At 55.5% G+C, this 57,671-nt stretch carries 53 protein-coding genes (1 of these 53 running past the window's edge); 33 read left to right on the plus strand and 20 right to left on the minus strand.

The annotated features are described in order from the left end of the window. Positions 1-340 precede the first annotated feature (340 nt). Complete coding sequence (locus tag TH5_RS14880) at positions 341-856, minus strand: hypothetical protein (RefSeq protein ID WP_114122483.1); 516 nt, start codon at positions 854-856, stop codon at positions 341-343. Continuing rightward, complete coding sequence (locus tag TH5_RS14885; protein WP_114122484.1) at positions 844-1,284, minus strand: hypothetical protein; 441 nt, start codon at positions 1,282-1,284, stop codon at positions 844-846. Before TH5_RS14885 ends, TH5_RS14880 begins: the two co-directional genes overlap by 13 nt. Before the next feature lie 115 nt (positions 1,285-1,399). Between TH5_RS14885 and TH5_RS25325 the strand changes: the two genes are divergently transcribed. The 3 genes from TH5_RS25325 to TH5_RS14895 all read left to right on the plus strand — a co-directional run bounded on the left by TH5_RS25325 (position 1,400) and on the right by TH5_RS14895 (position 2,246). Further along, the gene (locus tag TH5_RS25325; protein WP_147250110.1) at positions 1,400-1,606 is read left to right on the plus strand and encodes a hypothetical protein; all 207 of its coding nucleotides are present in this window, start codon (positions 1,400-1,402) and stop codon (positions 1,604-1,606) included. Between the two features lie 28 nt (positions 1,607-1,634). Next, entirely contained in the window at positions 1,635-1,922 is a 288-nt protein-coding gene (locus TH5_RS14890; RefSeq protein WP_114122485.1) for a hypothetical protein, read from the plus strand. 129 nt (positions 1,923-2,051) lie between these two features. Beyond that, positions 2,052-2,246, plus strand: coding sequence for a YegP family protein (locus tag TH5_RS14895; protein WP_114122486.1), 195 nt, complete (start codon positions 2,052-2,054; stop codon positions 2,244-2,246). Between the two features lie 78 nt (positions 2,247-2,324). On the opposite strand, the gene TH5_RS14900 is transcribed toward TH5_RS14895, so the two are convergent. Further along, positions 2,325-3,359 carry a LacI family DNA-binding transcriptional regulator gene (locus TH5_RS14900; protein WP_244204930.1) on the minus strand — a complete coding sequence of 345 codons (1,035 nt, stop codon included), beginning with the start codon at positions 3,357-3,359 and terminating at the stop codon, positions 2,325-2,327. Between the two features lie 147 nt (positions 3,360-3,506). Between TH5_RS14900 and TH5_RS14905 the strand changes: the two genes are divergently transcribed. From TH5_RS14905 to TH5_RS14940, 8 genes are all read left to right on the plus strand, one after another. After that, entirely contained in the window at positions 3,507-4,517 is a 1,011-nt protein-coding gene (locus tag TH5_RS14905; RefSeq protein ID WP_114122488.1) for a TRAP transporter substrate-binding protein, read from the plus strand. Positions 4,518-4,610: 93 nt separating this feature from the next. Further along, on the plus strand, positions 4,611-5,207 hold the full coding sequence (locus TH5_RS14910; protein WP_114122489.1) for a TRAP transporter small permease: 597 nt from the start codon (positions 4,611-4,613) through the stop codon (positions 5,205-5,207). Beyond that, on the plus strand, positions 5,204-6,481 hold the full coding sequence (locus TH5_RS14915) for a TRAP transporter large permease (RefSeq protein ID WP_208638457.1): 1,278 nt from the start codon (positions 5,204-5,206) through the stop codon (positions 6,479-6,481). The genes TH5_RS14910 and TH5_RS14915 overlap by 4 nt, the downstream gene beginning before the upstream one ends. A 10-nt stretch (positions 6,482-6,491) precedes the next feature. Next, complete coding sequence (locus TH5_RS14920; RefSeq protein ID WP_114122491.1) at positions 6,492-7,031, plus strand: VOC family protein; 540 nt, start codon at positions 6,492-6,494, stop codon at positions 7,029-7,031. A 3-nt stretch (positions 7,032-7,034) separates the two neighbouring features. Next, positions 7,035-8,303 (plus strand): ribulose-bisphosphate carboxylase large subunit family protein, encoded by a 1,269-nt coding sequence (locus tag TH5_RS14925; RefSeq protein ID WP_114122492.1) that lies wholly within the window; start codon positions 7,035-7,037, stop codon positions 8,301-8,303. 5 nt (positions 8,304-8,308) lie between these two features. Then, positions 8,309-9,610, plus strand: coding sequence for a four-carbon acid sugar kinase family protein (locus TH5_RS14930; RefSeq protein ID WP_114122493.1), 1,302 nt, complete (start codon positions 8,309-8,311; stop codon positions 9,608-9,610). Positions 9,611-9,674: 64 nt separating this feature from the next. Then, a complete protein-coding gene (locus TH5_RS14935) occupies positions 9,675-10,295 on the plus strand; it encodes a LexA family transcriptional regulator (RefSeq protein ID WP_062952746.1) in 621 nt (206 codons plus the stop codon). 153 nt (positions 10,296-10,448) lie between these two features. Further along, positions 10,449-13,658, plus strand: a complete 3,210-nt coding sequence (locus tag TH5_RS14940; protein ID WP_244204931.1) for an ATP-binding protein — start codon at positions 10,449-10,451, stop codon at positions 13,656-13,658. A 47-nt stretch (positions 13,659-13,705) separates the two neighbouring features. Here the strand turns inward: TH5_RS14940 and TH5_RS14945 are convergent, their stop codons facing one another. The 5 genes from TH5_RS14945 to TH5_RS14965 all read right to left on the minus strand — a co-directional run bounded on the left by TH5_RS14945 (position 13,706) and on the right by TH5_RS14965 (position 20,418). Beyond that, positions 13,706-14,524: an inositol monophosphatase family protein gene (locus TH5_RS14945; RefSeq protein WP_114122494.1), complete on the minus strand. Its 819-nt coding sequence runs from the start codon at positions 14,522-14,524 to the stop codon at positions 13,706-13,708. Positions 14,525-14,560: 36 nt separating this feature from the next. After that, complete coding sequence (locus TH5_RS14950) at positions 14,561-15,661, minus strand: ABC transporter ATP-binding protein (RefSeq protein ID WP_114122495.1); 1,101 nt, start codon at positions 15,659-15,661, stop codon at positions 14,561-14,563. Next, the gene (locus TH5_RS14955; RefSeq protein ID WP_114122496.1) at positions 15,658-17,874 is read right to left on the minus strand and encodes an ABC transporter permease; all 2,217 of its coding nucleotides are present in this window, start codon (positions 17,872-17,874) and stop codon (positions 15,658-15,660) included. Before TH5_RS14955 ends, TH5_RS14950 begins: the two co-directional genes overlap by 4 nt. 99 nt (positions 17,875-17,973) lie before the next feature. Further along, the gene (locus tag TH5_RS14960; RefSeq protein ID WP_244204932.1) at positions 17,974-19,011 is read right to left on the minus strand and encodes an ABC transporter substrate-binding protein; all 1,038 of its coding nucleotides are present in this window, start codon (positions 19,009-19,011) and stop codon (positions 17,974-17,976) included. A 342-nt stretch (positions 19,012-19,353) separates the two neighbouring features. Further along, positions 19,354-20,418, minus strand: a complete 1,065-nt coding sequence (locus tag TH5_RS14965) for a LacI family DNA-binding transcriptional regulator (protein ID WP_167443565.1) — start codon at positions 20,416-20,418, stop codon at positions 19,354-19,356. Between the two features lie 295 nt (positions 20,419-20,713). Here TH5_RS14965 and TH5_RS14970 point away from each other — a divergent pair, with 295 nt between their 5' ends. After that, entirely contained in the window at positions 20,714-21,589 is an 876-nt protein-coding gene (locus tag TH5_RS14970) for a branched-chain amino acid aminotransferase (RefSeq protein ID WP_114122498.1), read from the plus strand. Between the two features lie 35 nt (positions 21,590-21,624). On the opposite strand, the gene TH5_RS14975 is transcribed toward TH5_RS14970, so the two are convergent. The 4 genes from TH5_RS14975 to TH5_RS14990 form a co-directional block, all read right to left on the minus strand. After that, the gene (locus TH5_RS14975) at positions 21,625-22,218 is read right to left on the minus strand and encodes a lipocalin-like domain-containing protein (RefSeq protein WP_244204933.1); all 594 of its coding nucleotides are present in this window, start codon (positions 22,216-22,218) and stop codon (positions 21,625-21,627) included. A 213-nt stretch (positions 22,219-22,431) separates the two neighbouring features. Further along, on the minus strand, positions 22,432-23,019 hold the full coding sequence (locus TH5_RS14980; protein ID WP_114122499.1) for a DUF4136 domain-containing protein: 588 nt from the start codon (positions 23,017-23,019) through the stop codon (positions 22,432-22,434). 142 nt (positions 23,020-23,161) lie between these two features. Beyond that, entirely contained in the window at positions 23,162-24,118 is a 957-nt protein-coding gene (locus TH5_RS14985) for a proline dehydrogenase family protein (RefSeq protein WP_114122550.1), read from the minus strand. A 150-nt stretch (positions 24,119-24,268) separates the two neighbouring features. Continuing rightward, positions 24,269-25,861: a lysine--tRNA ligase gene (locus TH5_RS14990; protein ID WP_114122500.1), complete on the minus strand. Its 1,593-nt coding sequence runs from the start codon at positions 25,859-25,861 to the stop codon at positions 24,269-24,271. A 446-nt stretch (positions 25,862-26,307) separates the two neighbouring features. Between TH5_RS14990 and TH5_RS14995 the strand changes: the two genes are divergently transcribed. The 3 genes from TH5_RS14995 (at position 26,308) to TH5_RS15005 (ending at position 32,104) form a co-directional block, all read left to right on the plus strand. Further along, entirely contained in the window at positions 26,308-27,399 is a 1,092-nt protein-coding gene (locus TH5_RS14995; protein WP_244204934.1) for a sensor histidine kinase, read from the plus strand. A gap of 8 nt (positions 27,400-27,407) precedes the next feature. Continuing rightward, a complete protein-coding gene (locus tag TH5_RS15000) occupies positions 27,408-29,855 on the plus strand; it encodes a two-component system response regulator (protein ID WP_114122501.1) in 2,448 nt (815 codons plus the stop codon). 173 nt (positions 29,856-30,028) lie between these two features. Continuing rightward, the gene (locus tag TH5_RS15005) at positions 30,029-32,104 is read left to right on the plus strand and encodes a methyl-accepting chemotaxis protein (protein ID WP_114122502.1); all 2,076 of its coding nucleotides are present in this window, start codon (positions 30,029-30,031) and stop codon (positions 32,102-32,104) included. 109 nt (positions 32,105-32,213) lie between these two features. Here the strand turns inward: TH5_RS15005 and TH5_RS25330 are convergent, their stop codons facing one another. Further along, on the minus strand, positions 32,214-32,489 hold the full coding sequence (locus TH5_RS25330) for a hypothetical protein (RefSeq protein ID WP_147250111.1): 276 nt from the start codon (positions 32,487-32,489) through the stop codon (positions 32,214-32,216). A 65-nt stretch (positions 32,490-32,554) separates the two neighbouring features. Between TH5_RS25330 and TH5_RS15010 the strand changes: the two genes are divergently transcribed. Further along, on the plus strand, positions 32,555-33,448 hold the full coding sequence (locus TH5_RS15010; RefSeq protein WP_114122503.1) for a LysR substrate-binding domain-containing protein: 894 nt from the start codon (positions 32,555-32,557) through the stop codon (positions 33,446-33,448). An 88-nt stretch (positions 33,449-33,536) separates the two neighbouring features. Here the strand turns inward: TH5_RS15010 and olsC are convergent, their stop codons facing one another. Then, positions 33,537-34,373 (minus strand): ornithine lipid ester-linked acyl 2-hydroxylase OlsC, encoded by an 837-nt coding sequence (gene olsC / locus TH5_RS15015; protein WP_114122504.1) that lies wholly within the window; start codon positions 34,371-34,373, stop codon positions 33,537-33,539. Between the two features lie 442 nt (positions 34,374-34,815). Between olsC and TH5_RS15020 the strand changes: the two genes are divergently transcribed. The 4 genes from TH5_RS15020 to TH5_RS15035 all read left to right on the plus strand — a co-directional run bounded on the left by TH5_RS15020 (position 34,816) and on the right by TH5_RS15035 (position 39,950). After that, a complete protein-coding gene (locus TH5_RS15020) occupies positions 34,816-36,627 on the plus strand; it encodes a methyl-accepting chemotaxis protein (protein WP_114122505.1) in 1,812 nt (603 codons plus the stop codon). A 130-nt stretch (positions 36,628-36,757) separates the two neighbouring features. Next, positions 36,758-37,141, plus strand: coding sequence for an MAPEG family protein (locus TH5_RS15025; RefSeq protein WP_062952762.1), 384 nt, complete (start codon positions 36,758-36,760; stop codon positions 37,139-37,141). Between the two features lie 182 nt (positions 37,142-37,323). Next, on the plus strand, positions 37,324-39,369 hold the full coding sequence (locus tag TH5_RS15030) for a methyl-accepting chemotaxis protein (RefSeq protein WP_167443566.1): 2,046 nt from the start codon (positions 37,324-37,326) through the stop codon (positions 39,367-39,369). Positions 39,370-39,494: 125 nt separating this feature from the next. Continuing rightward, positions 39,495-39,950, plus strand: a complete 456-nt coding sequence (locus TH5_RS15035) for a DUF1801 domain-containing protein (protein WP_114122507.1) — start codon at positions 39,495-39,497, stop codon at positions 39,948-39,950. Positions 39,951-39,980: 30 nt separating this feature from the next. Here the strand turns inward: TH5_RS15035 and TH5_RS15040 are convergent, their stop codons facing one another. After that, entirely contained in the window at positions 39,981-40,436 is a 456-nt protein-coding gene (locus TH5_RS15040; protein WP_114122508.1) for a MarR family winged helix-turn-helix transcriptional regulator, read from the minus strand. Positions 40,437-40,692: 256 nt separating this feature from the next. Between TH5_RS15040 and TH5_RS15045 the strand changes: the two genes are divergently transcribed. The 6 genes from TH5_RS15045 to TH5_RS15070 all read left to right on the plus strand — a co-directional run bounded on the left by TH5_RS15045 (position 40,693) and on the right by TH5_RS15070 (position 44,578). Then, entirely contained in the window at positions 40,693-41,724 is a 1,032-nt protein-coding gene (locus tag TH5_RS15045) for an alpha/beta hydrolase (RefSeq protein ID WP_114122509.1), read from the plus strand. A 150-nt stretch (positions 41,725-41,874) separates the two neighbouring features. After that, positions 41,875-42,300: an organic hydroperoxide resistance protein gene (locus tag TH5_RS15050; RefSeq protein ID WP_097050920.1), complete on the plus strand. Its 426-nt coding sequence runs from the start codon at positions 41,875-41,877 to the stop codon at positions 42,298-42,300. Between the two features lie 182 nt (positions 42,301-42,482). Further along, positions 42,483-42,779: a putative quinol monooxygenase gene (locus TH5_RS15055; protein ID WP_114122552.1), complete on the plus strand. Its 297-nt coding sequence runs from the start codon at positions 42,483-42,485 to the stop codon at positions 42,777-42,779. Positions 42,780-42,804: 25 nt separating this feature from the next. Beyond that, the gene (locus TH5_RS15060; RefSeq protein ID WP_114122510.1) at positions 42,805-43,254 is read left to right on the plus strand and encodes a YqaA family protein; all 450 of its coding nucleotides are present in this window, start codon (positions 42,805-42,807) and stop codon (positions 43,252-43,254) included. Between the two features lie 180 nt (positions 43,255-43,434). Further along, on the plus strand, positions 43,435-43,803 hold the full coding sequence (locus tag TH5_RS15065) for a hypothetical protein (protein ID WP_097050923.1): 369 nt from the start codon (positions 43,435-43,437) through the stop codon (positions 43,801-43,803). 172 nt (positions 43,804-43,975) lie between these two features. After that, positions 43,976-44,578, plus strand: a complete 603-nt coding sequence (locus tag TH5_RS15070) for a LysE family translocator (protein ID WP_114122511.1) — start codon at positions 43,976-43,978, stop codon at positions 44,576-44,578. Between the two features lie 5 nt (positions 44,579-44,583). Here the strand turns inward: TH5_RS15070 and TH5_RS15075 are convergent, their stop codons facing one another. Next, the gene (locus TH5_RS15075) at positions 44,584-45,429 is read right to left on the minus strand and encodes an AraC family transcriptional regulator (RefSeq protein ID WP_114122512.1); all 846 of its coding nucleotides are present in this window, start codon (positions 45,427-45,429) and stop codon (positions 44,584-44,586) included. A 101-nt stretch (positions 45,430-45,530) separates the two neighbouring features. Between TH5_RS15075 and TH5_RS15080 the strand changes: the two genes are divergently transcribed. Beyond that, positions 45,531-48,299 carry an ATP-dependent DNA helicase gene (locus TH5_RS15080; protein WP_114122513.1) on the plus strand — a complete coding sequence of 923 codons (2,769 nt, stop codon included), beginning with the start codon at positions 45,531-45,533 and terminating at the stop codon, positions 48,297-48,299. Here the strand turns inward: TH5_RS15080 and TH5_RS15085 are convergent. After that, positions 48,290-48,640 (minus strand): winged helix-turn-helix transcriptional regulator, encoded by a 351-nt coding sequence (locus tag TH5_RS15085; protein ID WP_114122514.1) that lies wholly within the window; start codon positions 48,638-48,640, stop codon positions 48,290-48,292. The genes TH5_RS15080 and TH5_RS15085 overlap by 10 nt on opposite strands. 101 nt (positions 48,641-48,741) lie before the next feature. Here TH5_RS15085 and TH5_RS15090 point away from each other — a divergent pair, with 101 nt between their 5' ends. The 3 genes from TH5_RS15090 (at position 48,742) to TH5_RS15095 (ending at position 51,082) form a co-directional block, all read left to right on the plus strand. After that, the gene (locus tag TH5_RS15090) at positions 48,742-49,659 is read left to right on the plus strand and encodes an SMP-30/gluconolactonase/LRE family protein (protein ID WP_114122515.1); all 918 of its coding nucleotides are present in this window, start codon (positions 48,742-48,744) and stop codon (positions 49,657-49,659) included. A gap of 87 nt (positions 49,660-49,746) precedes the next feature. Then, the gene (locus TH5_RS25335) at positions 49,747-49,968 is read left to right on the plus strand and encodes a hypothetical protein (RefSeq protein ID WP_062960946.1); all 222 of its coding nucleotides are present in this window, start codon (positions 49,747-49,749) and stop codon (positions 49,966-49,968) included. Between the two features lie 94 nt (positions 49,969-50,062). Beyond that, the gene (locus TH5_RS15095; protein ID WP_114122516.1) at positions 50,063-51,082 is read left to right on the plus strand and encodes a chymotrypsin family serine protease; all 1,020 of its coding nucleotides are present in this window, start codon (positions 50,063-50,065) and stop codon (positions 51,080-51,082) included. Positions 51,083-51,092: 10 nt separating this feature from the next. Here TH5_RS15095 and TH5_RS15100 read toward each other — a convergent pair whose 3' ends face one another. Beyond that, positions 51,093-51,662, minus strand: a complete 570-nt coding sequence (locus tag TH5_RS15100; RefSeq protein ID WP_114122517.1) for an HdeD family acid-resistance protein — start codon at positions 51,660-51,662, stop codon at positions 51,093-51,095. A 53-nt stretch (positions 51,663-51,715) separates the two neighbouring features. Further along, positions 51,716-53,632, minus strand: coding sequence for a heavy metal translocating P-type ATPase (locus TH5_RS15105; protein WP_114122518.1), 1,917 nt, complete (start codon positions 53,630-53,632; stop codon positions 51,716-51,718). Between the two features lie 328 nt (positions 53,633-53,960). Here TH5_RS15105 and TH5_RS15110 point away from each other — a divergent pair, with 328 nt between their 5' ends. The 3 genes from TH5_RS15110 to TH5_RS15120 all read left to right on the plus strand — a co-directional run bounded on the left by TH5_RS15110 (position 53,961) and on the right by TH5_RS15120 (position 56,698). Further along, on the plus strand, positions 53,961-54,407 hold the full coding sequence (locus TH5_RS15110) for a DUF2946 family protein (RefSeq protein ID WP_244204935.1): 447 nt from the start codon (positions 53,961-53,963) through the stop codon (positions 54,405-54,407). 153 nt (positions 54,408-54,560) lie between these two features. Further along, positions 54,561-55,946: a PepSY-associated TM helix domain-containing protein gene (locus TH5_RS15115; protein WP_114122520.1), complete on the plus strand. Its 1,386-nt coding sequence runs from the start codon at positions 54,561-54,563 to the stop codon at positions 55,944-55,946. 107 nt (positions 55,947-56,053) lie between these two features. Beyond that, entirely contained in the window at positions 56,054-56,698 is a 645-nt protein-coding gene (locus TH5_RS15120) for a Crp/Fnr family transcriptional regulator (RefSeq protein ID WP_114122521.1), read from the plus strand. Positions 56,699-56,745: 47 nt separating this feature from the next. Here the strand turns inward: TH5_RS15120 and TH5_RS15125 are convergent, their stop codons facing one another. Continuing rightward, positions 56,746-57,671: the final stretch of a sensor domain-containing protein gene (locus TH5_RS15125; protein ID WP_244204936.1), read on the minus strand. It continues 2,212 nt past the right edge of the window; 926 of the gene's 3,138 nt are visible here — the last part of the coding sequence; the start codon falls outside the window, past its right edge — the gene reads right to left on this strand; the stop codon is at positions 56,746-56,748.

Below are 57,671 nucleotides of genomic sequence, written 5' to 3' on the forward strand. Positions count from 1 at the left end.
CATAGCGTCGCCGCTCCAGTGCCTCGGACCGCGCCCGTCGTGCCGCTTCTGCCGCACTTTCCACGTCATCGACGGACGGCGGATTTGCGGACGGACTGGTGGCAATTGGCGGTGGCGCTGCTGGTTTTGGTGTCGAAAACAGACTGCCCATGATGCCCCTTTGCCTCCCTCTGCCTCATCCCATAGACGGGACCTGAAAAACCAAATGCCCCAAACCGGAGCCCTAAAACAAAAAAGCCCCAAGCCGGGGCTGAAAACAAAAACGCCCGCAACGCGGTGAAGCGATGCGGGCGCAATTGTGGTGTTGACTTCTCCCTTATGGCACAAGAAAAAGAACAAATCAAGAACATTTTTCAGAAAAAAACACTCTCCCACCATAAGCCTTTGTTTCCGCACGTTTTATCGCGCAAAAAAGTTGATGCGGCGTCACGATCCAGAACCCGGAAATGCCCAGCAACCGTTTGACGAACTCGACACAGGTAAACGCGCCCAATCGCACCCGCCTTGGCACTTCCGCCGGATAACTGACCCAGATGCAGTCAAATCCGCGCGCCCGGTAATGGGCTTCGGGGTCAAACAGAACCGAATACTGCCAGACATCGCATGCGATCCTGTGGCTTTGCGGATCGATGCAGATCCACTCCCCGGCACGTCCGCCCGACATCAACACGAAACAATGCCGGAAACCGGGTTTCAGCCACCGCAAAAGCCGCTTTTCGGGTGCATCGGCAAACACGACAAGCACATCGCGCATCACCGGTTCAGTTGGCGAATTTACCGGCTGTTTCGGCACAGAATCCGCCTGAGCACCCGCTTGAATATCGGGCCGGATCGCCTCTCGGGTCAAAGTCTGCATGGCGGCAATTCCCCCGTCATTTTGATCATTTTCTCGGGATGGTGAAAGGCATCCTCGGCCCCCGGCAGGACGATATCACGCGCAATCAATGCCTCCTGCAAGGCTGCCATCGCATCGCACCAAAGATCATATTTCGGCTTTTCACGCCCATCGCGCGGATCGGGTGTGCGTTCCACCAGCCCGTAATATTCGATCACCTGCAAATGCCGGTCATCCAGCACATTTTCACGCCGTAACCGCATGACCGCGTTATAGATATCATCCGGGTCGCACGGGCGCACAACGTCGCTGGCATCCGCCACCACACGCGCCCCTTCGATCCGTGACGCCTGGCACCGCACAAACCAGAACCACGCCTGCATGGCACTGGAAAACGGGGTCGTCACGCGGTCCGCTATCGGCTTGGGAAAAAGTCTCTGCTCACTCATTCTACCCTCCTGCTGAACTGCCTGTCTCGCATCAACACCCCCGAAAAACGCGTGCAAATCTCCCGTCTCGCGCCTCGAAGAAGCCCAAAGCCAATTGCCTGCCGGATATGTAAAGATGGCCAATTTGATACGTGCAAAACTCGGCTTACAAGCCGTTTTCCGCCATTCTGACTGCATCAAAGCTATTTCCGGATGCACTTCCGGTGTTGATGCACAAGCTATAATCTCTTTTTGTTCTCATTGTAAAGGATTAATTTCCTATTATTCAAACAGCCGCAAAAATCCTCGACTTGCGGGCCAGCGGATGAATAATGGCCTGTGAAATATCCACAACCAGACGAGAGACTCCCATGAGCTGGGCCAGCATCAAAATGACGCAACAGGAAGCAATGGGAACATCGACCGACTTTGTCGACGCGTTTGAAAAACTGTTCATTTCCGCCCGAAAACCGCGCGACGCTGCCCTTTTCTGTTCGCGCGAACTGGGGCCCGATGATGCGTTTTTCCTCTCCCCCGGCGCGCAAAAAATTGCGGCCTCCCTGCTCGCCCTTCGCCCGGCCACGAAATGCAAGGCCCCGTCGAAAAAGGATGTGATCCTGCTGGCAGGCCACGATGACGGGATTGCGCTTCTGCGCTAATCACCGCCCGGCCCCTTTCGTCACAAAACCCTTCCTGAACTGTCTTCATGGACGCCCCATCGGGCAATTTTCCATCACCGGTCGATGCAGTCCATTGCATGCCGATCCACTGACAGTCAGGAGTCTCCCATGGCAAATGCACCCGCCCCGCGTTACGAGCTTTACAAGGACAAAAAAGGCGAATGGCGCTGGACCTATATCGCGCGCAACGGCCTTAAAATCGCCATGAGCAGCGAGGGCTACAAAGCCAAATCCGACTGCCTTCACAGCATCGATCTGCTGAAATCATCCAAGGATGTTCCGGTGCACGAAGCCACGGCTTAAAACCCTCTGCGAAACACAAAACCCCGGCGCAATTCGGCCCGGGGTTTTGTGTTTCTTCCGCCGTCCCAAGCCGTAAATTTACGGCAGGTTTTCCTTGACCACGACCTGCATGATCAGGTCGGCCACCCCCTGCATCGGGACAGCACCATTGCGGATATTGTCAAATATTTTCAAGGTGTTCTGCACGATAATATCCGGGCTTTGGGTGATCACCACATCCATGATGTCCTCAAGCAGGAATTTGCGCGTATCGGGTGTTAATCCATGCCCGATAAAAACAATATCCCGCCCCCGATCACTTTCGCGAAGGGCCCGTGCAATCCCGTCCGATGACCCGCCAACATTGTAAATCCCGATCAGGTCGGGATATTCCGCCAGAAGCGATACGGTATGGTGATAATTTTCCGCACGATTGTCGTGGCCTTCGCGCGCCGCAATCACCGAAATCCCCGGAAAACTCTCGTCCATCAGGCCAAGGAACCCCATTTCGCGTTCCTCATGCGCCCGGTATGTGCGGCTGGCGGTAATCAGCGCCACCCGACCGCTTGATTGCCGGGTCAACCGACCCAAAAGATACCCCGCCGTCCGCCCGACCGCCCGGTTATCCAGCCCGACATAGGCCGAATGACGCACCCCGGCGATATCAGACACCAGTGTTACCACATGCTTGCCCTGGGCCTGCAAATCCGAAACCGTTTCACGCACCAGCGGATGGTCAATCGCCATAAATGCAATGCCATCGGCGGTTTTGCCATGCTGACGCATGGCATCCGACAGCAGTTTGGGATTGAAACTGTCGATGAAAAAGCACCGCGCGCGGATGTTATAGCCCGATGGCTGCTCGGCCGCGGCCTTGATGGTTTCACCCAGGAGACCAAGATACGGATTGGTCCCCGCCGGCAAAAGGAAAACAACCTTCATCGGGCGCGGCCGCAACGTTTCCTGCATATCGGATTCGGGCAGATAACCAAGCTCGGCCGCAGCGGACAAAACCCGTTTTGCCGTCATTTCGCGCACACCGGCACGTTTGTTCAAAACGCGGTCGACCGTTGCGGGCGAAACCCCTGAAAGGGCTGCAATATCCTTGATTACCGGGCCTGTCGTCTTCGGCATGCTTTCCTCAAAACCATCAAAAAACATCAATTAATGATGTTTGATGAGGGATAAACTTTCACCTACCATCATTTTATTCAAGGGAAAAACAACAATAGCCCTTCATATTCGGCCATAACGGCCTGCGGACCATCACGGGAGGAAACAATGGTCATTAACGGAAAATTCCGTCATTTCGTCGCATCTGTTGCGACGGTCGCCACCTGCAGCCTTTTTGCCTTTGGCGCACAGGCACAGGACTACACCCTTAATTACGGTCACATGAATTCCCCGACCAGCATCACCGGCCTTCAGGCCGACTGGCTGGCCGAAGAAATCGCCAAAAACACCAATGGCGCGGTCAAGATAGACGTTTATCCGTCGTCCCAGCTTGGCAAGATTCAGGAACTGGCCGAAGGCGTTTCGACCGGCGCGATTGCGCTGTCGCATAACACCGCTGGCGCATTAAGCTCGCTTTACGAAGATTTCGGCGTGCTTGATACGCCCTATCTTTACCGCGATTATGATCACCTGATGAAGGTCGTCGACATTCATTCCCCTGTGATGGAAGAACTGAATAACGGCCTGATCGAAAACACCAATATGCGCGTGCTTTACGCGTTTTATTTCGGCACCCGTCAGTTGACGGCTGATCGCCCGGTTAAAACCCCGGCCGATCTTTCCGGTGTCAAAATCCGTGCAATCCCGTCCCCGGTTTACCTGACCGCGGTCGAAGGCCTGGGTGCTGCACCGGTCCCGGTTGACTGGTCCGAAGTCCCGACCGCTCTTGCGACCGGCATCGTTCAGGGCCAGGAAAACCCGGTCAACGTGGTGCTGGATCACAAACTTTATGACGTGCAGTCGCACATGATGCTGACCGGTCATATCTCGGCTGCTGAAATCGTCGTGATCAATGAAGACACCTGGCAAAGCTTCCCCGATGACATCAAGGCAGGCATCGAAAAGGCCGCCGAAACCGTCCGCCAGAAAGCATCGAAAATGATCCTTGATCAGGAAAGCGAAGAGCTTCAGGCGCTCAAGGATGCCGGCATGACCGTGATCGGCCCGGATGACGGGCTTGACGTGGCCGCCTTCCGCAGTGGCGTTGAAAAACTCGTCCATGAACGCTTCGACGAGAAATACGGCGCCTATTACGAAAAGATTGCCGCTGTAAAGTAATCGCGCTTCGGGCGGTCCGGTCGCCACGATCAAAGCCGGACCGCCCCGAACTTCGCCTTTTTCTGTTTTTCCGCTTCTTGTCCGGGGTTTGTCATGCCGAACCGGAATTCTCCGATCTATCGGGGGCTCGACCATATCTGTCGGGTTCTGACACTGCTTGCCATGCTGATGCTGGCATTGATGACGGTGCTGGTGGTCGGTCAGGTGATCCTGCGCAATTTATTCGATCTTGGCCTGCCATGGGCGGATGAACTGTCGCGCGTTTCCAATATCGCGCTGGTGTTTTTCGTCGTCCCGGCCCTGATGCTCCATAACCGCCATATCGCGATTGACCTGCTCTATAGCGCGCTTCGCCCGCGCGGAAAGGCAATCCTGCGGACCGCCAATTACATCCTGATCACCGCCTTTTCCGGCGTGTTCCTGTTTGCGCTTTACAAGTTTCTTCTGCGGGCTGGCAAGTTTTCAACACCCTCGATGGGGTTGTCCAACCTTGTCGTCTATGCCCCGGCGGTGATTGCCATTGTGCTGCTGGCCGCGGTTGCGATTTACCGCCTTGTCACCGGCACCGAACCCGCCGCCCATCACGAAGAAGCCGACGATAACAACGACGAAGACGACAGCGGCGATAATAACGACGCTATCGATACCGCCGCCACGATTGCCGTATCCCGCGAGGAACCCCGCCCATGATGAGCGCGACCCTTCTTGTCCTGTTTCTGGTTCTGATGCTGATCCGGCTGCCGATTGCCGTGTGCCTTGGCCTGTCTTCGGCCGTTGTCATGATCCTGTTTAACCTGCCGATGACGGTATTGGCGCAACGCACGGTCAATGCGCTGGATTCAACGCCACTTCTGGCCGTGCCACTGTTCATTTTCGCCGCCAGCCTGCTCAGCACCTCGGGTGTCACCAACCATCTGTTTGAACTGGTGCGCATGATGGTCGGCTGGATCCGGGGCGGCACCGCACAGGTAAGCGTACTGGTCAGCCTGATCTTTTCCGGTGTGTCCGGTGCGGCCCTTGCCGATATCGGCGCACTCGGTTCGATCCAGATCAAGATGATGCGCAAACAGGGCTACAGTGCCGAATTTGCCTCGGGCATCACCATGGCGGCCGCCACCATCGGCCCGATTTTCCCGCCCAGCATCCCGATCATCATCTTTGCCTCGGTTGCCAATGTATCTGCCGTCAAACTGCTGATTGCCGGGATCGTGCCCGCGGTTCTGATCACGATTCTTCTGATGTTGCAGGTCGGCGTGATGGCCCGGATTTACAAACTGCCCCGTGACGAGGTCAAATTTGACTGGGCCGCGTTTGGCCGAAAATTCGTGGTGTCCCTGCCCGCCCTTGCCGCCCCGGTTCTTCTGATCGGCGGGTTGATTTCGGGCTATTTCGGGCCGACCGAAGTCGCCGGGGTAACGGTTGCCTATGCGCTGTTCATCGGCAAATTCATCTATCGCGAACTTGATGTCAAACGCATCATTGCCGCCGCCCGCGATACGGTCGATGCCACCGGCAGTGTGCTGTTTATCGTTGCCACCGCGGCCCTGTTTGCCTGGGTTCTGACCATGGATCGGCTACCCGCAACCGCCAGTGCGTTCCTCCTCGACCTGTCGGACAATCCATTGATCCTGCTTTTCATCGTCAATGTGTTGCTGCTTGTCGTCGGCATGTTCCTGGAATCAATTGCCGCCATCCTGATCATTGCACCGATCATCACCCCGGCCCTGACGGCTGCCGGTGTCGATCCGCTGCAACTTGGCATCGTCTTTGTCCTGAACCTGATGATCGGGCTTCTGACACCGCCGGTCGGGATGAGCCTCTATATGGTCAGCATCATCGCAAAGATGCCGCTCCATCGGGTCATACGCGGCGCGTTGCCCTTCCTGATCCCGCTGTTTTTATCGCTTCTGGCGGTGACCTGCATACCGGCAATCTCGACCTGGTTGCCAAACCTTCTTGGATAAGTGAGGAATTATGAGCAAGTTTTTGGGCGAAATCCGCCAGCTCGGCTATGTCGTGCCCGATATCGAGGCCGCAATGGACTATTGGGCAACCACCATGGGTGTCGGCCCCTGGTACTATAACCCCAAGGTCCCGATCGAAGATTACCGTTACGATGGCAAACCTTACGAGGTCCACAATTCCGTCGCCCTTGCCAATTCGGGCTTTGTGCAGGTCGAACTGATCCAGACCCGTAATGATGCACCGTCGATGTATCGCGATTTTCAGGAAGCAGGCCATACCGGCCTTCAGCATGTCGCCTACTGGACGCAGGATTTCGACAATGATCTGGCGCTTATGGAATCACAGGGCTTCAAGGTCAAAATGAGCGGCACGGTCGGCGAAAATGGCCGCTTTGTCTATTTCGACAAGGAAGACCATCCCGGCACCGTGATCGAACTTTCCGAAGTCGTCGGCCCCAAAGGCCGCCTGTTCAAAACCATTTACGAGGCATCCGTCGGCTGGAACGGCGATGATCCCGTGCGTCCCTTCCCGTCGCTTTCGGAAATCTGAGCCATGGACCTGATCGAAGCCCGTTACCTGATCGAAACCCCGATGGACCCGGCCAAAATCGCCGCCATCATCGCGGGCGAACAAAGCAGCGGCACGTTTGTGCGTGTTGCCGGGGAAACCGACGAACTGCGCGAACGCTGTGCGGCGCGTGTCCTGTCGGTGACCGAACTTGATGCCGCCACCGAACCCAGCCTGCAAAGTGCCTATTTACAGGCCAAGGGCATCGGGGGTCCCTATCGCCGGGCCGAAGTCCGGGTCGGTTTCCCGAGCAGCAATATCGGGCGGAACCTCGCGACACTGGCATCCACGGTTTCAGGCAATCTGTATGATCTGGGCGAAATCACCGGGTTAAAACTTTTGGATATCAAACTGCCTGCATCCTATCGCGATCTGTATGACCGCCCGGTTGCCGGAACCCGTGGTACACGCACCCGCATGAAGGTCGAAGGCCGGCCGTTCTTTGGCACGATCATCAAGCCAAATGTCGGTCTTCGCACCAATGACATCGCCGATCTGGTCGAACAGCTTTGTGAGGCAGGTGTTGATTTCATCAAGGATGACGAAGTCTGCGCAAACCCTGCGTCCGCCCCGCTTACCGACCGTATTCCCACCGTCATGGAACGGGTGCGCAGATATCGTGACCGTACCGGGCGCGATGTGATGATTGCTTTTAACATCACTGATGAAACCGATGCGATGCGCCGCCATGCCGACCTGATCGAAGACGAAGGCGGATCATGCGCCATGGTCAGCATGAACTGGGTCGGGCTGTCGGCCATGCAGACCCTTCGCGCATCAACGCCGCTTGTCCTGCACGGGCATCGCAACGGCTTTGGCGCATTGTCGCGCCATCCGCTTCTTGGCATGGCCTTCCCCGCCTATCAGACGCTCTATCGTCTTACGGGCATGGACCACATGCATGTGCATGGCATGGGTGGCAAATTCTGCGATGACGACGCCGAAGTCACCGAAAGTGCCCGCCTTTGTGGACAGCCGCTTTGTGCCGGTGAAACAGATGATATCGTGCTTCCGGTCTTTTCATCCGGTCAATGGGCGGGCACCGTTCCGGCAACATTTGATGCCGTCGGATCGGCTGATTTCATGTTCCTTGCCGGCGGCGGCATCCTTGCCCATCCGTCGGGACCAGCCGCCGGTATACGAAGCCTGCAAGACGCATGGGAAGCCTGCGCAACGGGCCAAAGCCTTGACGCACAGGCAAAAACAAGCCCCGCCCTGGCCGAGGCACTGGCTTTCTATGGCAACAAGGCCTGATCGCGATGGCCGATATCGTTTTCTGCGCAGATGATTTCACCGGGGCGTCCGATACGCTGGCAACACTGGCGCGCGGCGGCAAATCCGCCCGCCTGTATCTAAGCCCGCCCCGAATATCGGACCACCCGGAAATCGCAGACCTCGATGCGATTGGCGTTGCCACCTCGCTTCGGGCTGAAACGGTTGAAAACGGTACTCAACATATGGATGATCTTGTCGCCGGTCTGGGGACGGCAGGCGGCAAAATTCATCATTTCAAGGTCTGCTCGACCTTCGATAGCGCGCCCGAAACCGGCAACATCGCACAGGTGGCAGACCGTTTTGCCAAGGGTATAAATGCCGATTGGCAGGCGATCATCGGCGGGCAGCCATCGCTTGGCCGATATTGCCTGTTTGGCAATCTTTTTGCCGCCGCTGGTGATGGCAACATCCACCGCATCGACCGTCATCCGGTGATGCGCGATCATCCGGTAACCCCGATGAAGGAAGCCGATTTGCGCCGCCATCTTGGCGCGCAGGGCTGGCACGATATCGGGCTTATCGATGTCACCATGATCCGGCGCGGGTTGCTTTTCCTGACCACCGAAATCCGCAAACGGCTGGCGGCCGGGGAAAAACAGACATTGTTTGATGTCGGCGACGCCCATGACCTTGAAGTCATCGGTCTGGCTTTCCGCGCGATTGCGGCGGATACCAAAATCCTGTGCGTCGGGGCCAGCAGCGTCGCGCAGATTTTAACCGCCACCAACGGCAAAACCGCCCTGCAACCAACGGATCCGACTGCCCCCCAAACCCGGCGCGATGGCCCGGTTTTCGCCTTTGCTGGCAGTCGTTCATCGCTGACCGCGCAGCAGGTTGCGGCCACCCGGTTATGTGAAAAAGTCGAAATCAATCCGGCCGATCTGATTGATGATGCCCGCTTTGCCCGCAAGGTCGAAACCTGCCGCGATATGCTTTTGGGCAATCGCCATGTTCTGGCAACCCTTGGCGATGATGCGACGCATGGCATTGGCGGCCATAAACTGGCCCGGGCAAGTGCCCGGTTTATTGCCGCTGTTTTGTCGCACGCCCCGGTCGGTTTCCTCGCGATTGCGGGCGGGGATACTTCAAGCCTTGCCGTGCTCGAACTACCAATCGACAGCCTGTCCTTCGTAACCGATTTTGATCGCGGCGTGCCGGTGATCCGGGCACACAGCACCAACCCGCAGCTTGACGGTCTGGAAATGATCCTCAAAGGCGGGCAGATGGGCAGTGCCGATATTTTTGACCGGGTCGTTTCACGCATGGAAAACCCGCATCGTTCCTGACACCGTTTGCCAAAGCCGAAATTAATTCCGTTTCCGAAGCAATAACAGACTGCTAGGATGACGCATGATCCGGCAAGAACAGATATGGGGCGCGCTTGACAAGATCGCCGAAGATAACGGGCTGTCCCCCTCCGGACTGGCCCGTTTGGCGCAGCTTGATCCCACCACTTTCAACCGGTCCAAACGCACGACAAATCAGGGAAAGCCGCGCTGGCCCTCGACCGAAAGCATTTCAAAGGTGCTCTCGGTGGCCAATGTCACCTTTCAGGAATTTGCCCAGCTTGTCGATGGCAACGGGGCGGGGCGCGTGCCGGTCATCGGCTTTGCCCAGGCCGGGAATCGCGGCTTTTTTGATGATGCCGGTTATCCGGTCGGCGGCGCATGGGAAGACATCACCTTTCCCGCCCTGCATGATCCGACCGCCTATGGCCTTCGGATTGCAGGCGATTCCATGGCCCCGGTCTTTCGCGATGGCGATCTGATTGTCGTCTCCCCGGCATCAAATATCCGCCCGCAGGATCGCGTGGTTCTGAAAACCACATCGGGCGAAGTCATGGCCAAGGAACTGGTGCGCCGCGGGGCGATGGGGGTGGAACTCAAATCGCTGAACCCGGCTTATGAAGACCGCTATGTCGAGGCCCGCGACATCGACTGGATCGCCCGCGTCCTTTGGGTCAGCCAGTAAAAGCCCCCCACCCTTTGCAATCTCCTCAAATGGGGATGGTGCATCGGGGAATTTGCGTGATAATCGATCTGAAACAATGCGGTTGGGATATTCCTTTTTGCGTATGATTTCCCATCTGAAGCAATAGCGCCCCAACCCCGGGAAGGATCGAATTTGCGTCTGGGCCCTGTTCATATCATCCGCTTTGCAGCGATCACGCTAACCTATTTCGTTTTCGGTTATGCCGGGTTGCAGTTTCCCTTCTATGGCAGCAGCGTCACCCTGATCTGGGCGCCATCCGGGATTGCGTTGGGGGCTCTGATTGCGTGGGGCTGGCGGTATTTTCCGGCGGTATTCCTGGGCGCGCTTCTTGTCAATCTGACGACATCCGCCCCTCCGGAAACAGCCATTCTGATTGCGACCGGCAATACTTTGGCCGCAACCCTTTCATCGCTTCTGATCGTCAGATTTTGCAGCAAAACACCTCTTCTATCCGCGCGCGGCATATTTGGCCTGATTGCCATCGGCGGGATCGGCGGCCCGGCACTTGCAGCACTGTGCGGCACGCTCAGCCTCAGCCTGACGGCAATCGGAAATTTCGATAAGTTCACCACCATCTGGCACGGCTGGTGGCTTGGCGATCTTGTGGGGGCCCTTGTGATCGGACCGCTGGTCTTGCGCCTGATCCATCAGAAATGGCGTGCGAACGGTCTGGCCTATTATGCCGAACTTGCCTTTGTCTGCGTCGCAACAATCATTGTTTCGTCTGCCGTGCAAACCACGCCGCTGATCGCCAAGCCCGAATATCTGTTTATCTTTGTCTCCCTGCCCTTTGTCCTGTGGGGGGCCATCCGGTTCGGCTTGCTTGGTGCGGCACTGGTCAATGCCCTGATCGTGATTGATATCGTGGTTTTTGCCGCAATGGGCGAAAGCACGTTTCTCAACATCAATATGAATGTCGGGCTGGCAAACCTTTACAGCTATGTCATCGCGGTCACGATTGGCACCCTGTTGCTGGGTGCGGGGATCGAAAAAATCAACATCGTCACCTCGCGCACCCGCGACGGCAGGATTTCAAACGATATTCACCGGCTGCGGCGCAATCTTGCGCTGATTGTCGGTCTGCTGGGGTTTTCGATATCCGGGCTGGCGGCATGGTACACATTCGGTCAGATCGACGAGGCCACCGATGCCCAGACCGAACAATATCGCCGCGCGTTCGAGGCATCGCTTCGCGAGGAACTCGGCCGCGCCACCGACAGCCTGATTGCGGTTCGCACCCTGTTTGATGTGCATGGTGATGTGTCATTTCACACGTTCAACGCCATGATCGGCCCGTGGGTCGAACGACGCGCAGGTGTCGGAGCACTGGAATGGGTGCCCTATATCGAAGGCCGCGCCCGTGCCCTGATCGAAGAAAACGCCTCGCTCCGCGGGGTCGAAAATTTTGAAATCCGCAATCTGGTCGATGGCGAAATGCAACCCGCCCCAGAACGCGATGAATATTTCCCGGTTTTTTACGTCTTTCCGCGATCCGGCAATGAAAGCGTGATCGGCTTTGACCTCTCAAGCGAGGAAATCCGCAATCGAGCCCTGCAAACAGCCATCCGCACCAACAACATAACGCTGACCGAACCAACCCATTTGTTCCAGTCCGCGACAGCCGAAATCACCGCACTGGCCTTCTTGAGCGTCCCGAACCGGCGCAATCCCGGCCCGGCACCACTTGGCCTTGCGGTAGGTGTGCTGCGTCTGACCAATATGATCACGCGTGCGGCACGCATTGCGCGTCTGCCGTCGGATTTTGAAATCCATCTGGCCGATCTGGATGCACCGGCAGGTCATCAACTGATCTATTCCAACCGCCGGGCCGACTACGCGATGAGCCACATCGCTGACGAAATCACGGCAGGCTATAACCCCAAAGTATCGACCTTTACCTTTGGTTTCCGCGACTGGACAATTGTCCTGCACGGGCCCGGAGCACGCCTGAACGGGCTTTTATACTGGCAGCCCTGGGCGATTTTTGTGTTCGGTGCAACCATCAGCATCCTTCTGATGGTTTATCTGCGCTCGCTGACCCGGACGGAAAGACGGATCGTCGATCTGGTCTATCAACGCACCCGCGAACTTGATAACGCCCGACAGGAAGCCGAAAACGCCATGAATCAGGCGCAGCAGGCCGACCGCGCAAAATCCGAATTCATCGCCCATATGAGCCACGAATTCAGGTCGCCGATGACCTCGATCCTTGGCTATGCCCAACTCGCCCGCGACGGGATCGACAACCACGCCCCCTCCGAAACCATTCGCAGTTACCTTTCGACCATCAATGGTGCCGGGCGGCATGTTTTATCCCTGATCGGCGATGTCCTTGATCTGTCAAAGATCGAGGCCGGCAAACTGGTCCTTGAAGAAGTCCCGACCGACATCCACGCGATATGCGAGGAAGTCGTTTCCATGATGATGGTCCCGGCGCGCAATCAGGATAACCGCCTGCATCTTGATATCCCGAACGACATGCCGCGCTGGGTGATCGGGGATCCGGTCCGCATCAAGCAGGTACTGACCAATTTCGTCTCCAACGCGATCAAATTCACCAAATCCGGCAATATCCATGTTGCCGTCATCCCGCAGAAAATCGCCAATGGCCGCATGGCATTCCGCGTCACGGTCCGCGACGAGGGGATCGGTATTCCCGCCGACAAGGTCCGCTCGATCTTCGAGGCCTTCACACAGGTCGACACATCGACAACGCGCCGCTTTGGTGGCACCGGACTTGGTCTTGCCATCTGTCAGAAAATGATCCTTGCGATGGGTGGCACGATTGATGTCGAAAGCACCGAGGGCAAGGGCAGCACCTTCTGGTTTGACCTCAACCTGCCGCTGACGGATGCGCCAAAACTCGTCAGCGAAGCCGAAGACGACAGTCAGCTCGGCCTTGCCGATCCGGACAAGCCGCGCGTATTGGGCCGCAAACTTCTTCTGGTCGAAGATATCCAGATCAACCGCATTCTCGCCCAGAAACTGCTTGAACAGCAGGGCCATGAAATCAGTGTTGCCACCAACGGGCAGGAAGCCCTGAACCTGCTGCAGGAACAGGACTTCGACGCGGTTCTGATGGATGTGCATATGCCGGTCATGGACGGGATAGAAGCCACCCGCCAGATCCGCAAATTTGCTGACCCGGTCAAGGCAACCATCCCGGTTCTGGCCCTGACCGCCGACACGTCAAACGACAATCTGGCCGAATTTCGCGAGGCCGGCATGGACGCCCATTGCACCAAGCCGCTGGATATCAAGGCCATCAACCATGAACTCGCACGCCTTGATTACCGCATGCTGTCTGAACGCAAACAGCAACTGACTGGCACCGGGGAATAACCCCGGCACCGGTCAGCATGCATACAATATCGCGCAATCAGGTTTGATCAGCCCCGATACGAAATCCCGATCATATCCGCCAGATGTTTGGCGACATTGGGCCCCGCGGCCAATATCGGCCCGCCATCCTCAAGCACGTTGGGCAGATCAAGGAAATCATTGCACCAGCCACCCGCCTCGCGCATCAGAACGATCCCTGCCATGCAATCCCACGGATTGATATGCGGCTCGTAATAACCGATCAGGCGCCCGGCACTGGCATAGGCCATCATCAACGCGCATGATCCGTTGCGGATGAACATGCCTTCCTCGTCCAGCAACTGGCCGATCACCGGCACGATCGAGCTACTGGGCAGGCGATGCGACATGCCAATCCCCATCACACCATCGCTGACCCGTTTGGCACTGCTCGCCTTGGCCGGCTCGCCATTCACACGCGCCCCGTCGCCGATGACCGCACTGAAAAGCTCGTCATTGCATGGATGATAAATCAGGCCGATGACGGCTTCTTTACCGATCATAAGCGCCACCGAAATGCACCATGTCGGCATCTGATTGACAAAACACGCCGTGCCATCAATCGGGTCAATCACCCAAAGGCAGTCATTGTCTCCCTTCTCGATGCCCATTTCTTCGCCGAGGAACCCATCCTCGGGAAAGGCATCGCCGATCCTGTCGCGAATGATCGCCTCGACATTTTTATCCGCGATGCTGACCATATCTAGCGCGTTGGTTTTGGTTTCAATCGCAAGGTCGGCGGCGTCGCCTTCATAATATTCCATGGCGCGTTTACCCGCCTCGCGGATCACGTCGCGCGCATGTTCAAACCGTGCCTCGATATCAATTCCCGAGAATGCTTTTTCCACTTTGTCCCTGCCTGAAACAGTTTTGTTGTTGATCGATTATTCTGCCGAAACCACGGCCATGCCGCGTTCGGAAAAGCCAATGGCAACCTGTTCACCCGCGATGATCGGTGTATCGATCCGGTGATCGATCACAAACAGCTCGCCAATCGGGGTTGCCACGGAATACTGCATCTGACTACCAAGATAGGCTGCATGCGTAATGTGACCTTTTAGCGACGTTTCAATGACATGCGCATCGCCGGCAATCGCGGCCAATCCCGTCAGTTGCACCGCATCGGGTCGCACGGCAACCCGGACCGGTCCCTTTGCCTGTCCGCGATGGCGCAGATTGCATTGCGCACCACCGATATCGATACGGGCATGGTTGCCATCAATATTGACGATCTCGCCATCGACCAGATTGGCATCACCGATAAAGTCGGCAATGAATTCCGATTGCGGCTGCTCATACAATTCGCGTGGTGTGCCCTGCTGGGCAATCACCGCCCGGTTCATCACGATGATCCGGTCCGAAACGGCCAGGGCTTCTTCCTGATCGTGGGTGACATAAACCGCCGTCAGGCCAAGTTTCTGCTGCAAATCGCGGATTTCGGTCCGCACATGGCGACGAAGCTTGGCATCAAGGTTTGATAACGGCTCGTCCAGCAACAGAACTTCGGGTTCCAGCACAAGCGCACGCGCCACCGCCACCCTTTGCTGCTGCCCGCCCGAAAGCTCGGACGGCAGGCGACCGCCATATCCGCCCAAGCCCACAAGGTTCAGGCCTTCCTCGGCCTTTTCCCTGGCTTCGGCCTTGGCAACGCCGGTAACACTCAGCCCATAGGCAACGTTTTCGGCCACCGTCATATGCGGAAACAGGGCATAGGACTGAAACACCATACTGACATCACGGTCCGTCGCCGGAAGCTGTGTAACGTCCTTGCCCCCAATCAGGATTTTGCCCGTGGTCGCATGTTCAAGCCCGGCAATCATGCGCAATGTCGTGGTCTTGCCACAGCCGCTCGGCCCCAGAAGGGTCACAAGCTCGCCCGGATTGATGGTGAAAGATACATTGTCGATCGCGGTAACCGCCCCCTGACCATAGGTCTTGGTGACATTGTCGAATACGACCGACCCCGCACGCGTTTTCAGTTTCATGAATGCTTCTCTCTCAGATTACGTGCTGCTGTCTTGTCTGGTGCTGCCTCAACCCGGTCCTCCCGGCGCAGACGCCGTTGTCCGATAAGACCATTCACAACAAGGATCGCGGTCAGCATGACAAGGATCAGAACACTGCAATAGGCAATCGCAACGCCGTAACGTCCGTTTTCGACCAGCCCGATGATATAGGACGTCGCCATATTATGGTCGGCACTGACCAGGAATATCACCGCACTGACCGACGTGATCGCGCGCACAAAGCTGTAAACAAGTGCGGCAACAATCGCCGGGCGCAACAGCGGCAGGATCACACGGCGGAACGTGGTAAAGCTGTTGGCACCAAGTGTCAGGGATGCTTCATCAAGGCTTTTGTCAAGCTGGCTCATGGCGGCAATCCCGCCGCGCACCCCGACCGGCATGTTGCGGAAGATAAAGCAGATCACAAGGATCACACCCGTCCCGGTCAATTCGAACGGCGGCACATTGAATGCCAGAATATAACTGACACCAATCACCGTGCCGGGAATGGCAAAGCTCAACATCGTTCCAAATTCAAACGCGCTCTTGCCCCGGAAGTTCTGACGCACCAGCAGATAGGCCGTCGTCAGACCAACCGCCGCCGTCAGTGGTGCCGCAATCGCCGAGATGTTTAACGTGGTCCAGAAACTGTCCCATGCTGCCCCGGCCCAGACGATGCCATGTTCGCTCCAGCCGATGCCAAACGCATCGCTGTAATTATCGAACGTCAGGCTGTTATCAAAGCCCCAGCGTTTGACAAAACTGCCATAGAAAATCATGCCATACAGCACGACCGTAAAGATCGCCCACGGAATGGCGGTAAAATAGCACGCCAGACGCATTCCGGGATTAAGCCCGACATGGGCACCATTATCGGCCTTGCCCGATACCGTGGCATAGGATTTTTTGCCCAGCCAGAACCGCTGTGCGGCAAAGGCCGAAAGTGTGAAGAACAGCAGGATCATCGCAAGGACGGCGGCCCGCCCGGCATCGTTTTGTGCGCCGACAATGGCAAAGAATATCTCGGTCGACAGCACTTCATAATTGCCACCCAGAACCATCGGGTTACCGAAATCGGCCATGCTTTCGATGAAGGCGAGCAGGAAGGCATTGGCCAAACCGGGGCGCATCAATGGCAGCGACACATTGACAAACGTTTTCCAACGCCCTGCCCGCAAGGTTTGCGATGCTTCTTCCATCGACGGGCTGACACCTTCAACCACACCGATCAGCACCAGAAAAGAAATCGGGGTGAAGGACAGGGTCTGTGCCAGCCAGATTCCAGGGAGGCCATAAAGCCAGCGCCCTGCCTCCACCCCGAGCAGATCAGCAAAGAACTGCGTTACAGCCCCCGATCTGCCAAAAAGAAGGATCAATGCCAGGCCAATCACGAATGGCGGGGTGATGATTGGCAATACCGTCAGAACCCGCAGCGGCTTTTTGAACCGGAACCCGGTCCGCGTCACGACAAGCGCAAATGAAAGCCCCAGCAAAGTGGTCGAAACAGCGGTCAGAACTGCCAGAAACGCCGTATTCCACGCAACTCCGCAAACACCCCCGGCAAGGCAGCCCAGCCCCCAGATGCTGTCGTCAAAGAAGTTGCGGATAAAGGCCACACCTGAAAGGTTGCCATCAATATCGACAAACGATCCGATGAAAATGCGCGCGACCGGAAAGAATACAAACAACCCGACAAGCGCAATAACCGTCCCGATGGCAGAGGTGACAAAAACATCACCACGCATCGCCCCCGCTGCGGCAAGGCCGGTGCAAAGCATCACAAGCAGGCTGGCCGCGACAAACATCGCGCCATAGCCAAGGCCATATTGCCGGACATCAAGCGGCCCGAACATCACCTCAAGCCAGCCAAATCCCCAGCCGGAAATACCGACAAAAAAGCCCTGCCCGACCAGATAGACCAGTCCCCCCAACCCGCATGAAATCAGGATACGGGCATAATGCGGATGATCGCGCCCAGCCCGTATCAGTGCGAGTGGCGCCAGCAGAAATACCGCAATCGGCAAAAGCCAGAATTTTTGATGGATAATCGTTTGAAGAATCGCAGGCGAATAATCGCCATACATCGGATAGCCGTCATACAGCCATTCCAGGGTCCAGAACCCGTACTCCTGCTGATACCAGGGTAAAATTGCAAAACCGATCCAGCCGATCACCAGCCAGAACCAAAGCATCCGGTTCACCGAAACTCTCCTGCACGCCGAATTGAGAAGTCTGGTTCTGCCCGCCCAATGATCACACCGGACGAACAGAACCGTTAAGGCAGATCGCGCTTATTGCGGCGCGGTTTTGACTTCTTCGTCCCAACGCGACAGAAGATGACGGCGGGTTTCCGCATCCCCGTATTTCGCGAAGTCATAGTCGATCAGCTTCAATTCAGTCAGGCGTGGCGCGCCATCCGGAATTTTGGACTCTTTGTTGGACGGCACCTGATAGCTGTGCGCGTCTTCGGCAATCGACTGGGTTTTCGGTGACAATGCGAATTCGGCCCAGATTTTCGCATTTTCAAGGTTGCGTGCACCTTTGATGATGCTCATGGAGCCCACTTCATAACCGGTCCCCTCGCACGGCGACACCACCGTCAGGTTCGCACCCTGTTTGATCTGGGCGACCATGTCATGCATGAAGGTAATGCCGATTGTGGTTTCGCCAACCGCAGCTGCCTTGATCGGGGCGGAACCCGATTTGGTATACTGGTTGACGTTCTTGTGGATTTCTTTCAGCAGGTCAAACGCCTTATCCTCGCCAAACAACTGAACCAGTGTCGCAAGCGCGGTATAGGACGTCCCCGAAGAATTCGGATTGGCAATCTGAATTTCACCCTTGTAGGCCGGATTTTTCAGATCTTCCCAGCATTTCGGTGCCGGCAGGCCCTTTTTTGCCAGAAGATCGTTGTTATATCCGATGCCAAGCGCACCGGCATAAACGCCAACCGTGCGATATTCGGCATTTTCGGCCTGACGCACGGCCCAGTCGTTCAAATCGCCAAGTTGCGGGGACTTGTATTCTTCAGTCAGGCCTTCGGCGGCGGCCTGAAGATGCGGATCGCCCGTCCCGCCCCACCAGATATCAAGCTTCGGATTGGCAGCCTCTGCACGCACCTGTGCATAAGCCTCACCCGAACTTTTGCGAACCATCGATACATCGATGTCATGTTCCAGCTCGAACGCGGTTTCCATCATCTCGCACCATTCATTATCGGCCGAGCAGATAACATTAAGCCGACCCGCCGCATTGGCCGAACCGGTGGTCGCAACCGCCATCAGGCCTGAAATCGCGACAGTGGCAAAAAGAGAATTTCTGATCGTCATTTGGGTTTCCTCCCGGTTTGCATTTCGTTGAATGCACACGTGTGCATTACCATTGCGCAAATCACGTGCTGGAATGATTTAATCATAAATTCCATGAAATGACAGAAAAATTCTATTTAGAGCAAAAAAACTCTCGCCATTTATGAATAACCACCTGTTTTTAAATGCAAAAATTTCATCCTCACAAACCGCCACCACAAAACCATACGTTGCTCTCAGCAAGGCCTCCGCCTTAAAACTTAACGCACACGTGTGCGCACAACCCGCAGAAACATCGCGAGTCAGCCGTTTTGCATCAGAAATCGAAGAAAAATCGGCCTGAAATCCGTGACAAAGACCGGCTCAGGCCGTCCGGCGACGCGTCATTTCAACCGGCAGGATCAGCCGCTGATCCGTCAGGGCATCACCCCGGATGCGCTGGCGCAGCCGATCCACCGTCATTTCGGCCAGCTTCGTGGCACTTTGGCACACAGTGGTCAATTGATAGGCCCCCTGCCGGGCGGCGGCAATATCGTCAAACCCGACCACGGCAATATCTTCGGGGATGCGCAGGCCCAGTTCAAACCGGGCAGCGTCCAGAAGACCCAACGCAATATGGTCCTTGGCACAGAAAATCGCGTTTGGCGCGGTTTCCGGCGTTGCCAGAAATTTAAGCGCGGCATTAAAGCCTCCGTCATAATCGGCACTGTCGCAAACCAGCGGGGTAAAGCTGATATCCCCGTTCGCAAGGCGCGGTGCAAGGCGCGAAACGAATGTTTCGCCCCGCACATTGCCGCTGAATGTCCCGCCTTTGACATTGAGGAACCCGAACCGGGTTTTCCCGGTTTCAAGCAACAGATCGGCGGCCATTTCACCGCCACGCACATTATCGCAATTGATAACATCCGCCCCTTCCAGCCGCCCGGCACGATTGACCAGAACGACGGGCACATTGCGTTTCAGGAAATGCACGCCAACTTCGGGCGGCGGGCTTCCCGATGTCACAACCACACCAGCCACCTGATATTGCAACAGATGCATCATCGATGTGCCCATCTGGGCCGGGTCGGATACATCGATCACCAACGGACGATAACCGGACTGCTGAATGGCTAGGATGAGTTTATCAAGGAATTCAACGCGGAACGGATCGGAAAGCCCCGATGTCACCAACCCGATCAGATCGCTTTTGCGCGTATTCATCGACCGGGCAATTTTATTGACGTGATAGCCAAGCCGGTTGGCGGTTTCCTGCACGCGCTTGCGGGTCGCATCCGATATCCGCCGGTCGCCTGATAAACAGCGCGAAACGGTGGATCTTGAAACACCGGCCTCGCGCGCAACATCGGCCGAGGTCACAATATGCTGCATATCACGGCCGGGTTCCGCCCCGTCTGCGTTTGCGCGATTGTGTTTTGCCTCGCTCATCCCCGACATTTCCCTCGTCATACCGGGCCAAAATGTTTTTACACCCTGATTTCACGGTCCCCGTTACGGCAAAACACATAGCACAGCCCCTCTGATCCGCCAACGCACACGTGTGCATGATGCGGGATATTTCACAGAACTGTCATTTATCGCAACTTCCTTAAAAACGGTCTCAAACCGGCATTTACCCTGTCAGTTTTCTTTGACCATGATCACGCAAAGCCCCTATTCTGGATGTCTTGCATCGCCCCGCGACATGCAAATGCCACCCGAAATTCGATCAGGAGCAAGAAGAATGGGTCACGCCACCACCGCAGACACCAAAGCCGTCACGACATGGACCTGGTACAAAGGCGAATGGCACGCAGGCAACCCGATGATTATCGGCCCGCAGACCCACGGTATGTGGATGGCCTCCACAGTCTTTGACGGTGCGCGCCGCATTAATGGCAAGATGCCCGACCTTGTACCCCATTGCGCACGTGTATTGCGTTCGGCTGAACTGATGGGTCTTGCCCCGAAAATCACCACTGATGAAATCGTCGCCCTCGCGCGCGAAGGCGTTCAGAAATTCGATCCGTCGCTCGCCCTTTATATCAAACCGATTGTCTATGGCGGCGAGGGTTTCCTTGCACCAACCCCTGAAAGCGCGCAGTTCGTACTGTGCATTTCGGTATCCGACCTGCCGGACGCGATCAAAACCGGCTTCACCGCCCGGAAATCAAGCTTCCGCCGTCCCTCACCCGAAAGTGCACCGACCGAGGCCAAGGCATCCTGCCTCTATCCCAATGTCGGCCGCGCCGTGGCAGAGGCCACAAAGGACGGTTTTGACACTGGCGTAATGCTGGACCCAATCGGCAATGTCGCGGAATTTTCCTATGCCAACCTGTTCTACGCCAAGGATGGCAAGGTCTTTACACCCGTAATCAACGGCACGTTCCTGAACGGCCTGACCCGCCAGCGCGTGATCAGGCTTCTGCGCGAAGACGGCGTAGACGTCACAGAAAAAACCGTGACCTATACCGAACTTGAAAATGCCGACGAAATCTTTGGCACCGGCAATTATTACAAGGTCGCCCCCTGCGTCAAACTCGATGACCGTAACCTCCAGCCCGGCCCGATGACCAAACGCGCGCAGGAACTTTACTGGGCGTTTGCCGAACAAAGCTAAGATAAAGCCACACACCAGACAGGAGCGGGATCAGATCACCTGACCCGCTCCCACTCGATGGCAATCCTAAGTCCACTTGGTCGGCTAAAGCTCTCGATCATCCGATCACCCTCAACCCGAAGCTCAAGCTCCTCGGTCGTACGAACGCTACCTTCCCAGTTTGGAAAAGTAGAACCAAGAACGGTATTACCGCTGAACACGCCGTTTTCATCGACCGTATATGTCCCGAAAAAGCCAATGCTACCTGCCATTGCAGCGGCATTTTCTGCTGCCGTTCCCTCTCCACGTATATCGGATGCAAAATCGGGCACTCGCGGATCAAGAAGGACAGCGACAAACTCCATCTCCCGGGTAAAAACCAACCTTCCCTCAGGCTCAGGACCATAAGGCTGATTTACCTGTCCGTTTGTGTCTGTCAGTTCCGCTGACACAATTCGCCAAATGCCCTCAACCTCATTTTTCTTAACGGTCTCTGCGCGTGCCGCCGAAATTGCACTGAATGAAAAGGCGAAAATTAACTCCAAAAACAGCATCCCCGCTGCGAGCGCCGCCAGCATCCATCGCCGCAACCAGACCGCATTAGCCAATACAGCCCGTTCATCTGTTCGCTTAACGCCAATTTCTCGCATCAGAAAGCTCCTGTCACAATTCTGGGATCATCGCAGTCGCGGCTCGGTTGCCGCACTGCGTCATGAACAGGAAAAACTATATCTCTCTATATGCCCTGATAAGGGTAGTTCTGATGCATAAGGCGGTTAGAAATTCTAACTAATCCGCTTGATGTCAAACGGGCCGGATCATATGTCCGGCCCGTTCGCTATCCAAATCGGCTAAACCCGGCTTTACTGCGCAGCAGGCATCACCGGCACACTGCTGCCTGCGACATAGGGATATTTGCCAAAGATCGCAGCGACTGCCTTGCGCACCCCCAGATCGGGATTGTTGCGAAACTCGCTGTCGATACGGCCAACTGCAGTGCCTTCCCAGATCATCTGATCGGTGCGACGGTCCACAAGATCGACTGAAATCGTTCCTTCGGTATAATTGTCAACATATCCCGGTTCGACATAGCCCGGCCAGCCGACATACATCCCGCTGCGATAGCCGTAATATCCCCCATAATAAACCGGCGGCGATGTCCGCGTTTTTTCCTCGGTCTTGAGATGATAGTTGATCAATATATCGGGGGTATTGATATCAACACTGTATCCCCGCGCCTCTAACGCGGCGCTGACAGCATCCTCAATCCGCTGACCATGCAGGGTGGCGTATTTTTCGTCCGACTTTCCGGCTGACTCATAAAAGGCAAAGGTCCGGTAACGCGAAAAATCGGCCGCCGGATCGGCATCGGTATAGACGCGCGGGCCTGTCGCGCAAGCCGACAGCAGCATCGCCATTGCACCCGCCATCATGATCTTGACCATATTCATGCGGTCATCCTTTCGATGTTTGCCCGTTGATATTGACTATCATTTACCGGCATTCTACCGATGAAACCGGTGAATGGAAATTCCTGATTTCGTTTGAAATTCAATTCTATCATTCTGGCAACCCGATGGCAGACCGGCATGCTTAACGATTAAACCCGGATCGTAACAGCAGGCCAAGGTTACGCGGATTTTCTCCGACACGCCGCCAGGCATAGGCCCACCAGTCTTCCCCGAACGGGGCATAAAGCCGCAAGCGGTAACCACGCGAAACAAGATCACGTTGCAACGGCTGATTGACACCGTAAAGCATTTCAAATTCAAATGTATCGCGCGGCCAGCCACGTGCGTCGGCAAGGCTGGCAATCTTTTCCAGAAGCTCGCGATGATGTGAGCCGAAAACCGGGAAAAATCCTGTTTCACGCGCCCGGTCGGACAACATCATATCTGCCAGCTTCAGGTAATTGGCATCAATATCGGAACGTCGGGTAAAAGCCACACTGGCAGGCGGGGCCATCGCCCCCTTGACCAGACGCACCATCGCGCCCTGATCAATCTTTCGTATCAGGTCGCCTTCGGTTCGAAACAGCCGCGCCTGCAAGGTCTGGGCAACCGGAAAACCTAAATCACGCAATTGATCATGCAACGCCAAAGTATCATCGATCATGTCGAAATCTTCCATGTCGATCATAAGGCGACGGCAACGTTCGTCATTTCGCCCGGCCACGATTTCACCAATCATCCCGGCCAGTTTTTGCGCATTGTTCCGCAACATCGCCGGGTCCTGCATATAACCAAGCTGTGACGGATCAACCGAAACATGGACATCAAGCCCAACCTCGTCCAACTTCGGGACCAGATCGGCAAGCTGGGTAACCGTGCGCGTGACCTGTGCCGGGTCTGTGACATACTCGCCCAGATAAAAGCTGGAAATCCGGATACCCTGCCCGTCCAATTCTCGTCCTCGTGCCATATGATCGGCAGCATCGGAACCACTCACAAATTGTGCCGCCAGCCCGGTTTTCCGCCCAACTGCCTCGCCCATACGTCTTAGTGCGGGGCTGCATGCCATCGAAATCATCGCCTTTTGCCAGAAACCCATCGTCAACTCCGCCTTGGTCAGATGCAAAAGCATCACCATCCGGGATAAGCCATCAAACTTATTGAACGAAATGAAACCGGATCAAACAAAAAGCGACCCGCCAGATGACGGGTCGCTTGGTATTTCACGGCAGTCTGTAAACCCGAACGCTTACGCGCCCAGTTCTTCACCGGCAATCGCACGGTCGATCAGTTGAATGCTTTCATCAATACCGTAGAGCGCGATGAACGAGCCCATACGCGGCCCCTGTTCCTGCCCCAGCAGGATTTCATAAAGCGCCTTGAACCAGTCACGCAGGTTTTCATAATTGTGGTTTTTACCCACCTCGAACACCTGCGTCTGGATGTCACCACCATCGGTGTCGGCATCAAGGGTTTTGAGCATATCGCGAAGCTCGGTCAGGGCTGCCTTTTCGGCATCCGTCGCAGCACGGTATTTTTTCGTCGGTTTGACGAAGTCGTTGTAATAGTTGATCGCGTAGCCGACCAGCTTGTCGAGATACGGCGCGTTTTCCGGCGTTGCGCCCTTGGCATAACGCGAAATGAACGCCCAAAGCAGTTCCGGGTCGCTGGTATTGCAGACCGAAACCAGATTCAGAAGAATACCGAATGACAACGGAATATCACGTTCCGGTGCCTTGCCTTCATGGATGTGCCATGCCGGGTTCTGCAAAAGCTTTTCCGGGTCGGTTTCGGTTTTCAGCTTGTCGGCAAAGGTCAGATATTCATCAACCGTCTTCGGGATGACATCGAAATACAGGCGCTTTGCGGTTTTCGGCTTCTGGAACATGAACAGCGAAAGACTGTCTTCCGGCGCATATTTCAGCCAGTCTTCCATCGAAATGCCGTTGCCCTTGGATTTCGAGATTTTCTGCGCGTTCTCGTCAAGGAACAGCTCGTAATTGAAGCCTTCCGGCGGGGTACCGCCAAGCGCCTTGACGATCTTGTTGCCAAGCTCGACCGACGGAATAAGATCCTTGCCCGCCATTTCGTAATCAACGCCAAGCGCATACCACCGCATCGCCCAGTCCGGCTTCCACTGCAATTTGCAACGCCCGCCCGTGACCGGGGTTTCGACCAGCTTCCCGGTTTCGGGATGTTCATAAACGATGGTCCCGGCTTCAACGTTAAGTTCGGTCACCTTGGCCATCAGGACTTTGTTGGTGCCTTCTTCGACCGGCATGAACGGGCTGTATGTCGCGCGGCGTTCTTCGCCAAGGGTCGGCAGCATGATTTTCTGGATTGCATCATACCGTTCCAGAAGACGCAGAAGCGCTGCATCAAACATGCCCGAACGGTAGCATTCGGTCGAAGATTTGAATTCGTAATCAAAGCCAAAGCTGTCAAGGAAGTCACAAAGCCGCGCATTGTTGTGATGCGCAAAGCTTTCATGCGTACCGAACGGATCCGGCACGCTGGTCAATGCCTTGCCAAGATGCTGGGCGACCATGTCCTTGTTCGGGATATTATCAGGTACCTTGCGAAGGCCGTCCATATCATCCGAGAAGCAGAACAGCTTGGTCGGAATATCGGACATCTGTTCGAACGCGCGGCGGACATAGGTTGTGCGCGCAACTTCGCCAAACGTCCCGATATGCGGCAGGCCCGACGGACCATAACCGGTTTCAAACAGCACATAACCCTTCTCAGGCTTCTTCTGTTTATACCGCTCAACCAGCTTGCGGGCTTCCTGAAAAGCCCAGACGTTGCTGTTTAGTGCGGCATCACGAAGATCGGCTGTCATTTTTGAAACCTTGTTTGTCAGTTGTATCGTTGAATTATCTGGAAATCCGGCCACGCATGAAATCACCCGGATTTCGCGCGTGCGCGAAGCTATCCCCGCAGGCCTGCAAGATCAAGCCCGGATCGGGTATGACCGGTCTGCAACACGCAATTTCACAGGTAACAGACCTCGTTCATTCCTACTCTGGCAGAGAGCACCAGCGATGTGATGCGCAAAATTTGCTTATCAGATCAGCATCATAAGCCGAAAATGCGAAAAGATATAAACCTACACCGACGAGTGGTTGAAAATCACCTGTCGAACGCAGATATGGATAGAGTTGAACAATTATCCGTGCAGTCAGGAAACAATAATAGATCCGGGAGTGGGTCATCCAAACTGGCGACGATCAGGTGGACAAATCACCAGCTCAGGCGGCTTATCGCCATGCACGGGAGAATTAGTGATTGGCTGACACGTCAGGCATTGAAGATTTGTCGGCGTCGCACACCGATGGCTCGGGAAGTACGATGACCGGACAGCATGTTGCATTCGAGGAAGATCACCGGTTCCGGCGCGTTGTCGAATATGCTCCGAACGCGATGATATTGGTTGATGCCACCGGTCGCATCGAAATGGTCAACGCCGAAACCGAAAAGGTATTCGGCTATACCCGTGACGAGTTGTTGGGCCAGCCGGTCGATGTGCTCGTCCCTGATCGGTTCCGCCATCATCATGCGGGTCTTCGCAACAGTTTCATCGCCGCCCCCGGACCGCGTCCAATGGGACCGGGACGGGATCTTTATGCGCTGCGCAAGGATGGCAGCGAGTTTCCCGTCGAAATCGGCCTGAACCCGATTGCCGAAGGCGACCGCGTGCAGGTTCTGGCTGCGATTGTCGATATTTCTGACCGCAAAAGCCGTCAGGAACGGCTTGAAAAATCCCTGCAGGAAAAGGAAATCCTGCTTTCGGAAGTCCATCACCGGGTCAAAAACAATCTGCAAATCGTTCATAGCCTGCTTGATATGCAGACAGCAAACGTCAAGGACGATCTGGCACGCGAAATCCTGCGCGATAGCTGCAACCGCGTCCGGTCGATGGCCCAGATCCACCAGACCCTGTATCAAAGCGAGGATGTCTCGCGCGTGGATTTCAACTATTTCTGCGATGCGCTGATCAATTCGCTGCTGGTTACCTTTAATACCGATCCTGACCGCATCAATTTCGAACGCGATCTGGGATCAGTGTCGCTACCGATTGGCAAGGCCGTACCTTGTGGCCTGATTGCCAACGAACTGATTACCAATGCGCTCAAACACGCCTTTCCGGGGAACAGCCCCGGCAATATCAGCCTGGTGGCGCAAGAACTTGATTCCAACCTGATCGAACTGAGCCTGACGGACGACGGCGTCGGTTTTCCCGACGGATTTTGTGTCGACAGCAGCGATGGGCTTGGCTTGCAACTGGTTGAACTGCTAACCGATCAACTGGGCGGGACGCTGGATATCCGGTCCGGCAAACCGACCCGCATTACCATTCGATTCACGATACAGGATTGAGGATCGCCATGCGCAAACCAATCCATGTCATGATTGTTGAAGACGAACGGATCGTCGCACTGCATCTGCGCCAACAGCTTGCGCGGCTGGGCTATGACAGGACATCGGTCCATAGCGCCGGGATCAATGCCCTTAAGGCGATTGAAACCGATGCACCCGACATCATCCTGATGGATATCCGCATTGACGGTGATATCGACGGCATCGAAACCGCGGCGGGTATTCCTGAACATCTGATGATCCCTATCATATATCTGTCCGCCTATTCAGAAGACACCACACTGGAACGTGCGCGAAAAACCCGTCCCTACGGCTTTTTGCTAAAACCGTTTTCCGAACGCGAACTTCACGCCACCATCCAGATGGCGCTTGAACGCCGCGAAGTCGAACTGGCCCTTCGCGAAAGTCAGGAACGGCTGTCGCTTGCTATGCATGCCGCGCAAATGAGCTGCTGGGAAGTCGATGTTACCACCCGCAAAATGCACAGCACCGGCCTTGGCAAATTCGTCCCCGGCGATACCCACGATGCCGAAACCATCACCGAAAGCTGGGACAGCTTCCTTCAACGTGTCGCATCCGAAGACCGCGACATGGTCCGCAAGGCGTTTGAGTACGCCGTCCTGAATGGTGAATTTTACGATATCGTGTTCCGCGGACAGCCCGAAAAGGATGGTCATCAATGCTGGTTCCGGGCACGCGGAAAATCCTATATCAATGACCGCAAGGGCACCCAACGCATCATCGGCGTGATGCAGGATATCACCGATCAGCGCATCACCAACGACAAACTCCGTCAGGCCATGACGGTGTTTGAAACGACCCAGGACGGTATCCTGATCCTTGATCCGGACCTGAACATCACCAGTGCCAATCGCGCCTATTGCCAGATCACCGGTGCCGATCCCCTGACTGTGACCGGCACTCCTCCCTATATGATCGTGCCCGAACAGTTTCCGCCTGCCTTTTATCAGGAACTGTTCCATACGCTGCGAACACGTCGCCACTGGCACCGCGAGATTGACACGCGCGATATGTCGGGCAACCCGATTTCAATCGTAATGCAGATCATCGCGGTCGAGGATGATGACGGGGTTCTGACCCATTTCGTCGCCATGATTTCGGATCGCACCGCTATCCGGCAGGCGGAACAGGAGCTGCATTATCTGGCACAGTATGACGGACTTACCGGCCTTCCTAACCGGTTGCTGGCAACCGACCGCCTGAACCGCGCGATTGAACGCTGTGAGCGGACCGGGGCGGTTGTCGCCTGCCTGTTCCTTGATCTCGATGACTTCAAGAACATCAACGACACGCTGGGCCATGCCGCCGGGGATCAGGTCTTGCTGATTGTTTCAACCCGCATCAAGGCACTAACTGATCGCACAGATACGATCGCACGCCTTGGCGGGGACGAATTCCTGATCGTGCGCGAAAACATGCATAGTCAGGCCGCCGCAGGCAACCTTGCCAGCCAGATCATTCATGAATTGCAAAAACCCTTCTACATCGTCGGTCACGAACTGACATTGTCGGCCAGTATCGGCATTGCGCTTTATCCAGAAAATGCCCATTCGCCGCAGGATTTGATCCGGCTGGCCGATACAGCCATGTATGCCGCCAAGGATCAGGGACGCCGTACCTATGCGTTTTACAAGTCGGAAATGACCGAAAGTGCCACGCACTATATGACCCGCAGCCTCGAACTCAGACGCGGCCTCGAAAAGGGCGAGTTGCGCCTTTACTACCAGCCGCAGGTCGATGCCCACACTGGCGAGATGGTCGGTGCCGAAGCTCTGATCCGATGGAACCATCCGGAAAACGGCCTGCTGGGCCCAGCCGAAATCATCCCGGTCGCCGAACAAAGCGGCCTGATTGTCGAAATCGGCCAATGGGTTGTCGAAGAAGCCTGTGCACAGGCACGTCGCTGGCAGGATGAAGGCCAAAATCCGATCCGCATCGCAATTAATGTTTCGGTTCGTCAGATGCGCTCGCCGGGCTTTGCCAAAGCCGTACAGAATGTTCTGACCGATACCGAACTTGATCCGAAATGGCTGGAAATCGAAGTCACCGAAAGCATGATCCAGGACGAAGACATCATGATTGATACGCTCCATGAATTGCGTGCGGTCGGTGTTTCGGTCGCGATTGACGATTTTGGTACCGGCTATTCCTGCCTGCGATCCATCAAAAGCCTGCCAATTGAACGCATCAAAATTGACCGCGCCTTTATCAACGGTATCCCGCAAAATACCGATGATGCCGCTCTGGCCGGGGCCATGATCGCCATGGCACGCACCCTTGGGCTTAAAGTTACCGCCGAAGGGGTCGAAACCGCCGCACAACAGGACTTCCTTCGAGCACAGGGGTGTTCCGAATTGCAGGGCTTCCTGTTCAGCAAACCTGTGCCCGCAGAACAACTTTTCGCAGCCACACAACACAACGCGAAAATTTCATAAAACAATCGCGCATTTAAAAGCCATCAAATCAGATAATTTCCCCCCTTACCGAAAGTATAGGTTGCGTGGTACCATTCCTTATCAAAAGCTGCCAAGCCCCTGAATAAGGAGGCACAGGGAAGGACCACCAGGACTACTTCAGAGGTATAGGTTTATCTGAGGGGACATTTTAAATGCGATTTTCCAACCTGTCTCTAGGCGCCAAGCTGACCTGCGTAAGCGCACTTGCCATCGCCTTCTGCCTGATCGTCGGCATATTCCTGCAAACGGTTCAAACCAGTAAAACAACCGAAGAACTTACCGTGGGCGAAGCCCGTGCCGTTGGACAGTTCCACGCCGAGCAGGCCAGCCGCGTGCTCAATGGCGGCATGCTGGTTGCCAAAAACCTTGCCGGTGCATTTCGTGCACTCCGTGAACAGGGCGGCGCAGACCGCAAGGCCTATAACGAAATCCTCAATCGCACGCTGATCGACAACCCGTCACTTGCCGGGGCTTGGTCGGGCTTCGAACCCGATGCCCTTGATGGCAAGGATGCCGATTACAAGGGCGAAGGCGAACCGTTTGGCGACGGCACCGGAAAATACGTCACCTATTATTATAACTTCGGTAGCGGCATCACCCCCTACCACCTGACCGGGCTCGATAATCCAGAGGTCAATGAATATTACACCGAACCCAAACGCACCAATAAGCCCTACCTGACCGATGCCATCACCTATGACATTCAGGGCCGCGATGTGGTTCTGACATCATTTGTCTATCCGGTGCAGGACAGCGGCGGAAAATTCCTTGGCGTGATGGGCGTCGATCTTGAATTGAATGCACTTTCCGAACGGTTTGCCCAACTCGCCCCCTTTGGTACGGGTACCGTCAATCTTGTCTCGGCCCAGGGCACATGGGTTGCACATGAAAATCCCGATATTCGGGGCACCAAACTGGATGCTGCCAAAACTACCGATGCCGCTATTCTTGATGCGATGAAATCCGGACAGTCGCGCCAGATTGATGACGGCGAATTCATGCACCTGATCGTACCGGTCGCCATCGAGGGATATCCCAATCAGTGGGGTGTGGTTGTCAACGTGCCGCTCGAAACCGTGTTTGCCCCGGCTGATAGTCTGCGCAACGCGACACTGATCGGCGGTGTGGTTCTGCTGATTGTGGTGATTGCGGTGATCCTGCTATCGACCAACGCCATGGTTGCCCGTCCGATGACCCGTGTTGCGGGCGTGATTGCCGATCTGGAAAAGGGCAATTTCAATGTCACGGTCCCCTATCATGACCGTTCCGATGAGATCGGTGCAATTGCCAAGGCGCTGGAAGCCTTCAAGGATGCATCGGCAGGCATGCAGCAGGCCGAACGCGAAAAACGCGAAGCCGAACATCGTGCCAGCGAAGAGCGCAACCGCACTCGCCTTCAGATGGCTGACGAGTTCGAAAAATCGGTCGGCTCCATCGTTATAAAAGTTACCGATAGCGCGGGCGACATGGAAAAGGTATCCCGTCAGATGCGCCGTGCGGCCGATGAAAGTTCCGAGCAGGCAACCGTGGTTGCCGCGGCTGCTGACGAAGCAAGCGCAAATGTCCAGACCGTAGCCTCGGCGAGCGAGGAACTTTCCGCTTCCATTCAGGAAATCAGCTCGCAGGTCGCACGATCATCGGAAATTGCCAACAATGCGGTTGATGAAGCTTCGCGTGCCAACGCCATGGTTACCGGCTTGGCCGAGGCCGCCGATCGCATCGGTCAGGTTGTCAGCCTGATCAATGATATCGCGTCCCAGACCAACCTTCTGGCGCTGAACGCGACCATCGAGGCTGCTCGTGCGGGCGAAGCCGGCAAAGGTTTTGCCGTCGTCGCGAGCGAGGTCAAAAACCTCGCCAACCAGACAGCCAAAGCGACCGAGGATATCGCCCAGCAAATCGGATCGATCCAGTCTGAAACCCACAATACCGTGGGCGCGATTGAAAAAATCACTGAAACGATTTCCAATATCAACGAAATCACCAGTGCCATCGCGGCAGCAGTCGAACAGCAGGGTGCCGCAACCGCCGAAATTTCGGGCAATGTACAACAGGCGGCTGCAGGCACGAACGAGGTATCATCCTCCATAGGGATTGTGCGCAACACGTCCCAACAAACTGGTGATGCCGCGTCAAATGTTCAGGCCGGGGCAACCGAACTGGCAGAACAGGCCCGCAACCTCGACACCCAGGTCAAAAACTTCCTTGACCGGTTGCGCCATATCTAAAGCTTCGGCATCCGGACCTTGATCCGAAAACCGCTACGTGATTTCAGTCGTTTGTGAATGTCTCGTTTTTAGAGGCACAAGACTGCGACTGAAATCACCGACGCGGGCTTCAAATCCCTGCACATCGCCTGTCAGAAATTTCACGGGCTTCCTCGCTGCCGCGACTGTGATTTGCCGGGTTAAGGTGCCTGAATATGGCTCGCCTCAACATTGCAAAACCCTGGCGCACAACTTTTACCCGCTCAACTCTTGCCTGTTCGCGAATTTGGTGAAGGGATTCCTGATCCGCGCCAAAGGCAGAAACCGGATGGCGAGAGACATTTTTGGCATCATTGTTAGAAAAATTGCATGACATCTTGACTTCTCCTTCGTCTTTAGATGCCATTAATCTAGCATTTTGACAGAATTCATACTTGTCAGAAAAGTTGAGTCTTTGTTAGTTTTTCTATCATGAAAAAATCGAACGATATTGCGTGGTTGCCGCTGAATTCTCTTCGGGCTTTCGCCGCAGTTCATGAAACCGGTTCTGTCGGGGCGGCTGCGGAGATGCTAAGCGTGACTCATGGCGCCGTCAGCCAGCATCTGCGCGGTCTTGAAGACCGATTGCAACGTAAACTGTTTACGCGGTCAGGCAACCGCTTGGTCATGTTGCCCGAAGCAGCCGATCTGGCAGAAAATCTGCTTCAGAATTTCAGGGCAATTGCCGGTGACATCGAACAATATCGGCGCGATGAAAATATCCTCAACATCACGGTGACACCGCATTTCGCCCAATACTGGCTTCTGCCGCGCCTTGGCGAGTTTCTAAAACGTCACCCGGAAATCGACCTGCGTATCAATGCCGATGCGGTCATGCATGATCTTGAACACGGTAGTTTCGATGCCGCGGTCCGGCATGGTGATGGCAACTGGCCCGGACTTAACAGCGAACGGCTTCTTGAAAGCAGGGATGTCGTCGTCGCTGCCCCCTCGCTTCTTGAATCTGTTTCTGTTCAAACGCCCCGGGATCTGGTCGGGCTGCCATGGATACTTGACGAGGACAGGGACATCGAAATGTCGCATTGGTTCGATGATCATGGCGTTGCCCATCAGGCGCATACAAGGATCACCCGACTGCCCAGCGCGCTGACACTCGTCGCGGCACTAGACGGGCATGGCGTCGCGTGGCTCCCGCATGTATATGCCGCCCCATATCTGACCAGCGGACGCCTGATACAATTGCTTGGCAATGACACATGGTCCGAACAGAATACGCGCCACTATTATCTGTGCTGGGCAAACAGCAAAAACAGTCCGGCTTTCAGGACATTCCGGCAGTGGCTCCGGCAGCAGCTTGCCTGTTAGGTCAAGACGGCAAGGCAAACTTCGGAACCCGAACCAACAGACGATAGATCTGCTCCATCTTTTGCCCTACTTCATTCGAGCATCAGGATCAGTTGTCTGACTGGTTGCGTATTTTTTCGGCTTCCGCATAGAACTTCTTTTCCCACTCGTTGTGGTTATCGAGCCCTTCCTTGATGAAAGGCGTGAAAATCGCAAGGTTCATCAGGCACCAGTTCACCAGCCGGGCGGGAAATTTCATCGGCTTGACGAAATCGACAAACAGCACAACCCGCGTCTGATCCGTATGGTTCCATGCTTCATGTTCATAGGAATCATCAAAAATCAGCACTTTGCCCTCTTCCCAGTGACATGTCCGGTTGCCCACCCGAATGCCAAGCTTATCTGGTTGGTCCGGAACGATCAGGCCAAGATGCATCCGCAACACACCGTTATAGGGGCCGCGATGCGGCGGCAGGTGTTTTCCCGGTTCGAATATTGAAAACATTACCGTCGTCAGACCGGGAATCTTGTTCATGATCCGCCAGGTTTCGGGGCAAGCCCGGATGTTTTGCGCGGACTTCAAACCAAACCCCAACAGGAAGAAGGTTTTCCAATCCGCATCGCTGGAGATTTCTTTGACATCTGTCGAAATGTCATGGAACGACGGCAACTCGTCTTTGCGCCGCAGAATTTGGTCAAGCTCCTCGCGGATGGCAGGCCATTCTTTTTCGATTTCCGCAGCCCAGGGAAAGGTTGCATTGTCATAAACTGCCGGATTGCCGAACTTTGCATATTTCCGGTTCAACCGTTCTGCGCGAGAAACAATCCCCATGAAAAACCGGGTGATGCGACTGGGCCGATCCATCGGACGGATACCTTCCGTCCCGAAACGATGTTCGGGCTCCTGACCGGCCGCTTGCTGGATGCTCGTGTCGGAATTATGCAATTTTGCCCTCTTTGTGATACAACAGACTGAACATTCGAAGGAATTTCCGGAAATGACAGACAATCATGGCAATATATTGCCATCCTGATTGTCGGCAAAGCTCTTACCCGGGACAAAACGTGTTCGTACCCTTCCGGTTCCAGAAATCGGCGCAGAATCGGAATGCTTTGTATCCATTCCGCCCCTTGTTCGGCGCTCCGCCACGCCGTATCTCTCCCGAAACAGGCAAAATGACATCTGAAAAAATTCTAATCTGTCCATGAAGACAAAGCGTTGGTTTTGCGACTTTGTCTCATGTCAATAATCAGACTTTTTCAGCTTGTATTTCTCCCGGACATACTCTTGTAATCAAAAATAGAATTAGCACATGCTACTAAACCGCATGAGTGTGTTCACATTGTAATAATCCCCGAATAGTTATGGCTTCAAGGGTCGCCTCATCATGTTCAGAAATTTTCGCATCACTCATCGCCTGGCCGGACTGGCGACCATACTTCTGGCGTTCAGTTGCCTGATCGGATCGGTCGGGATTTACAAGATGACGGTGATAGGCAACGAACTTGAACAGGTTGCCGCCCGCGATCTACCTCTGACCCTGATGCTTGAAAAAATCACGCAGCATCAGCTCGAACAAGCCATTCTGATGGAAAAAACGCTGCGCTATCGCAATGTCGATGCCCATGCCGCCACCGAAACTGAGGCCGACCTCCGCCATCATTTCGAAAAACTGGCAAAACAGACCGATAACGAACTCGCAACGGCCCATCAGATGGTCAACAGCTATCTGGCAGATACAATCAGCGACGAGGCCCGAACAGAATTTTCCGGTGTCGAAGCAGCCCTTGCCCGTATCGAAACCGATCATCGCACTTACGAAACACAGGTAAACGATATCTTCAAATCACTCGATAATGGCGCAAGCCCGTTGGATGTTGCTGATGCCGTGATCGCCACCGAAGGGTTGCAGAACAATCTCGATGCTGCGATTGAAAATCTAGTCGCCGAAGTCGCGGCCTATACCGCCGCTTCCATGGACACCGCCCTTGCAGATGAACGGATGGGCAAGACACTGATTACCGGTTTGTCCGGCATTGTCTTGCTGTCGGGCATTGCACTGGCCTGGCTCCTGGGCCGTTCCATCACCCTGCCGCTGCATCACCTGACGAATGCGCTTGCCGATCTGGCTAAGGGCAAGCTTGATACGCCGGTTCCGGCCTCCAAATTCCGTGACGAAGTCGGTGACATGGCTGATGCAATGCGGGTCTTTCAGGCCGACATGATCAAGGCACGCGCCCTTGAAGCCGAACAGGTCGCCCGACGGGAACGTGACGAGAAACGCCGTGCTGAAACTGACCGTCTGGTAAAAGAATTCTGCGAAACCCTTGTCGAAACCTTTGCCGATATCGTCAAAAGCGCAAAGGATGTTCTGGCGCGTGCCGAAATGATGCAAACCCAAAGCGGACAGGCAGGATCACTTGCCGGTGCGGTCGCCACCGAAGCCGAAGAATCATCTGCAAGTGCCCAGTCACTGAGTGCCGCGACCGAGGAAATGGTCGCCGCCATCGACGAAATATCATCCCAGATTACGCAATTTTCGGGCATTGCGAAAAATGCAGTTGAACATTCTGCCACCTCACAGGCGGAAATGCGAAACTTGCAGGAAGTCGCAGATGAAGTCGGCCAGGTCGTTCAGTTGATTACCAAGATCGCAGATCAAACCAACCTTCTGGCACTTAACGCCACCATCGAGGCGGCCCGTGCCGGCGATGCAGGCAAGGGCTTTGCCGTGGTTGCAGGTGAAGTCAAAAGCCTCGCCAATCAGACGGCCAAGGCCACCGATGAAATCACCCGCAAGATCGAACGCATTCAAAGCGTATCGCGCAATTCCACCGAAGCCATCAACAATATCGGCACGGTAATCGGCAGCATCGATAACTACGTGACCGCCATCGTCGGTGCGGTCGAGGAACAAAATGCCACAACGCGGGAAATCGCACGAAATGTCGATTTCGTGTCCGAAAGTGCCAAGCGTGTTTCGGAAAATGTCACCACCATTCAGTCCAGCGTCACGAACGTCGGCAGCAGCGCGGTTACGGTGCATGACAATGCCGATCACACCGCCCATCAGGCCGATTTCCTGAACGGCAAAATCGGCGAGTTTATCACCGCCATGAAACGTGCCCAGAATGACGAACCGGACACGGGCATCCGATATGCGGCCGACAAACCGGTAATGCTGCGCGCTGCCGAATAATCCCGAACACAGTCGTCCTGCCCGCATCCGAAACAGGCCGGAAATGTCCGGCCTGTTTTCATACGACCCTTGCATCGGCCCGCCAATCGGGCAAAGCTGTTTTATCATAACGCGATAAAGGACCATGCCCATGCTGCCGATCCCCGTTACAGTCTGCCTGACCGGCATCTTTGCCCTGATGTTGATTGCGCTCAGCCTGAATGTTTCCCTGCGGCGGCGCGATCTTAAACTTTCGCTTGGCGATGGCGGGGACAAGGTTCTGCTGCGTCGGATCCGGGCTCATGGAAACTTTGCCGAAAACGCCCCGTTCTGCATTCTGGTTGTCTTGGCACTCGAGGCTGTTCTGGCAACATCGGGCATCATCTGGCTGATTGCGGCGGCCTTCGTGATTGCCCGCCTTCTTCACGCATGGGGAACACTGACCGGAACCCTTGCGCTGATTGCACCCGCGATGGTGATCCAGCATGTCGTGCTGGGTTGTGCGGCGATCTGGCTTCTGTTCCAAAGCATCTAGCAGCGGCCCTCTCGCACGAAAGCAACCCGTGATTTAATTATCAATCAAAAAACAACACGTATCGCATTTACCTCCCCATATGAGGATATGGCGGCTAACGGAAATAACTATACTTCCGCTTAGTCAATTCACTTCGGTTTTACCGGTCTGTACCGGAAGCCAGTATGGGGAGGGTAAATCTCATGATCTCCGCTATTCGGAAATTACGGATTTCGCACCGCCTGTTCAGCCTCGTCGGCTTTTTGATCCTGTCGACCGTCTTGGTGGGCGGATTTGGCGTCTATACCATGACGAAAATAGGCCACGAACTGGAAGAAGTTGCTGATCGCGACCTGCCGCTAAATGCGCTGCTGGAGAAAATTACCCAACACCAGCTCGAACAGGCCATCCTGATGGAACGCGCCCTGCGCATCGGCAATGTCAATGCCCATGCGGAAACCGAAACTTTTGACACGGTTCGTCACCATTTCGAGGAAATCGCTGCCCAGACCGATGTCGAAATTGCCGCCGCTCGCGCCATGGTCGATGAATTTCTGAAAACCTCGCTGTCTGAAGAAACAAGGCTGGAATTTGATCTTGTTTCCGGCGCGCTTGACCGGATCGAAACGGAACATCGCGTGTATGAAGATCATGTCGAAAGCATCTTTGACAGCGTCGCTAAAGGTGACATCAACAGCGCCAGCCTGATCGAGGCCGTGATCCGCACCGAAGCGGAACAGGAGAACCTCAATACCGAGATTGAAAACCTGCTCAATCGGATTTCCAGTTTTACCCAAACCTCTATGAATATGGCCCTTGCAGACGAACGCAACGGCAAGATGATGATTGCCATTCTGTCCAGTCTGGCGACATTGCTCGGCATCCTGATGGCGGTTCTTCTGGGCCGCAGCATTTCGATCCCGATGAAGCGGCTGACCTTCGCACTTAGCGAACTTGCCGATGGCAAGCTCGACACGCCCGTCCCCAACAGCCGGTTTGAGGATGAGGTTGCCGAGATTTCCGTTGCAATGAAGGTTTTCCAGAAAAACATGATCCGTGCCCGTGAGCTTGAAGAAGCCCACAAGCGGATCGAGGAAAAACAAAAGCAACGTCAGGCCGAACGCAACCATCTGGTCAGTGTTTTTGGGTCCTCAATCGGTGCGGTCTTTGCCCGTATCCTTGGCAGTTCCGAAGAAATGGTCGAGCGCGCCAACACTGTAAATGCCAACTCGGGCGATACCAACAATCTCGCAACATCTGTGGCGACCGAGGCCGAAGAATCATCTGGCAACGCGCAGGCATTGAGTGCCGCGACCGAGGAAATGGTGGCCGCCATCGGCGAAATTTCATCGCAAATTACTCAGTTTTCCGATGTTGCCCGCAATGCCGTCACCTATTCGGAAACCTCGAAAAACGAAATGCGCAGCTTGCAGACAGTTGCTGATGAAATCGGCCAGGTGGTGCAGTTGATCACCCAGATCGCCGAACAGACCAACCTTCTAGCGCTGAACGCCACCATCGAAGCCGCCCGTGCCGGTGATGCCGGCAAAGGTTTTGCTGTGGTCGCAGGCGAAGTTAAATCGCTGGCCAACCAGACGGCAAAGGCGACCGAGGAAATTTCGGATCGCGTCGCCCGCATTCAGCAGGTTTCCAACAGCTCGGCCGAGGCAATTTCAAATGTCTCCGAAATCGTCGACAGCATCGACCAGTATGTATCGGCCATTGTCGGCGCGATCGAGGAACAGAACGCCACCACGCAGGAAATCTCGCGCAGTGTCGATTTCGTTTCCGAAAGCGCACGTCGCGTTGCCAGCAACATCACCGGTATTCGCGGTCGCGTCGAAGATGTCAAAACCGATGCAGAGGAAGTCAATAGCGCGGCCAATACCACCGCCGCCGAAGCCGCCCTGCTAAGCCGCGAGGTCGAAATTTTCCTCAGCGCCATGCAAAGCAACGATGTCGATGACGACACTTATGAAAGCCATGTAATTTCGGTTGCCGCCCGGACCGATGGGGATCATGGCAACTGGCAGGGCAGTGCCACAGAAATTTCCTGTGCCCATCTGGTGGTACGTCCGGCTATTGCCGTAACTCCGGGCGAAATTGTCGATCTGCGCCTGCAAAACGTTCCTGACGCGCTTCGGGCCCGTCTTGCCCGTCAGGAAGGCGATTGCAGCATCCTGCAATTGCCGCTTGATACCGATCACTTGGCAAAAATGCGCCAGCATGTTCGCAAACTGGTTGCCTGAACGTCTGCCTTTGCCTCCCTGCTGTTAAAACAGCAAACTTGGCGCGATGTCCGGTTGGATATCGCGCCCTTTCTTTTTTCAGACTATATTGACGGGATGCCAAATCAGACATTCCGGTCGGAAACATGAACCAATCGCCACAAACCGCTGCCATCCATACGAAAAGCGCTACACCCGGACTGGCTGCAGAATTGGCCGCCAAATTGGCCACCTATCCCGACACAGCAACCGCGGCATTGTTGAAGGTCCGAGGCTGGATTTTCGAACTGGCCGCAACTGATCCCGCAATCGGCAAAATCACCGAAACCCTGAAATGGGACGAACCCGCGTGGCTGCCACCGTCGCAGTCGGGCACCACCATTCGCGCCGATTGGAAGTCAAAGGCACCCGATCAGATTGTCATCTACGTCAATTGTCAGACAGATCTGATTGACCGGGTGCGCAGTCATTTTGAAGGTATTTTGCAATGCGAGGGCAACCGGGCAATCATCCTGCCGCTGGATCGCCCCCTGCCCGAAGGACCGGTTAAAACCGCGCTGGGTTGGGCATTGACCTATCATCGCGACAAACGCAAGCGATAGAACCCAGCACAACACGACTTTTTGTTTCTTCTATTTTCGCGACGCATTCGCCTCAAGCGTATCGCGCAACTGACCAAGATCATCGATCAGACGTTTGACCGTCGAAAGATCAAGTTCCGCTGCCTCGCCGATGCAGCGTGGCACATCAAGCGCCTTTTTCCGCAATTCCTTGCCCGCCGCCGTCAGGGTAATGCGCACCGAACGTTCATCCTTCGGATCGCGGGTCCGTTTGACAAGCCCCGCGGCTTCAAGCCGTTTTAGCAACGGTGTCAGCGTACTGGATTCCAGAAACAGCTTTTCACCGATACTGCGCACCGGCTGATCATCCTGCTCCCATAGGGTCACCATCACCAGATATTGCGGATAGGTAAGCTCAAGCGCATCAAGCAGCGGCTTATAGATACGGTTGAATGCATGACTGGCGGCATAGACCGAAAAACACAGGAAGTTTTCAAGCCTGAGCGGATCGCTATCATGATGGTCCATGGTGGCGTTCTCCTTTGTCCGGCCCGGGCTGTCGGATGGCGCTCCGATTGTCTGCTTTGCGGCTTAACGCAAGGGCCGTTTTGAGATCAAACCCATATCAATATATCGCACACGATTTAATTACAAGCGATTTAATTGCATGGCTCATATTCTCAAATTTATATCGCACACGATTAAATCGTGCGATATAACAAAATCATCGAAACGGAAAACGCCGCACAGCGGCCCTAAACAGACAGCTTAAAGGAACAAGATCATGAACACATTCAAAACGACTGTTGCCTCCGCTGCAATTGCTCTGGCAACCACTCTGACCGCCACGACCGCTTTGGCCGATCCGGTTCTCGAAAACAACACGCAGAACTTCATCAATGCCCTGACCGCGTCAGGTGGTGCACCGATCTACACACTCAGCCCGGCTGATGCCCGCAACGTTCTGGCTGGCGCACAGGCAGGCCCGATTGCAAAACGCGCTGCCGACGTTACCGACACTGTCTTCCCGGTTGGACCGACCGGTGAAACCCGGGTCCGCATCGTCCGCCCCGAAGGCAACACCGACCGCCTGCCGGTTGTCGTATACTTCCACGGTGGTGGCTGGGTGCTGGGCGATAAGGAAACCCATGATCGCCTGATTCGCGAAATCGCTGTACAGGCAAATGCCGCCGTCGTCTTTGTTGATTACGAACGTTCGCCCGAAGCCAAATATCCGATCGCAATCGAACAGGATTATGCTGTCACCAAATATGTCGCCGATCACAGTGAACAGCTTAACGTTGATCCGACCCGACTGGCGATTGCCGGGGACAGTGTCGGTGGCAACATGACAGCGGTTGTTTCCCTGCTGGCCGAACAGCGCAAAGGACCGGAAATCATCGCCCAGGTCCTGTTCTATCCGGTGACCGATGCGAATTTTGAAAACGGGTCCTATACCGAATTTGCCAATGGCCCGTGGTTGACCAAGGCGGCAATGGAATGGTTCTGGAACCAGTACCTGCCCGAAGGAACCGACCGTACTGATCCGACAGTAACGCCGATCCACGCTCCGCAGGATTTGCTCGCCGGACAGGCACCTGCCCTGATCATCACCGATGAAAACGACGTGCTGCGTGACGAGGGCGAAGCATATGCCCGCAAACTCAGCCAGGCCGGGGTGGATGTCACCACGGTTCGCTACAACGGCACGATCCATGATTTCGTCATGCTCAATGCTGTTGCCGATACCCCGGCTGCCAAGGCCGCAACCGCCCAGGCCAGCCAGTTCCTGAAGAACGCCTTCTACGGCGAATGACCTGAACTTTCTGCAACTTCTTTTTGGGGGCGCGGTTGCGCCCCCGCCCACCCGGCGACATATCACTTGGGGCACTAACCGAACCAAAGCCCTGATCAGCCGGGTTATCGAAACCTTCGAACCATCACGTTCAAACAAAGGAAGAAAACCATGTCTGTAGATGTCAAATATCGCGCAACAGCAAGTGCAACCGGTGGCCGTGACGGCCGCGCAAAAACCGAAGACGGCAGCCTCGATGTCAAACTGACCACACCAAAGGAACTCGGCGGTGCAGGTGGCGAAGGCAACAACCCCGAACAGCTTTTCGCAATGGGTTATTCGGCCTGCTTCATCGGCGCGATGAAATTCGTCTCCTCTCAGGGCGGCCCGAAAGTTCCGTCTGATGTTTCGGTCAAGGCTGTTGTCGGCATCGGCCCGCGTGCGGCTGGTGGTTTCGGCCTTGCGGTTGACCTGCATGTTTCACTGCCGGGCCTTGATAAGGCCGATGCTGAAAAGCTGGTCGAAGAAGCCCACAAAATCTGCCCTTACTCCAACTCGGTCCGCGGCAATGTCGAAGTAACCTCGCACATCGCCTGATCGAAAACCTCCCCCTCTTCGGCAGGGACCTCCCCCGATCCACAACTGCCGAAGCCAAGCCCGGTGCTCTCCCCGCACCGGGCTTTTATTTTTTACCGGCAATTTAACGGTTGCCCGATCCGGCCCCTGCCACGATGATCCAGGCCAATCAAAACGCCATAGAAATCCGACAGGAACCATTCATGTCCCAACAACTTACCGTTCTTGCCATTGCGCGTGCCAAACCGGGCAAGGAAAACGAACTTGGCAAACGTCTTCTCGTACTTGTCGAACCGTCACGCGCCGAAGAAGGCTGCATCAGCTACGAAATCCACCAATCCAACGACGATCCGGCAATCTGGATGGCGTATGAAAACTGGCGCTCTGACGAAGATCTGGCCCTTCACTTCGAAACACCCTATCTGCGCGCCTTTGCCAAGGGTGGCGAAGAAGTCCTTGCCGAACCGGTAAGCATTCAGAAATTCGCCATCAAATCCTGATCTTTGCCCTGCAACCCCGAACGGAATGCAAACCTTGCTTTTTGCGTTGCTGCTCTCGGCCTTTACCTCCGCCACCATCCTGCCCGGTACGTCCGAGGCAACGCTGGCGGCTCTTGTCGCATCGGGCGATCATGCCGTCTGGCTTTTGGTTGCAGTGGCAACGCTTGGCAATGTCATGGGGTCATGCGTCAATTGGGGACTTGGTCTTTATATCGATCATTTCAAGGATCGGCGATGGTTCCCGGTATCACCCGAGGCTCTTGATCGCGCGTCACATTGGTTTGGCAAATACGGCTTTTGGTCGCTTTTACTTGCATGGCTTCCAATCATCGGCGATCCACTAACGCTTTTTGCCGGGGTCATGCGGGTGCGCTTTGTACCCTTTATCCTGCTGGTGACGATTGGCAAAGCCGCACGCTATGCAGTGATTGCCGGTGGGGCGGACTTGATCGCCAATCTGATTGGGCAGACATAATATTCACAAAAATTAACCACAAAACAAAAACGAAACTCGCAAATGATCAAAAACACAACAGCCAGATCAATTATATAAAAATATAGTTTGTTTGCTAATATTCCACCCCCATGGTTTTATTAAGTGAAATAAAAAACGAGCAATTGTTTATAAATTTCACAAAATCAATGGGAGTATATTATGAATATGGAAATTCCAGTCTGGGCGAAACCCGCAATCTGGGGCGGTGTCGTCGGTGCCGTTGCCATCACGATTATCGGCTTTAGCGCAAGCTGGGTTGTTTCGGGCAGTACGGCAACCGAAATGGCCAATACTCAAAGCAAGGATGCGGTCATTACCGCGCTTGCCCCGATCTGTGTCGCACAGTTCAAAAGCCAGACACCAAACAACCAGACCATGCAGCTTGCGGCCCTTAAAGAGGAAAGCTCTTACAAGCGCGATGATTTCGTCGTTGAAGGCGGCTGGGCCACCATGCCCGGTAACGATGCACCGACCAAGGAAATCGCCGATGCATGCGCCGAACAGCTGATGAAGCTGACGGTAAACTAAGCGGATCACCTCCCCCGAGGTAATCGATCCGTCCAAGACGGCATTCGGGCCAACCCCCGGGTGCCGTTTTTTTTTATGGGTCCGCGCAACAGACAGGGCAATATTATTCAATAAACCGGCAAGCCCAAGACGCATTCTGGGATCAATCAAAATCACCAGAGGAACGTCCCCCATGCTCGCCGCCCCCATAAGCCTTTATCTGTCGATGGCCGCCTTCGCACTTGCCGCCTCCATCACGCCCGGGCCGGTCAATATCCTGATCCTGAGCTCCGGCGTGCATTACGGCTTTCGCCCCAGCCTGCGCCTTGTATTCGGTGCCACCAGCGGTTTTTGCCTGTTGCTGCTTCTGATCGGGTTGGGCTTGCATGAATTGCTGGTGATTTTCCCCAACCTGACCACGATCATCCAATGGGCCGGGGTTGCCTTTTTGCTGTTCATGGCCTTCAAACTTGCTACCGCGTCAGGTGAACTGGGCAAGAGCCGCGCAGAAAAAGGCCCTTCCATGATCACCGGCGCATTGCTGCAATGGGTTAACCCCAAGGCGTGGCTGGCGGCGGTTGCAGGTATGGGAGCCTATGCTGCCAACGGCGCACCGGCACTGGTCTGGGAATTCACCGTGCTTTATTTCGCGGTCTGCTTTGCCTCGGTCGCCTGCTGGGCTTATGCCGGGGCGTTTCTGGGCCGGTTTTTAAATGATGCCGCCCATATCCGGCTGTTTAACCGGATCATGGCCGTTCTGTTGATCGCAAGTGCGGCTTATCTGATCGTCAACTGATAGCATCACGCGACATGCGCCATCGCATAATGGCGGGGCGTGGTTGCCATCAGGCGTTTGAAAACCCGTTGAAAATGCGCCTGATCGGCAAAACCGCAATCAAGAGCCACATCAACAATCCGCTCCCCGCGCTTGAGCGCATGGCGCGCCTTCTGCACCCGGCAATTGATCAGATAGGCATAGGGCGTCATGCCATGTGCCTTTTTGAACGCGCGCACCAGATAGGATCTCGAAACACCAATCACACCAGCAAGATCATCAAGATTGACGTCCTCGGCGCAATAGGTCCGGATATAGTCGGCGACCCGGTTCATCTTGCTTTTATCCGCCACACCAGACCCATTATGCAAGATGCCGCGCCGGTCAAGCGCCACATGCAGATCGGCAAAGAACGACACCATTGTGCTTTCCTTGGCCAGCTGGTCACAATCGGGATCAATCAATGTATCGGCAAGGCTTTGCAGGCCGGAATACAGCAACGGACTATGGCTGATGGTGTCGGAAAACATCGCAAACCGCCCAGCGGCATCGGCATCGATTTCCACCTGCAAATCCAGAAGCCATGCCGGATCGACAAACAGCATGTCATAACACCATCCCCCACCCGGCACCGGGTTGCAGCCATGAACATCCTCGGGATTGAGCACAACAACCGATCCCTTGCCGGTTTCATGGGTCTTGCCCCGGTTCCAATAGGTACTGCGCCCGCCCTTAACGATGCCGATTGAAAACGTGTCGTGGCTGTGCCGTTCATAACAAACACCCCGCCCATCATCGACCCGGCGCAGTTCGACAAACGGCAAACCGGCATCGCGCCAGAAACACTGATTATCTGATTTTGCCTTGCCCATTGAAACGCCTGCACCATCTTTGGGAATGAAAACGCGAAAATCCGAAGATAGGTTAATTTCACCGGTGGCACCAGTGGCCGGACCTGATTATAGTCCCCCAAATGTTCGATGATCGTTCTGATCCCACGCCCAAATTCATGCCACCCGACGCACCCGTTATGGTCGTCGGATTGCGCCATGCTGTCTTTCTATCGCCCGACGGGGAAATAGAAGAATTGCCACATGGCGCGGCGGCCAAGCGTGCGCGATCCCAACGCCCTATATTGGTCCATACCCCGGCATCAGCACGACGGATGAAATCCGATCCGTTTCCGGCCCATGATTTGCTGGAACTGTTTGCCTTTGTCCGCCCGGCGCAGTTTTGCGTCCCCACACCGCGCGGGCTTGCCATGGCGACGGGGCAACGGGCTTGCGATGATCTGATCGGACAGGCTGAGGCCTTGGCCGAAGCAATGAAACGGTTATTGCAGGAACTTGCCACACTGCCACGTGAAAAACGTGCGCGCGCGCTTTCCATCGCATGGCCGATGGCGCGCGGGCATTGGATGTGGGGTGTACCGGTTCTGGCGGCCCTTGGTGCGGATGGTGACGGGCCACATAAATTTGCCGTCTATGAAGGGCTTAAAGTCTGGAAGAAAATGGGCGAATGGACCGAACATGCCCCTCCGCCCCCGCCCGGCAACAATCCGGTCGATCCCAAAGACGCCCGCGAACGGTTAAAAAAGCTTCTGGGCGAAGGGGCGGAAGAACGCCCGCAACAGGCAGATTATGCATCTGCCGTTTGTTCGGCCTTTGCGCCGCGCACCGCCGAAGGCACGCCCAATATCGTCTTGGCCGAAGCTGGGACCGGAACGGGAAAGACGCTGGGCTATGTTGCCCCGGCATCAATCTGGGCACAAAAGAATGACGGGGCGGTGTGGATTTCAACCTATACCCGCAACCTGCAACGTCAGATCGATCAGGAACTGAACCGTCTTTATGACGATCCCAAGGACAAACGCCTGAAGGCGGTCGTGCGCAAGGGCCGCGAAAATTACCTGTGCCTTCTGAATTTCGAAGAAGCCCAAAGACCGCTGGCGCAACAGCCCCATCAGGCGATCCCGCTGGGGCTTATGGCGCGCTGGGCATCGCAAACGCGCGATGGCGATATGGTCGGCGGTGATTTCCCGGCATGGCTGACGGAACTGATCGGGAACCGCTTTACCAGTGCGCTTGCCGATCAGCGCGGCGAATGCATTTATGCCGCCTGCCCGCATTATTCGCGCTGCTTTGTTGAAAAAACCGTGCGTCGTGCAAGGTCGGCTGAGATCGTGGTCGCCAACCATGCACTGGTGATGGTTCAGGCTGCGCTTGGCGGGCTTGACGATGCGTCGATGCCGACCCGATATGTCTTTGACGAAGGACATCACCTGTTTGATGCCGCCGACAAGGCCTTTTCCGCACACCTGACCGGGCAGGAAGGTGCAGAATTGCGCCGCTGGTTATTGGGTGCCGAAAACAAGGGCCAGTCACGCGCACGCGGTCTTAAACAACGTCTTGAAACCCTGATCATGGATCGGGACGAGCTTCGCGATGCCGTAAATGCGGTGATCCAGGCCGCCCAATGCCTGCCCGAACAGGGCTGGCTGATGCGCATCCATGACGGGGCCGAACATGCCAAGGGCCCGGCGGAATTGTTCCTTGCCCATGTGCGGGCACAGGTCATGGCACGTGCCGCCGAAGGCGACCGGGGCTATTCGATTGAAACCGATTGCAAACCGGCCATTGACCCGGTTCTGGCCAGTGCAGCGGATCTAGATCGTGCGTTAGGCGCCCTTGAAAAACCGGCCAAGGCCCTGATCAAGATCATCGCCCATATGCTGGATGAAAAGGCCGACGAGCTTGAAAGTGCCGAACGCCAGCGCCTTGATGCAGCGATGCGTTCCCTTGAACGGCGTGCGATCATGCAGGTTGCCGCATGGCGCGGGATGCTTGAAAGCCTTGTCGATGCCACCCCGCCGGAATTTGTCGACTGGTTTGCCATCGAACGGCAGTTTGGCCGCGATTTTGATGTCGGCATGCACCGCCATCATATCGACCCCACATTGCCCCTGACCGCGGCCCTGGCACCCTCCGCCCATGGGTTGGTGATCACGTCGGCCACGCTCCGCGATGGCACGGGCGATGAAATGTTTGACTGGGGCGTTGCCGAAGATCGCACCGGCGCATCGCACATGCCGATGCCTGCGATCCGGGCGGCGATGAAGAGCCCCTATGACTACGCCAAACAGACCAAGGTTTTCATCATCAATGACCTTGGGCGCGAGAACCCCGACCATGTGGCAGCGGCCTATCGCGAACTGTTTCTCGCGTCCGGTGGCGGGGCACTTGGCCTGTTTACCGCGATCAACCGTTTGCGGGCGGTTTACGAACGCCTGACCGGGCCGCTAGATGATGCCGGGTTGCAACTTCTGGCGCAGCATATTGACGGCATGGATGTATCCACCCTGATTGACATTTTCCGGGTTGAACGCGATGCCTGTCTATTGGGTACCGATGCGGTACGCGACGGGGTCGATGTGCCGGGGGATAGCCTTCGCCTTATCGTGTTTGACCGCGTGCCATGGCCACGCCCCGATATCCTGCACCGGGCGCGTAAGGCTGCATTTCATGGTGCACGCTATGATGACATGTTAACGCGTCTGCGGATGAAGCAGGCCTTTGGCCGCCTTGTTCGCCGTGCAGAAGACCGTGGGGTTTTTGTACTGCTTGATAACAGGATGCCGTCGCGATTGCTGGGTGCATTCCCCGAAGACGTCAACGTGCAACGGGTTGGCATGCGCGAAGCAATTGAACAGACGCGCGCATTTCTGCGTCCCAGTCAGGTTTGAGCACCGGGGAAACCTTGCAGGTCTTTCCCCCACTCTTTCGCCCACAATCCCAAAGGCACCAGCATTTTATAAAGTTCCCGTCCGCGCAGGGTGACCCGATATCCCGTGGTATCGTGATCAACTAGACAGGCAGCGCGCAGCTCGGCGATCCGGGTATTGAGTGTTGTGGGTGACAGGTTATCACATTTTTCCTGAAGTTCGCGAAAGGTACAGGGCCCCTGCTCGGACAGGGTCCAGACAATTCCCATCGCCCAACGCCGCCCCAAAAGATCGAATAGCACCATGATCGGCGCGCCGCTTTGCGAACCGCGAACGGGTTTTCCGGGGGCAGGTATTTTCATCCTTCGATCCCTCTTGTGCGCTACATAAATGGTAGCATTGCCGGATTGACCTTTCATTGCTATGAATATTGTAGCAGTCACCTCACAGGAAGGAAACCGATATGGCCGAAACCGATTTTGAAATTCTTGATCCGCGGTTTAAAACGCTGGTGAAAACCAGTGCGGTGATCGAAAAACTCTGGTCAGGTGGCCGCTGGACCGAAGGTCCGGCCTATTTTCCAGCGCTTAAATCGCTGGTGTTTTCCGATATACCGAATGACCGCCTGATGCGGTTTGACGAGACTACAGGTCAGACCGGTATTCTGATGGGCGGGCGTGATCGCTATGTAAATGGCAATACCGTCGACCGGCAGGGTCGGCTGGTCAGTTGCGAACATGGCGGGCGGTGCATTACACGTACCGAACATGACGGTCGCTTGACCGTTCTGGCCGACCGTTATGAGGGCAAACGGTTCAACAGCCCCAATGACCTTGTCGTCAAATCTGATGGCTCGATCTGGTTTACCGATCCGGCATATGGCATTGATTCCGATTATGAGGGCTTTCGCGACGAACCCGAAATTGATGGTTGCCACGTTTACCGGATTGACGGCGTGACAGGCAAAATCACCCGCGTTGCCGATGATTTCAAACGCCCCAACGGGTTGGCATTCTCACCCGATGAAAGAAAACTTTACATCGCCGACACAGGTGCCACCCATTTCGAAAGCGGCGAACGCCACATAAGGGGTTTCGATGTCCGCGATGACAACAGCCTTGCAGGAGGTGACGTTTTTGCTCAATGCAGCAACGGACTGTTTGACGGCTTCCGGTTGGACAATGCCGGACGGCTTTGGTGCAGCGCCACCGACGGTGTGCATTGCCTGTCCGATACCGGTGATCTGATCGGCAAGATTCTTGTGCCTGAACGGGTATCGAATGTCTGCTTTGGCGGCCCGAAAAACAATCGCCTGTTCATCACCGCGACCGGATCGCTTTATTCCGTCCTGCTGCCGACCACAGGCCTTCGGACATTTTAAGGCCATGGACAAAGCGCGTTTGACCAACGCGACCTTTCACCCCATATCCGAAGGGCGAGATGGACCGACACATAAAAGGATAAACCGATGTCCCGCCCCCCCCTGAAGGAAGCGATAGAACATTGCCGGGCCGAGGTCATGGCGGCCTCGGGTGTGGTTGGCGTGGCGGCCGGTGTGTCGCGCATCCATCCCGACCGCCAATGCATTCATGTCTATGTGTCCTGCCCCGGCTGGCCGGACGGCGTTCCCCATGATGTTGACGGCTACGATGTAGAGTTGATTCCAGGCAAGGGTTTTACAGCCTTTTGAGTGCCATAAACCCCTGTCATGCTGAACAAAACCGGTAATAAAAGCCGGAAAATCCGGAGCAGAACCGTGATAACAGCAATAGGGAATCCCAACCATGACACGGGCCAATTTTGCGCAATATCGGGACTTCATCCGTCAAACCAACCAGTTCGATCCGCTGCTGGAACGCGGCGAAATAAACGGTTATTCGCTGGGCCGGAAAACCGTGAAGGGGGTCGATACTGGCGAGCTTGCCATCGTCATTTTCGTGAACCGTAAAATCGCGGCAAGCCAGCTTGCTCTGTCGCACCGCATCCCCAATCTGGTACAGCATCCCGCAGGTAGTGGCGGCACGGTCGATTTCATTACCGATGTTCAGGAAGCAAGCTTTTCGCGCCGTTCGCTAACCGGGCGAGAACGCCCAGCCACCAGCGGCATCAGCATCGGCCATGTTGATATCACCGCCGGAACACTGGGCGGATTGATGCGTGACCGGCGAAGCGGGGCGGTCGTGATCCTGTCGAATAATCATGTTCTGGCCAATTCGAACGATGCGCGACCGGGCGATGCCATCCTGCAACCGGGCATTGCCGATGGCGGCCATGATCCGGACGATGTGATTGCCGGTCTGGCCCGGTTTGTGCCGATTGATTTTCGCGACAATGCCGAAAACCGCATGGATGCAGCGATTGCTGCACCGCTTGAACCCGCAGCCGAATATGTCCGCTGGCACACGCAGAATATCGGGCCGGAAACACCTGGGAAAACGCGCAATCTTGGCGACGGCGACCTTGGCACGACGGTTCATAAAACCGGGCGCACCACCGGTCATACGAAAGGGTCGATACAGGGTCTTTATGCCACCGTGCAGGTCAGTTACGGCGACGCCGGAAATGCTGTTTTCATCGATCAGGTGATCATTTCCCAACCGCTGGGTCAGGGCGATTTTTCACGCGGTGGCGATTCCGGTTCGCTGGTTTATGACGATGACAATGTCTGTATCGGGTTGCTGTTTGCCGGATCGGAAAGCACTGCGCGCGATCCGGGCACAACCATCATCACCCCGATCGAGGTCGTGATGAAGGAACTTGATCTTGAACTGATCACGCCGGGTGCCTTCCCGCATGATCCGTGATCGGCAATAGCTAGCGGATAGAAACCTTGCCCATCGCCATCGATACCATCAGGTAACTGAAACCCGATGACAGCAGATTGATGCCCAGCAAAAGCCCGATAGCCCATGTCGCGGAACTTGGCAGTTCGGCGAAGATCAGGATACCGGCAAGCACCGCGATCCCACCAGAAAACAGCATCCATTTCCAGCCTGGAAACTGGCTGAGCCGAAACGCCATGACAAGTTCAAGAAGCCCCTGCAGGATAAAGGCAATCGCCAGCAAAACCGTCAGGGTCACAATCCCGGTCAACGGGAAAAACGCCAGCCACCCGCCGACAAGCGCAAACAGAACGCCTTGCACCACATCGATCCAGCGGCGCGTTGGTGTATCGGCATTCCACGCGCCGTAAAAATGCCCGACAGCCCCGATGATAAACAACCAGCCGATCACGGTTTTAAACGCAATCGTCGTGGCAAACGGGAAGGCGACGGCAAGAATACCCAGCAAAAGCAGAACGATCCCGACAGTCCGAAGCCGTTTGCGCCCCTTTTCCAGAAGTCCGCGCATTTCCGGCGTACCGTCATTCACGATAAGTGTCATTACCCTGTTCCTTTGCTTCAAAGACGCCAGCTGCAACTATAACCTGTATACTCCTAGTCCTCATTCCCCACCAAGTCTGCATTGATGTTACGCACAAGCGCAAGGCGCAACGCATTGAGGATTGCAATAACATCAATACCTTCCTGAAGAATTGCCCCCGTCACCGGGCTGATGAGGCCAAAGGCGGCAAAGCCCATGGCAATAATCGACAACACCATACCGCCAATAACGCTTTGCAACAAAATACGGCGCATGGCGGTGCTGATATGAAACAATTCATCGACGGTCTGAAGCGAGCTTTCGGGGATCACGGCACCTGCGGCCTCGGCGGTAACCGAACTGTGCTTGCCAAAGGCGACGCCAACGGTTGCCACCGCCAATGCCGGGGCATCATTGATGCCATCCCCCATGAAAAGGGTCGGTGCGATCGCCGCCTCGCGGCGCACGATGGCAACCTTTTGTTCCGGGCTTTGCGATGCAAGGCTTTCGCGAATACCCAGCAATTTCGAAAGATGGCTGACCTCGCTTTCGCGGTCTCCCGATAGCAGCATGATCTTTGTGAAATGGTGGATCGGGGCAAGATGACCGACAAAATGTTTGCCATCCGAACGCGGACTGTCGCGGAAACGAAAGGTCGCGCCATAAGCCCCGTCTATCATGATCGCACATTCCAGCCCGCTGACACTGGGCGGCAGGATATCGGCCATCGACGGATCACCTGCAATCAGCTTCTTGCGATGGGTCACCGCAATTTCGTGGCCATCCACCACACCGGTCAAACCTTGCCCCGGTTTTTCCGAAACCCGGGCCACATCGCCCAGTGCAAGCTTTCGCTCATCCGCCGCTGCCAGAACCGCCATCGCCAGTGGATGTTTGGAGTATCGTTCCAGACTGGCAGCAAGGCGCAAGACTTCGCTTGCCGCTTTCCCCGCAGCCGGCACAATTTCGACCAGTTCCGGACGCCCGTAAGTCAGGGTGCCGGTCTTATCGAAAATTGCGGTTTTACAGGTTGGCAACCGTTCCAGAACCGTCGGATCACGGATCACGATCCCGCGCCTTGCCGCCATTGAAATCGCACTCATGATCGTGATCGGAATAGCAATTAAAAGTGGGCAAGGCGTTGCCACAACAAGAACCGCCAGAAACCGCACGGCATCGCCGCTTAGATACCAGGCAGCAACCGCCACCAGCAGCGCGAAGGGCGCGAACCATGCACCGATCTGGTCGCCCAGCCGCCGGATTTTCGGGCGTTTTTGTTCGGCTTCCTGCATCACCTGCATGATCTGGGCATAGCGCGACTCACGTGCACGCCGCTCAGCCCGGACCACCAGCACCGCGTCGCCATTGATCGCCCCCGAAAGCACCGATGCCCCGGGTGCCTTGCTGACAACATAGGGCTCCCCGGTCAGATAGCTTTCATCCATGCTGCCATGACCATCCACAACCAATCCGTCCACCGGGGCTGTATCATGGGGGAAAATTGCAATCAGATCGCCGATGGCAATATCATCAAGCCCGATATCAGAGATGTCTTCTCCGTCCTTGCGATGCGCGATTGTCGGCATGCGATCAGCCAGTGCATTCAGCGCCGATGATGCCTTTCGCATCGCAAAGGCTTCCAGAACCTGACCACCGCCTAGCATCAGGATAATCAGAGACGAAGCCAGATATTCGCCCAGAATGACGCCGGTGACAAAGGCGATGACGGCCAGAAAATCCGCCCCGAAATCGCGTTGAAGCACCTTCAGGGCAATTTCAAAAAGCAAAACCCCGCCGCCAAAGGCCACAACAACCAATAACGGCCAATCCGTTGCTGCAACCCCGAAAACCGGTGCCATCCCTATCGGCATCAAGGCAAAATGCGCAACAATCCCGGTCACGGTTAGTGCCAGCACCACGCGGTTGACACGCTCAGCCGACCACAGAGGCTTTGTCGACAATAGCATACCGCCGGGCTGATCGGCTTTCATGTCGGTCTCTCTCCGAATAACCAACGCAGGATGAATAGCCTAATCCGAAACCGGGTTTTCGCCGAAAACTATTTGCCAACCGCACCATGGGAACACGATAGCCATGATCACGATCAAGTTTTGCAAACCGGGGATGGAATTTTTGGCTTTCCAGACAGTGGATATCGAGACGGTCCTTTTCCTTCATCCAAGGCAAACCAACGGATTTCAATTATTACAGGAACGATTATAAAAAAATGGTGATAAGTGGTTCACACCAACAGGTTTTGACACCCCGCCTTCAAGGGATTATTGAAAGCAGGTATCTTTCCTGAATGGATTGAAATCTGTGTTCAGAGACCGCCAGATATATTCGGCATTCAGACGCAGCCTTTCGGTTGCCGTCGCGTGCTTTTTGCTGGCGAATGCCCTGATGTTCGGCTTCATGCATGCGCCGGTCGCGCTTGCCAATACGCCAACCGTAACAGGCGCAAACACCGATCAAAGCTTTATCCCGCTGATCATCTGTACAGCCAACGGCATCAAGACGATATCCGTCCCTGCCGGTACAACAGAAGAAGGCGGATCATCACCCCATTCCAGCGCCTATGAAGGTTTCCAGTGCGCGATCTGCGGCCTTGGCAATCATGCGGTCGGCCTGCCCGTCGAACCGGAATTGCCCCTGATACATCGCGTGCGGATGTCCAATACGGTCACCGCTCTTCATATCACTGCACGCCTGCATGACTTCTGCCCGATTGCGGCATCACCGCGCGCCCCGCCCTTCCCCGTCTGACTGTCTCCCGGCCTGATGGATGATGTCTGTTGCCCTTCTTGGCGCCAGACCACCCTGCATGGCCAATTTCAGATTGTTTGAGTTCCGGGTACGGATTGTAGGGCCTTTGCGCCTGTATCCCGTCAGACCCGCGACCGAATTGGGGATATCGTGATGCCAAATGCATCGGCACATGCCAAAAATGCGCCCAAAGGGACAAGCAGCCTTTATCGCGCTGTCTGGCGCTGGCATTTCTATGCCGGACTTTTTGTCCTGCCTTTTATGATTCTGCTGGCCGTCACCGGTGCGGCCTATCTATTCCGTGACGAAATTGATGACTGGGTCTATTCCGACCTGAAATTCGTCAATGTTCTGAATGTGCCGCCGCTTCCGATCAGCACGCAGGTTGACGCTGTGCGCTATTTCGTTGGTGACAAACCGGTCAAAATCATCACGCCCGCCTCTCCGGACCGTAGCACCGAAATCGTCATTGCCACATCGGGCGGTGATCGCCGGTCGGTTTATGTCGATCCTTATACCGGGCTGGTTCAGGGATCGATGCCTGATCGCGGCACGATCATGTGGCTGGTGCGCCGCATCCACAGCCTGGCCGAGTTCGGCACTATTGCCAATTACGTCATCGAAATCGCCGCGGGCTGGAGCATTCTGCTGGTCGCGACCGGCACATACCTTTGGTGGCCGCGCGGCGATCAGACAGGTGGGGCGTTGACCGTGCGCGATACGCCTGCACGACGGCGCTGGTGGCGCGATGCCCATGCAGTAACCGGGATTTTCGTCGGGTTCTTTATCGTGTTTCTGGCAGCAACCGGTATGTTCTGGTCAGTGTTCTGGGGCAAATACGCCAATGAATTCGCCAATGGCACGCCCAGCGGTTATCCATCGGGTGTGCGCGTCGATGTACCGCTGTCAACCGTCCCGATGATCGAGGCATTTGGTGAAACCGGCTGGACCACCGAAAACACCCCGATCCCGATGTCGATTGATGGCATGACAAATGCCGGGGGTGACAAACCAACGCCCATCGGCATTGATGCAGCCGTGGCAAAGTTCAAGGAACTTGGCATTGCGCCAGGCTATGCGATTTCGTTGCCAGGTGGTGAAACCGGTGTTTACAGCGCATCAATCTATCCCGATGACCTGTCCCAGCAGCGTGTCATTCATCTGGACCAGTATTCGGGTCGACCGCTGATTGATATGGGATACCAGGATTACGGCATCTTTGGCCGCATCATGGAATGGTCGATCAATGTCCATCTTGGTCAGGAATACGGGGTGATCAACCAGATTGTCCTGATGATTGTCTGTGCCGCAATTGTCTTTATGGCAGTTTCGGGCGGGGTGATGTGGTGGAAACGCCGCCCTGCCGGATCGCTTGGCGTACCGCCCTTGCCGCGCCGGACAAAAAGTCTGGTCGGGGTGACGGCGATCCTTGCAATTGGCGGGATCATTTACCCGGTCGTTGGTGCATCCATGCTGGTGATCTGGTTGCTGGACTGGCTGTTTGTCGCCCGTCCCGCCCGTGCATTCCGCACGGCCTGACCGTTAGACAAAGTAAACCGGCCATCCGGCCGAACAAAAGATCTGGTGTCGATACGCGGCACCCCGCAACGTGCCGCGTATCTCCCTTGTGCCATCGGGAGCTCCCAATGAACAACGAAGACGCCTTGAAACATCTTGAGAAACTTGCTGAAAACCCGGCCCTTGATATGGGGGCCAATGCCGCCATCGGGCACCACGAAGAGGAAGGTGAATATATCTATCGCATCCTGTCGGGCCTTGTGATGCAATGCCACTATGCCGAAGATGGCGAACGTCAGGTCTGCCGCGTGTTTCGCCCCGGCGACCTCATCGGACTTGAGACCGTTGTCGAACCCGGTCTTTCACTGATCAGCGAAACCCTGACACCAACGGTGCTAATGCGCATTCCGGTTGCGCGTGTTCGCATGGCCCAGACAAACAACCCCGAACTGCAACAGGCGATCCTGCGTCTGCTCGCGCGCGAGGTTGTCGATGGCTATAACTGGAAGGTCAATCTGGGGACCGGATCGGCGATGCGCCGGATTTGCCGGTTCTTGCTCTGGAGTGCCAAGGATGATCACTGCCCGCTGCCGACACGCGACAAGCTGGGCAGCATCATCGCCACAACCACTGAAACCGCAAGCCGCATGATTGCCGATCTGCGCCGTCAGGGGGTCTTGCGCAAAAGCCGGTCACGCCCGTCAACGGTTGTGATTGACCGGGATCGGGTGCGTCAGAAGGCCGGTGATTTCTGGGATCACCGCGCTGCATGATCGCCGACAGAACGTTTTGAAAACCGGGAATGCGGTCGCCTGCACAATCAGTGCGGCCGCGTATTCCCGCCAAATGAAACATCGAATGGCATGGTCACGTTCGATTTCAACAGCACTTCAAAATCGCTGGCCGGGATCGGCTTGCTGAAATAGAAGCCCTGCACCTCGTCAACCCCTTCGGAAACGATGCGCTCAAGCTGCATTTCCGTCTCGATCCCTTCGACATTGACCGCCATGCCAAACGACCGCGCCAGGAACACTACGGCGCGCACAATCGCCGCATTGCCATCGCGACTGTCCAGATCGATGATAAACGATCGGTCGATCTTGATCTTGTCGACCGGGAAGCGTTTCAGATAGGCCAGCGATGAATAACCGGTGCCGAAATCATCAATCGCAATCCGGATACCCTGATTGCGCAGAATGCCAAGTGTGATCGCCGCTTCGCGCGGGTTATCCATCACCGCACTTTCGGTGACTTCAAACTGCAACTGGGTCGGGTTCAAACGCGACCGTTCCAGAACATCGCCGACACTCTCAATAAGGTCCTCGTGCCGTGCCAGTTCCAGCGGCGAAAGATTGACCGAAATCGTCAGTTCACCATAGCCGGCATCGACCCATTGTCGGGTCTGTTTGCAGGCCTGATTGAGCACCCAACGCCCGACATCGGCAATGATGCCCATGCGTTCAGCCACGGGAATGAAATCGACCGGACTGACCTGCCCGCGTGATGGATGGAACCAGCGTACCAATGCCTCCATCCCGATGATCTTGTGGTTCGCGATATCAATGATCGGCTGATAGAATAGCTCCAACTCGTCATTTTCAATCGCGTGGCTAAGGTCACGTTCAAGCGCCTTGCGTTCCTGCACTTCGACCTGCAAGCGCGGCTCGAAGAAATGATACCGGTTGCGTCCTTCGGCCTTGGAGCAATAAAGCGCCAGATCGACATTCCGAAACAGGTCTTTTTCAT

Source organism: Thalassospira xianhensis MCCC 1A02616 (assembly GCF_003326475.1).
GTDB lineage: Bacteria > Pseudomonadota > Alphaproteobacteria > Rhodospirillales > Thalassospiraceae > Thalassospira > Thalassospira xianhensis.

Excerpts from the sequence above, each read along its gene's own strand:
- TH5_RS15055 (WP_114122552.1), top strand. The coding sequence starts at position 42,483 with ATGTCCCAACAACTTACCGTTCTTGCCATTGCGCGTGCCAAACCGGGC.
- TH5_RS14885 (WP_114122484.1), bottom strand. The coding sequence starts at position 1,284 with ATGAGTGAGCAGAGACTTTTTCCCAAGCCGATAGCGGACCGCGTGACG.
- TH5_RS14955 (WP_114122496.1), bottom strand. The coding sequence starts at position 17,874 with ATGCTTTGGTTCTGGCTGGTGATCGGCTGGATCGGTTTTGCAATTTTA.
- TH5_RS14905 (WP_114122488.1), top strand. The coding sequence starts at position 3,507 with ATGGTCATTAACGGAAAATTCCGTCATTTCGTCGCATCTGTTGCGACG.
- TH5_RS14900 (WP_244204930.1), bottom strand. The coding sequence starts at position 3,359 with ATGCCGAAGACGACAGGCCCGGTAATCAAGGATATTGCAGCCCTTTCA.
- TH5_RS15120 (WP_114122521.1), top strand. The coding sequence starts at position 56,054 with ATGAACAACGAAGACGCCTTGAAACATCTTGAGAAACTTGCTGAAAAC.
- TH5_RS14920 (WP_114122491.1), top strand. The coding sequence starts at position 6,492 with ATGAGCAAGTTTTTGGGCGAAATCCGCCAGCTCGGCTATGTCGTGCCC.
- TH5_RS14965 (WP_167443565.1), bottom strand. The coding sequence starts at position 20,418 with ATGAGCGAGGCAAAACACAATCGCGCAAACGCAGACGGGGCGGAACCC.
- TH5_RS15045 (WP_114122509.1), top strand. The coding sequence starts at position 40,693 with ATGAACACATTCAAAACGACTGTTGCCTCCGCTGCAATTGCTCTGGCA.
- TH5_RS15115 (WP_114122520.1), top strand. The coding sequence starts at position 54,561 with ATGCCAAATGCATCGGCACATGCCAAAAATGCGCCCAAAGGGACAAGC.
- TH5_RS15000 (WP_114122501.1), top strand. The coding sequence starts at position 27,408 with ATGCGCAAACCAATCCATGTCATGATTGTTGAAGACGAACGGATCGTC.
- TH5_RS15085 (WP_114122514.1), bottom strand. The coding sequence starts at position 48,640 with ATGAAAATACCTGCCCCCGGAAAACCCGTTCGCGGTTCGCAAAGCGGC.
- TH5_RS14915 (WP_208638457.1), top strand. The coding sequence starts at position 5,204 with ATGATGAGCGCGACCCTTCTTGTCCTGTTTCTGGTTCTGATGCTGATC.
- TH5_RS15050 (WP_097050920.1), top strand. The coding sequence starts at position 41,875 with ATGTCTGTAGATGTCAAATATCGCGCAACAGCAAGTGCAACCGGTGGC.
- TH5_RS15100 (WP_114122517.1), bottom strand. The coding sequence starts at position 51,662 with ATGACACTTATCGTGAATGACGGTACGCCGGAAATGCGCGGACTTCTG.
- TH5_RS15075 (WP_114122512.1), bottom strand. The coding sequence starts at position 45,429 with ATGGGCAAGGCAAAATCAGATAATCAGTGTTTCTGGCGCGATGCCGGT.
- TH5_RS14975 (WP_244204933.1), bottom strand. The coding sequence starts at position 22,218 with ATGCGAGAAATTGGCGTTAAGCGAACAGATGAACGGGCTGTATTGGCT.
- TH5_RS14935 (WP_062952746.1), top strand. The coding sequence starts at position 9,675 with ATGATCCGGCAAGAACAGATATGGGGCGCGCTTGACAAGATCGCCGAA.
- TH5_RS15010 (WP_114122503.1), top strand. The coding sequence starts at position 32,555 with ATGAAAAAATCGAACGATATTGCGTGGTTGCCGCTGAATTCTCTTCGG.
- TH5_RS15060 (WP_114122510.1), top strand. The coding sequence starts at position 42,805 with ATGCAAACCTTGCTTTTTGCGTTGCTGCTCTCGGCCTTTACCTCCGCC.
- TH5_RS15035 (WP_114122507.1), top strand. The coding sequence starts at position 39,495 with ATGAACCAATCGCCACAAACCGCTGCCATCCATACGAAAAGCGCTACA.
- TH5_RS14910 (WP_114122489.1), top strand. The coding sequence starts at position 4,611 with ATGCCGAACCGGAATTCTCCGATCTATCGGGGGCTCGACCATATCTGT.
- TH5_RS14970 (WP_114122498.1), top strand. The coding sequence starts at position 20,714 with ATGGGTCACGCCACCACCGCAGACACCAAAGCCGTCACGACATGGACC.
- TH5_RS14895 (WP_114122486.1), top strand. The coding sequence starts at position 2,052 with ATGGCAAATGCACCCGCCCCGCGTTACGAGCTTTACAAGGACAAAAAA.
- TH5_RS14980 (WP_114122499.1), bottom strand. The coding sequence starts at position 23,019 with ATGAATATGGTCAAGATCATGATGGCGGGTGCAATGGCGATGCTGCTG.
- TH5_RS15090 (WP_114122515.1), top strand. The coding sequence starts at position 48,742 with ATGGCCGAAACCGATTTTGAAATTCTTGATCCGCGGTTTAAAACGCTG.
- TH5_RS15020 (WP_114122505.1), top strand. The coding sequence starts at position 34,816 with ATGTTCAGAAATTTTCGCATCACTCATCGCCTGGCCGGACTGGCGACC.
- TH5_RS14960 (WP_244204932.1), bottom strand. The coding sequence starts at position 19,011 with ATGACGATCAGAAATTCTCTTTTTGCCACTGTCGCGATTTCAGGCCTG.
- TH5_RS14925 (WP_114122492.1), top strand. The coding sequence starts at position 7,035 with ATGGACCTGATCGAAGCCCGTTACCTGATCGAAACCCCGATGGACCCG.
- TH5_RS15095 (WP_114122516.1), top strand. The coding sequence starts at position 50,063 with ATGACACGGGCCAATTTTGCGCAATATCGGGACTTCATCCGTCAAACC.
- TH5_RS25325 (WP_147250110.1), top strand. The coding sequence starts at position 1,400 with ATGGCCAATTTGATACGTGCAAAACTCGGCTTACAAGCCGTTTTCCGC.
- TH5_RS15040 (WP_114122508.1), bottom strand. The coding sequence starts at position 40,436 with ATGGACCATCATGATAGCGATCCGCTCAGGCTTGAAAACTTCCTGTGT.
- TH5_RS15105 (WP_114122518.1), bottom strand. The coding sequence starts at position 53,632 with ATGAAAGCCGATCAGCCCGGCGGTATGCTATTGTCGACAAAGCCTCTG.
- TH5_RS14950 (WP_114122495.1), bottom strand. The coding sequence starts at position 15,661 with ATGAAACTGAAAACGCGTGCGGGGTCGGTCGTATTCGACAATGTCACC.
- TH5_RS14990 (WP_114122500.1), bottom strand. The coding sequence starts at position 25,861 with ATGACAGCCGATCTTCGTGATGCCGCACTAAACAGCAACGTCTGGGCT.
- TH5_RS25335 (WP_062960946.1), top strand. The coding sequence starts at position 49,747 with ATGTCCCGCCCCCCCCTGAAGGAAGCGATAGAACATTGCCGGGCCGAG.
- TH5_RS15065 (WP_097050923.1), top strand. The coding sequence starts at position 43,435 with ATGAATATGGAAATTCCAGTCTGGGCGAAACCCGCAATCTGGGGCGGT.
- TH5_RS14985 (WP_114122550.1), bottom strand. The coding sequence starts at position 24,118 with ATGGGTTTCTGGCAAAAGGCGATGATTTCGATGGCATGCAGCCCCGCA.
- TH5_RS15080 (WP_114122513.1), top strand. The coding sequence starts at position 45,531 with ATGTTCGATGATCGTTCTGATCCCACGCCCAAATTCATGCCACCCGAC.
- TH5_RS14930 (WP_114122493.1), top strand. The coding sequence starts at position 8,309 with ATGGCCGATATCGTTTTCTGCGCAGATGATTTCACCGGGGCGTCCGAT.
- TH5_RS15070 (WP_114122511.1), top strand. The coding sequence starts at position 43,976 with ATGCTCGCCGCCCCCATAAGCCTTTATCTGTCGATGGCCGCCTTCGCA.
- TH5_RS14890 (WP_114122485.1), top strand. The coding sequence starts at position 1,635 with ATGAGCTGGGCCAGCATCAAAATGACGCAACAGGAAGCAATGGGAACA.
- TH5_RS14880 (WP_114122483.1), bottom strand. The coding sequence starts at position 856 with ATGCAGACTTTGACCCGAGAGGCGATCCGGCCCGATATTCAAGCGGGT.
- TH5_RS15030 (WP_167443566.1), top strand. The coding sequence starts at position 37,324 with ATGATCTCCGCTATTCGGAAATTACGGATTTCGCACCGCCTGTTCAGC.
- TH5_RS15025 (WP_062952762.1), top strand. The coding sequence starts at position 36,758 with ATGCTGCCGATCCCCGTTACAGTCTGCCTGACCGGCATCTTTGCCCTG.
- TH5_RS15005 (WP_114122502.1), top strand. The coding sequence starts at position 30,029 with ATGCGATTTTCCAACCTGTCTCTAGGCGCCAAGCTGACCTGCGTAAGC.
- TH5_RS25330 (WP_147250111.1), bottom strand. The coding sequence starts at position 32,489 with ATGGCATCTAAAGACGAAGGAGAAGTCAAGATGTCATGCAATTTTTCT.